Consider the following 55,446-nt stretch of genomic DNA (forward strand, 5'->3'; position numbering starts at 1 on the left):
TGGCCGCCGTTGATGCTCATGGTCGAGCCGGTGACGAATTCGCCATGTTCCGACACCAGGAAGCTCACGCCGCGTGCGATCTCACTGGCCTTGCCGAGACGGCCCACGGGGATTTTGGCGACGATCTTCTCCAGCACGGGTTCGGGGACGGCGGCGACCATATCCGTATCGATATAGCCCGGTGCGATGGCGTTGACGGTGATGCCGAAGCGCGCGCCTTCCTGGGCGAGTGCCTTTGTAAACCCATGAATGCCGCTTTTCGCGGCGGCGTAATTGACCTGGCCGTATTGCCCTGCCTGGCCGTTGATCGAACCGATATTGACGATCCTGCCCCAACCGCGCTCCTTCATTCCGGCGAAAGTGGCCTTTGCCATGTTAAAGCAGCCGCCGAGATTGGTGCGCATCACCGCATCCCAATCCTCATAGCTCATCTTCAGGAGCGTGCCGTCGCGCGTGATCCCCGCATTATTGACCACGATTTCGATCGGGCCATGCTCCTGTTCGACTTTCTTGCAGGCATCCTGGACCGCGTCGAAATCGCCGACATCGAATTTGACGGTGGGGATGCCGGTCTCGTCGGTAAATTTCCTCGCCGCTTCCTCGTTCCCGGCGTAATTGGCGACGACCTTGCAATCGCGCTCGTCACGCAGCCTCTCGCAGATTGCGCGCCCGATGCCGCGCGTTCCACCGGTTACGATGGCAACACGTCCCATAAAATCTCTCCCTGGCCATTCCGTAGCGTTAGATAGTGTTCTACGCACGGGAACACGACAGCGTAAAGTCAAACCGCCTCCGATCGGCGGCGAACAATCGTATTTCTTCGAGGGAGAGTGCGCGTTCTGCGCGAATCAGAAGCGGATTTGGGTTCCGACGTAAACTGCCTGGTCGTCTTCCAGGCCGTCGGTGAGCGGTCCCAGGCGGTCGCGATCCTGCGATAGCCGGACACCGGCCGTCACGTCGAGATTGCGGCTCAGGCGGTACGAACCACCGAGGTCGACACGCTGGGTGCCCGCACCTTCGAGCGTCCGTGGCGCACTGCCGGTACGACCTTCCTGCTGCAGCGCAATTCGCGACTGGAAGCGGTCGGGCTTTCCATCATCTTTGCGGCTGTCGAACTTGGACAGATCGGGCATCGAAATGTCCTTCAGCCCTTCGGCGACAGCGGCAGCGGAAACGCTCCGCGTCGGCTGGGCGAAGCTCTGGTAACCGCGCGCGATACCCAGATTGTACCGAGTGGGTGCGACAGGCAATCCAGCCTGTTCGGAGCCGCCCAGGGTAAGCGATTCGAATCCGCCCCGACCGGAGAGGGTGCGGACGGCCGCTTCGTTCACGCGGACGGCGAAGTTGACCGTGCGGTCACGCTGCGGTGCCGGTTTGCTGGCGGGGGTGAAACGAAGAGCGTCTTCCCCGACGATCTCGGCCACTTTCTGGGCCAGTTCCGGATCCGCACCGGCTGGGGTGAAAGGGAGGAAATCGATCGAATTGGAGGCCGGGAGGTTTTCCGAAGACGTGACGGCGAAACCTGCTGCCGGAACAACCAGCGCAAGGCCTGCGACAGCAAGCATGGCCGGCGCTAACCGTCCCTTACTCCTGCTGATCTTCGCATTGCCCATCGAACGCCTCTATATCCCCAATCTCGCGGAGTTCGTACCTTAATAAGGCATTTCCCCCTTAACCGTTCCCGAACGACTCCGGAAACATCAGGAATGTAAGGCTTCGTCCCTGCCTTGACCAGCTTTTCCACAGGGCCGGGCCAATACGGGACAAGGGTGTTGCGCGAGTCACACAGGGGCGCCACACGATTAAGGGCGCATTCACGCGCGAGGGGCGTCTATGCCAACTCTCGCCGATGGTGGGGAAAGCCAATGCTTGCTCCCGTCCACGCAGTCTTTATAGAGCCGCAACGTTATTACCCGATCCGAGGACCGTTCATGACCGCACACCGTAGCTTCCGCCGTCCCGCCGCCATCGCCATCCTCGGCGTGGCCAGCATCGGCCTTGCGGCTTGCTCGAGCAGCGACCGTCCACGGGCCGATCTCGCTGCGGCACAGGTTTCGACCATCGGCGTGAATTCCTATCTCTGGCGCGCTGCGCTCGAAGCGGTCGGGTTCGCACCCCTGTTGCAGGCGGATTCGGCAGGCGGCGTCATCGTCACCGACTGGTACGCCAACCCCAGCAATCCGGGCGAGCGGGTCAAGATGACCGTTTCGATCCTCGATACGGACCTGCGCGCCGATGCCCTGCGCGTTGCCGCCAGCCGCCAGGTGAACCAGGCCGGAAGCTGGGTCGATGCCCCGGTTCAGGCCGCCACGGTCCAGAAGCTGGAAGACATCATCCTGACCAAGGCTCGCGAACTGCGCCGCCAGGCGATCGCCAACTAAGCAAGCGGGTTCCATTCGCGTCTGAAATCCTTACAGGCGTCCTCCATGAGTGACACCCGTTTCGATCCGGCGCAGGCCGACGCACGCTGGCAGGCCGCCTGGGACAAGGCGCAGACCTTCCGCGCCGACAGCAATTCAGCAAAGCCCAAGAGCTACGTGCTCGAGATGTTCCCCTATCCTTCGGGACGCATCCACATCGGCCATGTACGCAACTACACGATGGGCGATGTGCTGGCGCGCTACAAGAAGGCAACCGGGCACGAGGTCCTGCACCCGATGGGCTGGGACGCCTTCGGCATGCCGGCGGAAAACGCGGCGATGGAAAAGGGTGTGCATCCCGGCGGCTGGACCCGCGACAATATCGAACACATGAAGGCGCAGCTGAAGCGCCTCGGCTTCGCGCTCGACTGGAGCCGTGAACTCGCGACCTGCGAGCCCGACTATTACGGCCATGAGCAGGCGCTCTTCATCGACCTCTACGAAGCGGGTCTCGTCTATCGCAAGGAAAGCGAGGTCAATTGGGACCCGGTCGACATGACCGTGCTCGCCAACGAGCAGGTAATCGACGGCAAGGGCTGGCGCAGCGGCGCCGAGGTCGAGAAGCGCAAGCTCAACCAGTGGTTCCTCAAGATCACCGACTTCGCCGAGGAACTGCTCGAAGGGTTGGGCAGTCTGGAGAACTGGCCCGACAAGGTCCGGCTGATGCAGGAAAACTGGATCGGCAAGTCCAAGGGGCTGGAGTTCAGCTTCGATCTTTCGAACGGCGAGAAGCTGCCGGTCTATACCACGCGTCCCGACACGATTTTCGGCGCGAGCTTCGTCGCGGTGGCGGCGGATCATCCGGTGGCGCAAGGCGTGGCGATGAACAATTGCGATGCCGCGAAATTCATCGAAACCTGTAAGAAGGGTGGCACGACAGCAGCCGAACTCGAAACGGCCGAGAAGCTCGGCTTCGACACCGGAATCGGTGCGGTTCACCCGTTCACCGGAGAACACCTGCCGGTCTATATCGCGAATTTCGTGCTGATGAATTACGGCACCGGCGCGATCATGGCGGTGCCGGGGCACGACCAGCGCGACTTCGAGTTCGCGACGAAGTACGGTCTCCCAATCCCCCGCGTAGTCGCGCCCAGCGTGGAGGACGCCGACAAGCCGTTCGACGGCGAGGCCGAGGCGGGCGAAGGCGTGATCGTCAATTCGGATTTCCTCGACGGCATGGAAGTCGAAGACGCCAAACGCGAAATCATCCGCCGGATCGAGCAGCAGGGTCGCGGCCAGGGCAAGACCGTCTGGCGCCTGCGCGACTGGGGCGTTTCGCGCCAGCGCTACTGGGGCACACCGATCCCCTTCATCCATTGCGAGAGCTGCGGCGTTGTGCCGGCTTCCAAGGATAGCCTGCCGATCACGCTGCCCGAAGACGTCGATTTCAAGACGCCCGGCAATCCGTTGCTGCGCCATCCGACGTGGAAGCATGTCGATTGTCCGAAATGCGGCGGCAAGGCGGAACGCGAGACCGACACGCTCGACACTTTCGTCGACAGTTCGTGGTATTTCCTGCGCTTCGCCAGCCAGCCTGCGGACAAGCCCTTCGACAAGGACGAAATCGCCAAGTGGCTGCCGGTCGAGCAATATATCGGCGGGATCGAACACGCGATCCTGCACCTGCTCTATGCGCGCTTCTGGACCCGCGCGCTGGCGCATATGGGACAGATCGAGGTGACCGAGCCCTTCGCCTCGCTGTTCACGCAGGGCATGGTGACGCACGAGACCTACAGCCGCAAGGAAGGCGGGAAGACCGTCTATTACGCGCCCGACGAGATCAGCCGCGAGGCAAACCGTGCCTTGCTGAGCGCCGATGGCGGCGAGGTCGAGATCGGCCGCGTCATCAAGATGTCGAAGTCGAAGAAGAACGTCGTCGACCCCGACACGATCATCGACACCTATGGCGCCGATGCAGTGCGCTGGTTCATGCTCTCCGACAGCCCGCCCGAACGCGATTTGCCGTGGTCCGAAGCGGGCATCGAAGGCTGCAGCCGCTTCGTCCACCGCCTCTGGCGCCTGTTCACAGCCTATGATGCCGGAGCGCAGGGCGAGGACAAGGCGCTGGCGCGCAAGACCCACCAGACCATCGCTGCCGTGGCCGAGGATATCGAGGCGCTCGGCTTCAACAAGGCGGTCGCACGCATTTACGAACTGACCGGCGCAGTCGAAAAGGCCGCGCCTTCCGCCAGCCGCAGCCATGCCATCCGCACGCTGGTCCAGCTCGTGGCCCCGATGATGCCGCACCTCGCCGAGGAAGCATGGGCCACGCTCGGCGAAACGGGCATGGTCGCCGATGCCGCATGGCCCGAGGTCGATCCGGCGCTGCTGGTCGAGGACGAGGTGACCATCGCCGTCCAGCACAAGGGCAAATTGCGCGATACGCTTACCGCACCCAAGGGCGCTTCGAAGGAAGATCTCGAGGCAATGGCTCTCGCTTCCGAGAACGTCCAGCGTTCGATCGATGGTGCAGAAATCCGCAAGGTCATTGTCGTGCCGGACAGATTGGTGAATATCGTCACCTGATGCGGATATTCCTTGCCCTTTCCATCGCGCTGGCGCTGCCCGGCTGTTCGCTGTCTCCCATGTATGCGGGCGGCAGCAACGGCGCGGTTGCGCAGAGCCTGGCGGCGGTCGACGTGCCGCCGATCCAGGGCAAGGCAGGCTGGCTGGTCCGCAATGCCCTGAACGAAAAGCTCGGCGCGGCGGGTGTCGCAGACTCCCGCTACAGGCTCGACGTTCGCCTCGACGATAGCCTAGCAGGTCTCGGCGTGCTGGCCGACGATACCATCAGCCGCGAACGCCGCACCCTGCGCGCGCGTTACCAATTGGTGGATGCTTCGACAGGCGAGATCCTGCTCGACGCGACCGAAGGCGCAGATGCCGGAATCGATGTCGTTTCCAGCGAATATGCGACCATCGCCGCAGAAAATACGGCGCTGGAGAACCTGACGAAGGAAATCGCCGACCGCATCGTTACCCGCGTCGCGTTGACGCTTCGGGACCGGTGAAGCTCACCAGCCGCGATTTCGCCGCCAAGGCCCGGAATGCAGCGGAAAGCTGCACGATATTCTTCTTCTGCGGACAGGACGAGGCAGGGGCAAGTGCCGCAGCGAACGACCTTGTCGCTATGCTCCCCGAACCCGGCGAGCGCGTCGAGATACCCGGTGCCGAACTTCGCGCCGATCCGGCGAAACTGGGCGATGAAGCACGTTCCACCTCGCTCTTTGGCGATAGCCGCCACATCTGGTCCCGCGTTGCAGGCGACGAGGCACATGAAGCGCTGAAGACGCTCGTCGAAACGGGTGATACGGGCGCGGGCGCAGCTTGCCCGGTAATCGTCGTCGCCACTTCGGCCACCGACAAGTCGCGCACCGCGAAACTGCTCGAAAAGCGCAAGGATGCGCTTGTCGCGATGTTCTATCCGCCCGATCTGCGCTCGGTCACCCAAGTCGTCCGGGGGATGGGCGATACGGCGGGCGTGCGGCTGGATGGAGCGGTGGCGGAGCGAATTGCGCGCGGCGCCAATCTGGATGTGAGGCTGGCACAGAGCGAGGTGACCAAGCTTGCGACCTATCTCGATGCCAGCCCGCAAGCGCCCAAGCCCGCGAATATGGAACACCTCGATGCCGTCGGCGCGGCGAGCGAGGAGGAAGGCTTCGCCTCGCTGGTCAATGCGGTGATGGCGGGGCAAGGCGCGAAGGTAGCCACCGAAATCGCGCGGATGAAGCAGATCGGGCTCAACCCCGTCGGTACGCTGCTCGCGGTGGAACGGCGGGCGGCGCAGCTTGCCCGTATCTCTGCCGCGCTGGGCAATCGCCGTTACCAGGATCTCGACAAGGGGGAGAAAGCGCGGCTCGGCATCTTCTGGAAGGAAGAGCGCGACATAGCAGAGCAGGTCCAGCGCTGGCGCGGCCCCAAGCTCGACCGGCTGACGCTGCGTCTGACCGAACTGCACCGTGAACTGCTGACGAACAGCCAGTCTTCCGAATTGCTGCTTGCCCAGGGCCTGACCGGCATCGCACGCGTTGCCGGTGCGGGGCGGCGTTAGCGCGGCCTAGTCCTGCGGGACGGAGAAGGTCCCGGTTACGCGACCGTTCGATGAAGTCGATCCGGTGCCGGTGACGCCCGAGGAACCGCTGGCCCGGCCGTCGACGCTCGACACGCCGCTGGCCAGGTCGATCACAAGCCGTCCTCCATTGAGCGTGTCACCGCCGCGATTGAGCCGCACATTGCCGGCCATAGTGATGATCCGGCGATTGAAATCATAGACCGCTGTATCGCCCCGCGCGCGTTCGTTGCCGCGGGTGACGTTGACGCCGCCGGTCGCCATGATGCGCTGGATACTCAGGTTGCCCGTATCGGAATAGTTCACGATGGTGCGCGCCGCATTGAGGTTCAGCCCCGCCTGCGTGATCTGGACGTTGCCCGACAGGACCACGCGGTTCTGCCGGTCCTGCAATTCGATCCGGTCGGCGGCGTAGGATACGGGCGCGTTCGAATTATGCCCCGCAATCGCCTGCGCGGACAGCTGCATTCCGGCAAGCGCCGCGAGCGTCAGTGCGAAGCCTGCAGCCGCGCTCTTGGCCATGGTGGGCAAATGACTCTTCATCAGGGCATCCTTAGCTTTCCGGGCTCCATACGCAGCCGCGCATTCCCCGAAAGGGTTATCCGGCGTTCGGCCAGATCTGCATCGAGCCGGTTGGCGCTGAATGTGCCTGCGGGAACTGCTCCCTCGACTCCGCCCGCTCCTTCCAGCGTCTTGTTGTTGAGGTCGAGCGAGACCCCGCTGGCGCGCATGCGGTAACCGTCGGCAGCCACCATGCGCATGGTCCCGTTCACGGCGACCACTTCTTCATTGATGTCATACTGCCCGCCGGGGGCCTCGACCCGCGCGGGTCCCTCGGCCAGCAACATCCGTGCGACGAGCTCGTCCATCCGCACGATCCCCTCGATACTCGATCGCTGGACCGCTTCTCCGGCGGTCAGCGAAAATGGCCGGCCTTGCGCATCCTGCCCGCGGTAGAGCGCATTGTCGACGCGCAGCCGTTCCTGGATGACCGCCACTTCGTTGCGATCGAGCAGGAAGCTGATCTCTCCGCGCGGGGAAAGCGGCGTGATGATCATCAGCGCGGCAAGTACGCCGACGCCCATCGGCAGGGCCCGGACGAGGAAGCTGACCAGCCGGTCGTGGCTTCCGCCGGGCGCGGCGAAATGCTGGCGGCGCGAGCGCAATTGCTTCGCCTCCTGCGTTTCGATCCTGCGCTTGCGGAATACCATGCCGGCTTACCTGCTCCCCTCAGGCTGACGCGTGGCTGAAGATATCGTGATCCTGCCAGCCGAGAATATCGAGATGCGCCCGGGCGGGAAGGAAATCGAAACAGGCCTGCGCCAGTTCCATCCGGCCTTCGCGTTCGAGACGGCGGTCGAGTTCTTCCTTCATCCGGTGGAGGAAGCGCACGTCGGAGGCTGCGTAATCGCGCTGCGCCTCGTTCAGTTCGGGGCCGCCCCAGTCCGAGCTTTGCTGGACCTTGGACATGCTTTCGCCGAGCAATTCCTCGACCAGGTTCTTGAGGCCGTGCCGGTCGGTATAGGTGCGGACCAGCTTGCTGGCGATCTTGGTGCAATAGCAAGGCGCCGCCGTGACGCCGAGGTAATATTCGATCGCCGCAAGGTCGAAACGCGCGAAATGGAACAGCTTCACACGCTCCGGATCGGCGAGGACCGCCTTGAGATTGGGCGCGTCGTAATCGCTTTCAGGGCCGAAGCGGACGAGATGTTCGTCACCCTTGCCATCGCTGATCTGCACCAGGCACAGCCGGTCGCGGATGGTGACGAGGCCCATGGTCTCGGTATCGACGGCCACCGGGCCATCGGCGAGCACGCCTGCGGGAAGGTCTTCTTCGTGGAAATGAACTGCCATGCCCTGCGCCTTAGATGCATTGGGGATTGTAGGAAAGGGCGGACTGGCCCCCTGCGACAAGGGCGGGCAGAATGGGCTGATGAGTGACAGCGTACCCGAAAGCTGGAAGCCGGTTCTGGACCCCGTGCTGGAGGCCGAAGAAGCGCGCCGGCTGGGCGGCTGGCTGCGCGCGGAGGAAGGGGCCGGCAAGATCGTCTATCCGCCGCGCGGTTGCCGGCTGAAGGCGCTCGAACTGACCCCGCTCGACAAGGTCAAGGTCGTGATCCTCGGGCAGGATCCCTACCACGGTCCGGGACAGGCGATGGGCCTCAGCTTCTCCGTCCCACAGGGCGTGCGTCCGCCGCCGAGCCTGGCGAATATCTACAAGGAACTGGAATCCGATTGCGGCATCGCCCGTCCTAGGGATGGCGATCTTACGAATTGGGCCATGCAGGGCGTGCTGCTGCTCAACAACACGCTGACGGTCGAGGCGGGGCGGGCCGGCAGCCATGCGGGCCGCGGCTGGGACGCGGTAACCGATGCCTGCATCGCGGCAGTGGCGGACCGGCCCGTTCCCTCTGTCTTCATCCTCTGGGGAAGCCACGCACAGGCGAAGGCGAAACGGATACCGAAGCTTCGCAGCGGGCCGCATCTCGTCATCGAAAGCCCGCATCCGAGCCCGCTGTCGGCCCATCGCGGCTTCTTCGGTTCAAGACCTTTCAGCCGGACCAATGCTTTCCTGGAAGAACAGGGGCGCGGGGCGGTGGACTGGAAACTCTAGCTTCCAAGCCGGGTGACGGCTGCCGGGAAATACGACTGCGAACGTTTCCAGTTGCATTTGACCGCAGGATCGGCATTTTTGTTGCAATGCAGCATGAAACCAACTTCCAAACCACGCAGGCCGTCGTCGGGCAGGCGATGCACGAACGGCTGATGATCCGCGCGATCTACAATGCCGCCGAACTGACGCTCGCGCCGCACCAGATCGTCCTGCGCAACGATGCGCTCTACCTGGGGGCGGTGAACCCGAAGAAGAACCGCCGCGTCGACGAGGATCCGAGCCTCGGCTATTTCAAGCTCGACGGCCTGTCCGACCTCGCGCTGACCGACGAGCGGTTCGAGCCGCTTCCGGCGGAAGCCTGCGGGCCTGCGCGCGAAGGCGATCAGGTCATCGTCGCACTCGACTGACCGGGCGCCGTCCTACCTTGGCAGTTCGCTGACGCCCATCAGCGCTTCGTCCACTGCGCGGGCGCACTGGCGGCCTTCGCGGATGGCCCAGACCACAAGGCTCTGCCCGCGCCGCATGTCGCCGCAGGCGAAGACATGCGGTTCGCTGGTGGCATAGCGGCTGGTGTCGGCTTTTACATTGCCGCGCTCATCCAGCTCCACGCCTGCCCGGTCGAGCAGCCCGCGGCGCTTGGGGCCGGTAAAGCCCATGGCGAGGAGGATGAGATCGGCCTTGAGCGTGAACTCGCTTCCCTCGACCTCGACCATCCGGCCGTCCTTCCACTCCACCCGCACGCATTCGAGCCCGGCGACATCGCCGCCGTCTTCGACCACGCGCTTGGTCAGCACGGCCCAGTCGCGCTCGACGCCTTCCTCGTGGCTGGAGGAAGTGCGCAGCTTCAGCGGCCAGTCGGGCCAGGTCAGCGCCTTGTCTTCCTTCTCTGGCGGCTTGGGCATGATTTCGAGCTGGGTGACGCTGGCCGCGCCCTGCCGGTTGCTCGTGCCCACGCAGTCGCTGCCGGTGTCACCGCCGCCGATCACGATCACGTGCTTGCCGGTCGCAGTGAGTGAACCGCGCGGGGCGGCGCGCACTTCGTCGTCGCCCGCATTGCGCTTGTTCTGCTGGGTCAGGAATTCCATCGCGAAACGCACGCCGGGAAGCTCCGCGCCCGGAATGTCGAGCATGCGCGCTTCTTCCGCACCGCCCGCCAGCACGATGGCATCGAAATTCTCCTGCAGCGCGGTGAAGCTGACTTCCACGCCCACTTCGCTGGAGGTGCGGAACTGCACACCCTCGGCTTCCATCTGCACCGCGCGGCGGTTGATGAGATGCTTTTCCATCTTGAAGTCGGGAATGCCGTAACGAAGCAATCCGCCGATCCGGTCGGATTTTTCGAACACCGTCACGGCATGGCCCGCGCGCGCCAGTTGCTGTGCGGCGGCGAGGCCGGCGGGGCCGCTGCCGATCACCGCGACCGACTTGCCGGTCTGCTTTTCCGGCACTTCGGGCTTGACCCAGCCTTCGCGAAAACCGCGGTCGATGATCGCGCATTCGATGCTTTTGATCGTCACCGGCGCATCGACGATGTTGAGCGTGCAGGCCGCCTCGCAAGGTGCGGGGCAGATGCGGCCGGTGAATTCGGGGAAATTGTTGGTCGAGTGGAGAACCTCGAGCGCATTCTTCCAGTCGTCTTCATAGACCAGGTGGTTCCAGTCCGGGATGATGTTGTTCACCGGACAGCCGTTGTGGCAGTAGGGAATGCCGCAGTTCATGCAGCGCGCGGCCTGCTTCTTCAGCACGTCGTCGCCCTGCGGAAGGACGAATTCCTTATAGGTCTTCAGCCGCTCTTCCGGTGCGACGTAAGAGCGCTCCTCGCGCTCATATTCGAGAAAGCCGGTTTCCTTGCCCATCAGCTTGCCACCAAGTCCAAAGTCAAAATTTCCGTTCGTGCTGAGCTTGTCGAAGCACCGCATTTTCTTTTGAGCGCAGCGCCGGGAAAGAAGGACGGCCCTTCGACAAGCTCAGGGCGAACGGGATGGAGGAGGCAGCTCATTCCGCAGCCTCCATCGCCGCTTCCTCACGCTCGGCCTCGAGCAGCTTGAGCGCGCGCGCATAATCGCGCGGCATGACCTTGCGGAAGTTCTTCAGTTCGTTCGTCCAGTTGTCCAGCAGCGCCTTCGCCCGCGCCGATCCGGTGTGAAGTAGATGGCGTTCCACCAGCAGCTTGAGCCGTTCGGCATCGTGGTAGAGCGGATCGCCCATGCCGGGATTGTCGACGCTGACGGCGCGCTGCTGCGGCTTGCCCCAGCTTTTCTCCGCGCCTTCCCCGTCGCCCGGTTTCACGTCCAGCACATCGACCTGCGCGTGGTTGACGAGGCGGGTGAACTCGCCGTCCGGATCATAGACATAGGCGATGCCGCCGCTCATGCCTGCGCCGAAGTTGCGGCCCGTCTTGCCGAGCACGCAGACCACGCCGCCGGTCATGTATTCGCACGGATGGTCGCCCGTGCCTTCGACCACGGCGACCGCGCCCGAATTGCGCACGGCAAAGCGTTCGCCCGCCACACCGGCGAAATAGGCTTCGCCCGCAATCGCGCCGTAGAGCACCGTGTTGCCGACGATGATGTTCTCGGTCGGCTCGCGCGGCACACCCTGCGGCGGCTTCACCGCGATGCGCCCGCCTGAAAGGCCCTTGCCGGCATAGTCGTTGGCATCGCCGGTCAGGCTCATGGTCACGCCGTGGGCGAGCCATGCACCGAAGCTTTGTCCGGCCACTCCGGTCAGGTCGATCCGGATCGTGTCCTGCGGCAGGCCGTGATGGCCATAAGCCTCTGCAATCCGGCCCGACAGCATGGTGCCGACCGTGCGGTTCACATTGCGGATGGTGCGGGTAATCTGGACCGCCTGACCGCTTTCGATGGCGGGCTTGCAGGCCTCGATCAGTTCGACGTCCATCGCCGCGGCAAGGCCGTGGTCCTGGTTCTCTGTGTGATGGAGCGACCGGCCCTCTTCGACCGGCACGGCGTGCAGGATGCGCGTCAGGTCGATGCCATGCGCCTTCCAGTGACGCCGCACGCGGCGCATGTCGATCTTGTCGACGCGGCCGACCATCTCTTCCACCGTACGGAAGCCCATCTCGGCCATGATCTGGCGCAGCTCTTCAGCGACGAAGAAGAAATAGTTGATCACGTGTTCGGGCGTGCCGGTGAAGCGCTTGCGCAGCACCGGGTCCTGCGTCGCCACGCCGACCGGACAGGTATTGAGGTGGCATTTGCGCATCATGATGCAGCCCGCGGCGATCAGCGGGGCGGTGGCAAAACCGAATTCGTCCGCGCCCAGCAAGGCGCCGATGGCGACATCGCGCCCGGTGCGCAGCCCGCCGTCGACCTGCACTGCGATGCGGCTGCGCAGATCGTTGAGCAACAAGGTCTGCTGCGTCTCGGCAAGGCCTATTTCCCACGGGGATCCGGCATGGGTAAGGCTGGTCAGCGGGCTTGCGCCCGTGCCGCCTTCATAGCCCGAGATGGTCAGATGGTCGGCCTTGGATTTGGACACGCCTGCAGCCACCGTGCCCACGCCCACTTCGCTGACCAGCTTCACGGAAATGCGGGCCTCAGGCTGGACGTTCTTGAGGTCGTGGATCAGCTGCGCCAGATCCTCGATCGAATAGATGTCATGGTGCGGCGGGGGCGAGATCAGGCCCACGCCCGGGGTCGAATGGCGCACCTTGCCGATCCGCTTGTCGACCTTGTGGCCGGGCAGTTGGCCGCCTTCGCCGGGCTTCGCGCCCTGCGCCATCTTGATCTGGATATCGTCCGAATTGACGAGATATTCGGTGGTCACGCCGAAGCGCCCGCTGGCCACCTGCTTGATCCGGCTGCGCATCGAATCGCCGTTTTCCAGCGGGCGGAAACGCTCGGGCTCCTCGCCGCCTTCGCCCGTGTTCGAACGACCGCCCATGCGGTTCATCGCGATCGCCAGCGTGGAATGTGCCTCGTGGCTGATCGAACCGAAGCTCATCGCACCGGTGCTGAAGCGCTTGACGATTTCGGCAGCGGGTTCGACTTCCGATATGTCGAGCGGGCGTTCGGCCTTCTTCAGTTCCATCAGGCCGCGAATGGTCAGCAGGCGTTCGGACTGCTCGTTGATCGAGGCTGCGAATTCCGCGTAATTCTTGGGATCGCTGCCCCGCACCGCGTGCTGGAGGTTAGCAATATTCTGCGGCGTCCAGGCATGGTCCTCGCCGCGGATGCGGTACTGGTAGATGCCGCCCACATCGAGCATGCCCTTATAGAGCGGGCTGTCGCCGAATGCCTGCGCGTGGCGGCGCACGGTCTCTTCCGCCACTTCCTTCAGGCCGATGCCTTCGATGGTGGTCGCGGTGCCGGCGAAATAGGCGTCGACGAACTCGCTCGACAGGCCGACCGCGTCGAAGATCTGTGCGCCGCAATAGGACTGGTAGGTCGATATGCCCATCTTGGACATGACCTTGAGGATGCCCTTGCCGACCGCCTTGACGAAATTCTTCTGCACCGTGTCGGGATCGAGATCGGGCATCTTGCGGCTACGCAAATCCTCCAGCGTCTCGAAGGCGAGATAGGGGTTGATCCCTTCCGCGCCGTAACCCGCCAGCGCACAGAAATGGTGCACTTCGCGCGCCTCGCCGGTTTCGATGACCAGCCCGGTCTGCATCCGCAGGCCCTGCCGCACCAGCTGGTGATGGACCGCCGCCGTTGCCAGCAACGCGGGAATGGCGATCCGGTCCGGCCCCTGTCCGCGGTCGGACAGGATCAGGATATTGGCATCGCCCAGCACCGCCTCGGTCGCCGCCCAGCACATTTCCTTCAGCGCCATGGCGAGGCCATCCGCGCCGGTACTCGCGTCCCAGGTGATGTCGATGGTCGCGGTGCGGAATGCGCCGTCCAGCGCCACTTCGACCGAGCGGATTTTCGCCAGGTCGATGTTGGTGAGGATGGGCTGCGAAACTTCCAGCCGCTTGTGCGTGCCCCCGTCGCGGCCCAGCAGGTTCGGGCGCGGGCCGATCATCGACAGCAGGCTCATCACCAGTTCTTCGCGGATCGGGTCGATCGGCGGATTGGTCACCTGCGCGAAGTTCTGCTTGAAATAATCGTAGAGCAGGCGGCTGCGCGTAGAGAGCACGGCGATGGGCGTGTCGGTGCCCATCGATCCGATCGGGTCCTCGCCATTCGCGGCCATCGGTTCGAGGAAGCGCTGGATGTCTTCCTGCGTGTAGCCGAAGGCCTGCTGGCGGTTGAGCAGCGCGATGTCGCTTTTCGCGATTTCGGACAGGTCGGGTTCGATATGGTCGAGATCGGCGAGCTTGTACTGCGCCTTTTCCAGCCATACCTCGTAAGGCTCGGCAGCGGCGAGGTCGGTCTTCAGTTCCTCGTCGGTGACGATGCGCCCTTCCTCGAGGTCGATCAGCAGCATCTTGCCCGGCTGGAGCCGCCATTTGCGGGTGATGTCTTCCTCTGCAAAGGGCAGCACGCCGCTTTCCGAGGCGAGGACGACGAGGTCGTCCTTGGTCGTGCACCAGCGCGCGGGGCGCAGGCCGTTGCGATCGAGGCAGGCGCCGATCTGGCGGCCATCGGTGAAGCAGACGGCGGCGGGGCCGTCCCACGGCTCCATCAGCGCGGCGTGGTATTCGTAGAACGCGCGGCGCGCGGGATCCATCAGCTCGTTCTTCGCCCATGCCTCGGGCATCAGCATCATCATCGAATGCGCGAGGCTGTAACCGCCGGTCACCAGCAGCTCGAGCGCATTGTCGAGGCAGGCGGTGTCCGACTGGCCGTGCGGGATCAGCGGCCACATCTTGTCGAGATCCGCTCCCAGCAGCTCGCTTTCCATCGTGCGGCGGCGGGCCTCCATCCAGTTCACATTTCCGCGAACGGTGTTGATCTCGCCATTATGCGCCATGAAGCGATAGGGATGCGCCAGCCGCCAGCTGGGGAAGGTGTTGGTGCTGAAACGCTGGTGGACGAGGCCCAGTGCGCTGACGCAATCGGGATCGCGCAGATCGTCGTAGAAGCTGCCGACCTGGTTCGCCAGCAGCAGTCCCTTGTAGACCACGGTGCGGCTGGAGAAGCTCGGGATATAGGCCTGGCTGAGACCCGGGATGTCGTGCTTGGCCTCCAGCGCGGCGAGCGGGTTCAGCGTCTGCTTGCGGATGACCACCAGCTTGCGCTCGAAAGCATCCTGGTCGGGGCAGTTCTGGCCGCGCGCGATCACGCACTGGCGGATGACCGGCATCGATGCGACCACGGCATCGCCCAGCCCGTCGAGCGTGGTCGGCACGTCGCGCCAGCCCACGACCCGCTGGCCTTCCTTGGCCACGAAGCGTTCGAGCTGCTTCTCGACGAAATCAAGCGCTTCATTCACCTGCGGCATGAAACACATGGCGACCGCGTAATCGCCCGGTGCGGGCAGGTCGTGCCCTTCCTTTTCGGCCCATTTGCGGAACAGCGGGTCGGGAATCTGCAGCAGGATACCCGCGCCGTCGCCCAGCAGCGGATCGGCGCCGACCGCGCCGCGGTGGTCGAGATTGGCAAGTATTTCAAGCGCTTGCGTTACAATCGCGTGGCTCTTCTGCCCCTTGATATGCGCTACCATGCCGACGCCGCAGGCATCGTGCTCGTTGCGCGGATCGTAGAGGCCCTGCGGAAGAGGGCCTTCACCGGGGGTATGATGAGCCAGAACCTGCATTCGCCGAAGCGTCCTCCTTGCCCGCGCCCCCTGCGGCCCTCCTGGCCGAAAGTGGAAGCGCGGAAATTGTGCAGCGCCGCACGGGCGCCCGCCAAAATGTCGCGAGGCTTCCTTTTGCAGGCAACAAAGCGGTTTTGCAACCGCGTCAGGGTTTAGGAAAATTTCACCGTGGCCAAGAATTGCCGGTTCCTGCTGCGATGCAGCATCGCAAAGGCGTCTCCGCCAAGGCCTCGGATCAAGAGCCTAGTCGCGCCGGTTGACCTGGCCCAGCCGTTCGAGCGCACTCCGCAGCGCGGCCTGCGCTTCCGTAGGTGCAACGCCGCCCGCCGTGCTATCTTCTTCATCTGGCGAATCGGGGCCGTCAGGGGCTTCGGGCATCCGGCGGCTGGCCTCGCGGCGGAGGAAGGCGATGACCGGATCGTCCTCGGTAACTTCGGGCAAATCCCGATCATCAGCACCAGTATCCTCGGCAGGAATTTCGCGCGTCATCTGGACCGGTTGCGGAGCGGGTTGCTGCGCCGCCTCCTCGCTTTCCGTTACCATTTTCTTGTGCTGTTCCAGCGCACCTTCGAGCCGATCGAGCAGACCGCCGAGGCTCATATCGCCCAATGCTTCCGGCGATTCGTCGAGAGTGTCTGGCTCGGCGCTGTCTTCGGCATAATCCGCAGGGACCGGCTCACGCCCCGGATCGAATTCCGGCACGTGTTCGAACTCGGCGCCTTCGGCGATCTCGCCATCTTCGGTTCCAAATGCGGTATTCTCGGCAGTCTCGTCCTCTTCGGACCATGTATCCTGCACGGCCCCCTCTTCCGCGACGTTTGCCCCACCTTCCATATCCGCATAGACCGCTTCGAATTCCTCTACCGGGCCGGCCGGCGGGATATCGTCGAGGGAATATTCGCTCTCGTAGCTGGCTTCCCCGGTCGGGGCGCTGATCGCGATGCCTTCCTCGCCAATGTCCTCGCGGGCCGAGAAAACCCGGCGGCGGCGCGGTTCTTCCATGCCGTCTGCCGGCATTTCGGCCTCCTCCTGCCAGGCGCTGTCTTCCAGAAATTCGAATCCCGGCGCAAAGGCGCGGGGCGCAGCAGCCGCGGCGATGCGCCCGGCTACCGCGATGCCGAACAGCAGGCCGAACAGCGCAACGACGATGCAAAGTACCGCCACCCCGGCCCCACTCACGGGCGGCGCGAATATCGGGTGCAGCTGCGCAAGCCCTGTGCTGCGGGCGATCAGCGCATGGACATGGGGCGGCATCAGCCACATCCCGCCGCCCAGAAGCAGCGCGAACCACGCTCCTACCAGCGGCTTGAACCATGTCCGGCCCAACAGGCCGGTATTACCATGACGATCGCTCATTCGGTTCCTGTCAGCTTCATACCTATCCCAGCACGCCGCCCGCGCTAGGCTCGCTTGGTTAACTTCGCGCTAACGATGCCTGTTCCGCCTCTGCGATGCAATTGCCCATTCGCAGGGAGCCGCGATGCCGTAACGGCAGATTCCGGGCGGTTGCGCACCCCTGTTCCATGCGCCATGAGTCCGCCCGCAAGCGCGCTCATGGAGTCGCGCATTCGGGTGATTTGAAGGAGAGCGAGGCATGACCCCCCAGGACGTAGCAGCCAAGATCGGCGAACAGGTCGGAACCAGCGAATGGGTCGAGATGAGCCAGGAGCGTATCAACCAGTTTGCGGAAGCCACCGGCGACCACCAGTTTATCCATGTGAACGAGGAAGCGGCCAAGATGACGCCCTTCGGCGGCACCATCGCGCATGGCTTCCTGACTCTGTCGATGATCCCTTATCTTACCGCGAACAGCGATGTTCCGCGGGTCGACGGGATCAAGATGGCGGTCAACTACGGCGGCAACAAGACGCGTTTCATCAACCCCGTCCGTTCTGGCAAGAAGATCCGTGGCCACTGGAAACTGCTCGAAATGACCGAGAAGCGCCCCGGCCAATGGCAACAGACCATGGAGATCACCATCGAGATCGAAGGCGAGGATAAGCCTGCGCTGATCTGCGAATGGATGACCATGTATTTCGTCTGATTCCTTTCTCCTCCCCCGGAGGAACAGACGTTCAACACTTTGAGAGAATTAAGGAATGACCATGCGTGACGCAGTCATCGTTTCCACCGCCCGCACCGCCATCGGCCGCGCCTACAAGGGCGGGTTCAACGACACCAAGGGCCCGACGCTGGGTGCCTATTCGCTAAAGCCCGCGATCGAGCGTGCCGGCATCGAAGCCGGTGAGGTCGACGACGTGCTGTGGGGCGCTGCACTCCAGCAGGGCACGCAAGCCGGCAATCTCGCCCGCCAGGTCGCGCTGCGCGCCGGTTGCCCCATCGGCACCAGTGGCATGACTATCGACCGCCAGTGCTCTTCGGGCCTGATGAGCATCGCCACCGCCGCCAAGCAGATCATTACCGACCGGATGGATGTGGTCGCTGCAGGCGGTCAGGAATCGATCAGCCTCGTGCAGACAAAGGAAATGCGCGTGATGCCCGATCCCGAACTGATCGCGATGCACGGCGCCATCTACATGCCCATGCTGCAAACGGCCGAAACGGTTGCCCAGCGCTATGGCATCAGCCGTGAAGCGCAGGACGAATACGCTCTGCAGAGCCAGCAACGTACTGCCAAGGCACAGGAAGAGGGCCGTTTCGACGACGAGATCGTCCCCGTTTCCACCACGCACAAGGTGCAAGACAAGGAAACCGGCGAAATCTCGGATGTCGACATCACCATCGCCAAGGACGAGGGTAACCGTCCCTCAACCACGCTCGAAGGCCTTCAGGGTCTGAAGCCGGTAATGGGTGAAGGGACCACCATCACCGCAGGCAACGCCTCGCAGCTGTCGGACGGTTCATCGGCCAGCGTGCTGATGGAAGCCAAGGTCGCCGAACAGAAAGGCCTTCAGCCGCTGGGTCGCTATGTCGGCATGGCAGTCGCGGGCACCGAGCCCGACGAAATGGGTATCGGCCCGGTCTTCGCCATTCCGAAGCTGCTCAAGCGGTTCGATCTCAATGTCGACGACATCGGTATCTGGGAATTGAACGAAGCCTTTGCGGTGCAGGTGCTCTACTGCCGCGACAAGCTTGGCATCGACAATGACAAACTCAACGTCAGCGGTGGTTCGATCTCGATCGGCCATCCCTATGGCATGACCGGCGCACGCTGCACCGGCCACGTCCTGCTCGAAGGTAAGCGCCGCGGCGCGAAATACGGCATCGTCACCATGTGCGTCGGCGGCGGTATGGGCGCAGCCGGCCTGTTCGAGATATTCTAGACCGAAAGGAACTTTCGATGACCGAACGGTGGCCCAAACTCGATTACGAGGCCGATCGTCCGGTCATCGAGAGTCTCCATGCCTATCTGCAGGTCATGGGTAAACTGCCGACCCGCGCCCTGCCATGGTGCAACCACAGCTGGCATCTTGCACTGCGCGTGGTACCGCGCGGCTTCCGAAGCTATCCGGTGTTTACCGCCAGCGGCGAGGCGGAAGTGCTGTTCGACTGCCTTTCGAGCAAGGTGATGGTCGAGACATCGGGCGGACTCGTCGACGGTTTCGATGTGACCGGACAGAGCGTTGCGCATTTCTTCGGCCAACTTTCCTCGCTGCTCGACAGGGCCGATGTCGGGACCTCGGTTGCGGGAAGGCCCAACGAAGTCGAAACCGCCATTCCCTTTCGCGAAGATACGACCGAAAGGATTTGGGACCCAGCGGTTCTCGCCCGCATCCACCGGGCGTTTTCCGATGTCAACCGCGTGTTCGAGCGTTTCCGCACAGGTTTCGTCGGCAAATCGAGTCCCAGCCACTTTTTCTGGGGCAGCCTGGATCTGGCCGTAACGCGCTTCTCGGGCCGCGAGGCGCCCCTTCATCCGGGCGGTTTTCCCAACCTGCCCGATGCAGTGACCCGCGAAGCCTATAGCCACGAGGTCGCCAGCGCGGGCTTCTGGCTCGGCGGTGGCGGCGTCGATCAGGCCGCCTTCTATGCCTATGGTTATCCGACGCCCGATGGCCTTGCAGATATTACCGTGGAGCCTGCGGGAAGCTATTGGCAGGGCGAACTCGGCGAATTCATCCTGCCCTATGAGCAGGTGCGGAACAGCATCGATCCCGAACAAGAGCTCATGGCCTTTCTCGAAAGTACCTATGCTGCCGTGGCCGATCTCGGCGATTGGTCCCGCAAGGCCCTCGAAGTTCCGCTTGGTACATTCGGAAAGCCCTACGATGTCGAGGCCTGTCGCAAGGGGTGACTTGCCACCGACGCCCATTGCGCGCAGGATCGCGCAATGGGCGTGATGGAAATTATCGGGATCGCGGGCAGCGTCAGCCTGCTGGCAGGGTGGCGGCTGTACCTGAGTATCTTTGCCACCGGTCTGGCGATGCGGCTCGGCGCGCTGCCTCTGCCCGAACATCTCCAGAGTCTCGATGCGCTGGCCAATCCATGGGTGATGGGCATTGCCGCCATCGCCGCGATTGCGGAATTCTTCGCCGACAAGGTGATGTGGCTCGATAGTGCCTGGGACGCGGTCCATACGTTCGTACGTCCGGTGGGAGGCGCGCTGCTGGCGCTGGCGATCGTCGATCCGTCGGACCCGGCTACCCAGGTGGTCGCTTTCCTGCTCGGCGGCGGCGCGGCGCTGACGGCGCATGCCGGCAAGGCCGGCGCGCGAGGAGTGGTGAACGCCAGTCCCGAACCGGTCAGCAATGTCGCCGTATCGACCGCGGAGGATGTGGTGACGGCGGGATTACTCTATGCCGCTTACGAATACCCCTATGTTGCCGGCGGCATCGCGCTGGTGCTGCTGGCGCTGGTCGTCTGGCTGATCTGGCTGGCGCGTAAGGTGGTGCGCAGGCTGTTCGGGCGAAAGCCTGCCGAACCGCCGCCTAGCGGCTAAGCTGGAAGACAGCGAATTCCGCACGCCAGTTGCTGCCCCCAGCCACGGGCCTGCCGCCGGAAAAGAACCATTCGCGCTCGATCTTCGCGCCTTTCTCGCGCGCCAGTTCGCGGAAGTCCTTCACCGTCACGTGATGGATATTGGGCGTTTCGTACCAGCTTACGGGGATCGCCCGCGTCACCGGCATCCGGCCGCCCAGCATGAGTGCCGCCCGCGTGCGCCAATGCGCGAAATTGGGAAAGCTGACGAAGGCCTGTCGCCCGACCCGCAGCAATTCTTCGAGCATGAGGTCGGGTCGCGTGGCAGTCTGCAACGTCTGGCTGAGCACTGCGTAATCGAACCCCTTGTCGGGATAGTCGGCGAGTTCGCGATTGGCGTCGCCCTGCACCACCGAAAGGCCCTGCGCCACGCAGCGTTCGACACAAGCGCCGTCGATCTCCATCCCGCGCGCATCGACACGTTTGCAATCTCGCAACTCGGCCAGCAGCGCCCCGTCGCCGCACCCGATATCGAGCACGCGTGTTCCCGGTTCGATTGCTTCGGCGATGGCGGCGAGATCGGGGCGCAGGCTCATTCGAGGAACCCTTTCACCACCCGGTCGAGCGCGGGCACGTCGAGCAGGAAGCTATCATGGCCATGCGGAGCGGATAGTTCGACGAAGCTCACCGCCGCCCCAGCCGCATTGAGTGCGCGCACCACATGGCGGCTTTCACTGGTGGGATAGAGCCAGTCGCTATCGAAGCTGACGAGGCAGAAACGCGCGCGAGTGCCGGCAAAGGCATCGGCGAGCTTTCCGCCATGCTCTTCGGCAAGATCGAAATAATCCATCGCGCGGGTGATATAGAGATAGCTGTTGGCATCGAACCGCCGCGTAAAACCACTGCCCTGATAGCGCAGGTAGCTTTCGACCTGGAAATCGGCATCGAAGCCGAAACTTTTGGCCTCACGGTCCTGCAGGTTCCGCCCGAATTTCCCGGTCAGCGCCTCTTCGGAGAGATAGGTGATATGCGCCGCCATGCGCGCCACTGCGAGACCCGCGTCGGGTTGTTCGGCGGAATCATAGTAATCGCCCTGCTGCCAGTTGGGATCGGCCATGATCGCTTGCCGTCCCAATTCGTGGAACGCGATATTTTGCGCCGAATGGCGGCTGGTCGAGGCAATGACCAGCACCCTCGCGGCGCGATCACGCCAGTTCGCGGCGAGGCTCAAGGCCTGCATTCCGCCCATCGATCCGCCGACCACTGCGTGAAGCCGCTCGATACCGAGTTCGTCAAGCAAGGCCACCAGTGCACGGACCATATCGCGAATGGTGATGACGGGAAAACGCATTGCATAAGGCTTGCCGTCGCTCGCCTCGCTCGCAGGCCCGCTCGAACCCATGCAACTGCCGATCACATTGGCGCAGACGACATGATAGCGATCGGTGTCGATGGGCTTGCCGGGGCCGACCATCCGCTCCCACCAGCCTGGCTTTCCGGTGACCGGATGCGGTGAAGCGACATACTGATCGCCGGTCAGAGCGTGGCACAGCAGGATTGCATTGGAGCGGTCTTCGTTCAGCTCGCCATAGGTTTCAAAAGCGATTTGCGGAGACGCCAGTTCGCCCCCGCCATCGAGGGCGAGCGGTTGGGGCAATTCCAGCGTGAAGGATGTCCCGGCCATGGCTCCGCCTCTAGCCGTGCGACAGGCGCTTGTCGAAGGGCGGTTTTTCTTTCATGCGCCGAAGCCGTAATGGCAGACAGACCCACGATGAAACCCTGGATCGAAAAGATCCACGCCTATGTCCCCGGCAAGAGCAAGGGGGCAGACGGGCGCGAACTGATCAAGCTATCGGCCAATGAAAATCCGCTGGGATGCAGCGTGGCTGCACTTGCGGCCTTGGCAGAACCTGCCGGACCCGCTCGCTATCCCGATCCCGATGCTACGGCGCTCAGGACTAAGATCGGCGAAGTCCACGGGATCGATCCGGCGCGGATCGTTTGCGGAACAGGCTCGGACGAATTGCTCAATCTGGCCGCGCAGGCTTTCGCCGGACCGGGCGATGAGGTGCTCTATGCGCGATTTTCCTTCGTCGTCTACGAGATCGCTGCGCGTCGCTGCGGAGCAACGCCGGTCGAAGCGCCCGATGTTGAGTACGCCACGGATGTGAACGCACTGCTTGGCGCAGTGACAGAAGCCACCCGCGTGGTCTTTCTTGCCAACCCGAACAATCCGACCGGTACCTTTTTGCCAAGAAGCGAAATCGAGCGGCTGCATGCAGGATTGCCATCCGATGTGCTGTTGGTGATCGACCAGGCCTATGGCGAATATCTGGATGAGAACGAAGACGATGGCGGTATTGCGCTGGCGACGGCACACGAAAACGTTCTCGTCACCCGGACCTTTTCCAAGATTTATGGGCTGGCAGGGGAACGGATTGGCTGGGCGACCGGTGCACCCCACCTGATAGACGCGCTCAACCGTATCCGCGGGCCTTTCAATGTGACCACTTCGGGCCAGAAAGCTGCGATCGCGGCGCTGGACGACCAGGCCTTCGTTTCACAGTCCCGCGAAGCGAACAATCGCGGGCGCGCCCGCTTTGCGGAGGCGATTTCAGCGTTCGGCAATCATGGCCTGAAAGCCGTTCCGAGCAAGGCAAACTTCCTGCTTGTACTGTTCGAAGGCAGGCTGACCGCGGAGCGAGCGCTCGCCGCGCTTGCTGATGGGGGGTATGCCGTGCGCCACCTTCCCGGACAAGGGCTGCCGCAGGGTCTTCGGATCACCATCGGCACGCCGGAGCAAATGGATGCGATCTTGGATATACTGAGGGAGGCCGCCGAGGCCGCTTGACTAGGAGTTGAGAGCGTTGATTTCGCGAATCACGCGCGCCTCGATCTCTCCGCGTGGCAGTCCCGGCGGGATCGGTTCGCCGAATTTGTAGGTTATAGTCCCGGGCTGCTTGAGCCCGCGATGATAGAGCGGGCCACTGTTCACCGCTACCGGCACCACCGGCAGTGCAAGCATTTTGTAGAGGCCTGCAAACCCGGCCTGAAGAGGCCGGTTTTCGCCATGCGGTATGCGCGTGCCTTCGGGAAATATGACCAGCGGCCTCCCGTCCGCGATCATTTTTCTTGCGCTGCGGATCATGTTCATTAGCGCCTTGGCGCCCTGGTCACGCGCCACGGGAATGAGGCCATAGGCGAGCGCCGCCCGTCCCCAGCCGGGAATGGAGAACAGCTCCTTTTTCGCGAAGACCGAGGGGCAGTCGAGCAGTGCTGGTGCATCGATCGCCTCGAAGAAACTCTCATGCTTGATCGCGTATAGAACCGGTTCTTCCTGCGGTTTGCCTTCGATCGCCAGCCTGATGCCGATGATATTCTCTAGACACCAGCGCTGCCATTGGGCCCAGTTGCGAACGCGACGGCGGAAAGCAGACACGGAGAACGGCGCGCAGATCAGCGAGGCCGATGTGATGAGGATCGAGCCAAAATAGAACGTCAGATAGAACAGCAGGTTACGAAGCAGTATCATCTGTTTCGTCCGACAAACCTTGCGATACTTCGGAGACGAGCAGCTTGTTGTATTCGAGGAATAATGTGGAAATATCGGGATGGGAGGTCACGGCGTCCTTCACGATGCTGGTTCCCGAAGGAAGAGTGTCGGCTACCTCCGAATAAGCGCGGGCCATGTGCCAGTCCGTCGTGACCAGCCGCGCAGAATCGAATTCCTTCTCCTTCAGCCATTGCGCAACTTCCCCTGCGTTGCTGCGGGTATCCACAGCAAGAAAACCGAGAGTGACGCAGCACGCCATAGTGCGTCCGGAAACCTGGAACTGTTCGGCAAATTCAGCAGGCTTGACCTCGGGGTCGACTCCGGAAACGAACATCTCCTTTGCCAACCCTTCCTCGACCACCTCGAGACCGCGGGCGATGCGGCCCGCCCCCCCGGTAAGGACGATGACGGCATCGGTCTCGGTCTTGGCTGCAGGTGCGGGCAGGGTCAGCGCAAAGGCGAGAAACCCAAATGCGTAAACCAGAAAAACAGCGGCAATCAGACGTAGAATCACAATGATTTCCGCAAGGACGAAAGCACAGTCATGCGCGCCGTGTAGACGGCAATTCCGACGGCGAAAAGCGGGACCAGAGCAATCGACAGCCAATCGATCGCTGAAAGTGACCCTCCTGCCACCATGCCGGATTGCAGTGCGGCGAACTGGGCGGCTAGTGAAGATATGATCAGGATTCCGGCGACGAACCCCAACAGACCGCCCACTGCGGCATCGATCAGGATCGAGCGCTGAAAGATCCGGGCTATCTGGTCGTCGCTTCCGCCCAGCAGGTGTACGATTTCGACGGTCGCGCGATTTCCCCCCAAGGCATTGCGCGAAGCCAGCCATACCGCCGCCGCGCTCACCGAAGCAAGCAATGCAATCAGCGCGAATGCCATCCACTTGAGCGCCGAAAGCGCCGAAAGAACCGGCGCAAGCCATTCCGACTGGGCGTCGATCCGGGCATCGGGAGCGACTTCCTGCAAGGCGGTTTCCAGGCGCTCGTAATCCGCGTTTTGCACGCCGGAACGCATTTCGACATCAATTATGGCCGGAAGTGGCACCGCTTCCGAATTTTCCCCCGTCCCGAGCCAGGGCTCAAGCAATTCGGCGATTTCCTCTTCGGGAACTGCACGGAAGCCGGCGACGGCGCGATCCGCCGCCAATACGCCTTGTGCCGCTTCAGCCTGTGCCGCCCGCTGCTGAGGGTCGGGTTCGACGATTTGCAAGGTCGCACTTCCGGAAACGTCGGCACGCGCAGCCGACACCATGTTCGATAGCGCCAGTGCACCTGCTGCAGCGACGACGGTCAGCATAACCATGATCGCGATCACCCATAGCATCGGCCCACCACGCCGCGTCTGTGGCAAAAGGCCCGCGGCCCGCCTGCCGCGAAAAGGCGCAAGACCACGATCGACGGTTCTGCCGATTGCCGGAGGCCGCTTCACCCGGCTGCTCCCCGTATGCCCTCACGCCGCGGCGGATAGCGTAATGCACCCGTGGGGTCGGCCAGCATGCCTTTCGACAGGCGCATGATCAGGCTTTCCGGAACCTTTCGCAGCAGGTGCACGTCATGCGTCGCCACGACGACTGTCGTGCCCAAGCGATTGAGCGCCTCGAACAGGCGCATCAACTTGACTGCCATCTCGGGGTCCACATTACCGGTAGGTTCGTCGGCGATGAGGATTTCGGGTCGACCGATGACTGCGCGCGCAATGGCGACACGCTGCTGTTCGCCGCCAGAAAGTGTGGCCGGTCGAGCCTCGGCGCGATGAGCCAGGCCCACCCATTCGAGCATATCCGACACAGGTTCGCGCAGATCGGCTTCGCGCACTCCGGATACCCGTAGGGGAAGTGCTACATTGTCGAAGGCGGAAAGGTGATCGACAAGGCGAAAGTCCTGAAAGACCACGCCCATGCGTCGGCGGAAGGCTGGCAATTTATCGCGCGGCAAGGTGATGACGTCGCGACCGAACATCCTGATGCCTCCACGCGAAGGGCGCTGCGCCAGATAGAGCAGTTTCAGCAGGGAAGTCTTGCCGGCTCCGCTGGCCCCGGTGAGAAAGTAGAAGCGGCTTGAGAACAGGGTGAAGGAAATATTCGAAAGCACTTCCCGGTCGGTACCGTAGCGCAGACCGACATTGTCGAAATGCACGATTTCAGTCTCGCTCGGACCCGTGGAGCGAAAATCGCTGTCGTTCTGAAGGGGAATTTGAGCCGCCATTGTACAATTCGGGCCTATAACCGTCCTTCGATGTGGAAAAAAGCCGCTTGGGCCTTTCGCACACAGCTACGCCGCTTGTCGTGATTCGCCGCTCTCTATAGAGCCTCGACCCACCATGATTATTGCATGTCCGGCCTGCAGCACCCGCTATGTCGTGCCCGACAACGCTATCGGCGTCGATGGCCGGACGGTGCGCTGCGCGAAATGCAAACATTCGTGGTTCCAGGAAGGTGCGAGCGCGGAAGGTGTCGGGGCAAGCGAGCAAGCCGCTACTTCGGAGCCATCGGTTTCGCCATCTCGCGTGCCGGCAAGCCCCCCAACGCCTTCTGCCGGCGCGAACAAAGTCTCGCCGGAAGCCAGTCGCGAACCCGACGGAACGGCATACCCACGTCCGCAAGCTTCAACAGAAACAGGCGATGTCGCCTCTGCAGCAGAGGTGGCAGGGGCAGCCCATGCGCCGCGCGAACGGACGCCGGACTTCGACGAGACCCCGCCGCCTTCCTTCGTCGAAAAACCCAAGGACGAAACGCAGGGCGAACCGGATTTCGACGGTGAAGTGCACGAAGACGATCTGGTTTCGCGCTTCGACCGGTCGCCGCCTTTTGGGCCTCGTCGCAACACGCTCAAGCTTTGGACCTGGGCCGCAGCTATTTTCGCGCTGCTTGCGGCGGGGGCGATCTTTGCCATGTCGCGTTATGGCACGCCCGATTGGTGGCCGGTCGAAAAGCCACTGTTCGGGGAAGCGCAGCCTGATCTTTCGCTGTCATTCCCACCCGACGCACAGCGTTGGCGTGAACTCGAGAACAAGACCTGGATGTTCACCGCCCGGATCGAAGTGACCAACAATGCGCGCGAACCACGCCGCCTGCCACCGGTGCTGATCGTCATGCTCAACGAGCGCGAGGACCAGATATACAGCTGGGTGGTACAGCCGCCGCAACCGACATTGGCACCGGGCGAGTCGATTGCCATCGATGAGGCGCGCACCGATGTCCCACGCGGCGCGGTCTATGCCGATGTGGGCTGGGCGCCGCTCTAAGCGCGATCCCGAAAATAGGTGCTTGCCGCTCTGCAAAGGCGCTGCTAGGGGCGCGCTCCTACCGGCGGGAGCGGGTGGTCTCGTTCGCGAGATTCGTTCCCGATACAGACTGTGTGCGGTCGTGGCGGAACTGGTAGACGCGCAACGTTGAGGTCGTTGTGGCCGCAAGGCCGTGGAAGTTCGAGTCTTCTCGACCGCACCAAACAGTCCATATCTCCAAACCAAATTCCTCATGGAGGGTGAGCTGCCGCCAGGAATGGGGCAGTTCGGCGCCATTCGCGCACTGTGGATCGTTGGGCTGCAGTCAGAGACCGGAGCCATTGATCAGCTTTAGACGCAAAAAAGGGCGCCAGTCTCAGGCGCCCGGTATTCTGACTGCAATCGGAGTCGCGGCTTATATGATCCCTAGGAACTTGCGTTGCGCGGCCCAGTCGTTGGGCAGAGGGTTTCTCGTGAGCGTCTTGGCGCTGAGCGATGATGGCTGTCGCCCCTCGACGATCGACTGAACGATATCCGGAGCGAGGCAAGAGATGCGGAGAAGATTGCCAAGCCGCGTTCGGCAGCGACCATTCACTTCCGCAATGCTGGCGATTGATAGATTGGGGTTTTCCTCGATCAGTTTGCGAGCCGCCAGTGCATCGGCGATAAGCGCAATAAGCTTCGGGTCACGCTGCACTGGCTTGTTGCGCGCGGTGTTTTCGCCAGGAACAATCAGGCGAAGCTGATGTCCGCGCCTGACCTTGACCGCTGGGATGCAGATGGAGATCGGCGTTGGCTCGCTCGTGGATTCAGGCAAGTTAAGCGCATCCATCAAGCCAGCTTTGATGAGTTGGACAGTGATATCGGTTTCAGCCAGATCGACGCGATCAACCAGAGCGTCGATGAGGCCTGCCTTCTTGTCGCCGGTCCCGCTTCTCAGGTTTGCTGATAGCAAATCTGCTTTGGCCAGCGCCTGCTCCAGCGACCGCGCATCAAGCTCTTCTGATTGGCTTAGATTTTGAGGCAGAGCCAGCTCTGCGATCTCTTCCGCCAACCGGTCGCAGATCAGCCGTTCAAGATCATGCGCGTTGACCCGCCAAGCCGGACTACCATCCACCTCTTCAGGCCTCGTCACATAGTAGCGGTATCGCTTCTTGCCGCGCTGCGCATGGCTCGGAGTCATCGCGCGTGCCTCGCCATCGAACACCTTCCCTACCAGCAGGCTTGGATATTGATGCCGCTTGCGGCGCGATGACCCGCAAGCATTCTCCTTCAGTTTGAACTGTACCTGTTCCCACAGTTCCTCATCGACAATCGCCTCGTGCTCTCCGTCATAAGCCGTACCCTTATGAACGATCATGCCGCGATAGATGCGGTTAGAGAGCAGATGATAGAGTGTTCCGCGCCGGAAGATGCAGCCGCCCTTGTGCGGCCCGCTGGCGCGGCGCTGGACCTTCGTGCGGTATCCTTGAGCGTTCAGTTCTTCGGCCAGAGCCGGAACGCTGCCGAGCGCGAGATATCTCTGCATGATATGTCGGACCTGCTTGGCCTCAGCTTTGACTGGGATCAGCTTTCGGTCCTTCACCTCGTAGCCCAGCGGCACGGGGCCTCCCATCCACATGCCCTTCTTTTTCGATGCTGCGATTTTGTCCCTGATCCGCTCGCCGGTCACCTCGCGCTCGAACTGCGCAAAGCTAAGCAGCATGTTGAGGGTCAGCCGCCCCATGCTGGTGGTGGTGTTGAAGCTCTGGGTAATGCTCACAAAGCTGGCGCCTGCTGCATCCATCACCTCAACGATCTTTGAGAAGTCCGTAAGGCTGCGAGTGAGCCGATCGATCTTGTAGAGCAGCACGATATCGATCTGCCCTGCCTCAATGTCAGCCAGCAATCGCTTGAGACCGGGCCTTTCCATATCACCGCCAGAGTAGCCGCCATCATCGTAGCGGTCGTTGATCAGTACCCATCCTTCATGCTGCTGGCTCAGCGCATAGGCGGCGCAGGCCTCGTACTGCGCATCCAGCGAGTTGAACTCCTGCTCCAACCCATCTTCGGTCGATTTGCGGGTGTAGACCGCGCAGCGCAGTTTTTTGTCAGCCATTGCGATTCAGCCCGAAGAAGCGCGGTCCCGACCAGTGCGCGCCGGTGATATGCCGCGCGATCTCGCTCAGCGAGCGCCATGTTCGGTTATCGTATGCGAAACCTTCCTCCAGCACATCTACGCTGATCGTGCGTCCGTTCCACTCACGGATAAGTCTCGTTCCGGGTGTAAGTTTCGTGCGAGGCGGCGGGGAGACGCTGTCGGTACCTTGCTGCGCCACTCGCATCAGCTCGCGCATCACTAGCGCTGGCAGACCGCCATGTCGGCGCTCTTGCAACCGATGACCAAGCAATGGCCGCATCACCGAAGGCGGCACGCGCGGCGCCTTCCCTTCTCCCATCTGCTCCCAGCGGTCACGGAGCTGAGCGGCATTCATACTGGGCAGAGCGGCGAGATCGTTGGCAAGCCGAGTCATTTGGCTGCCCCGTCATTCGACGTTTCCGTGATCGAGTAGCGGCTGACACCTTCTACCAGCACTCTCTCGATCCCGTAGCCCTTTTGCTTCAGGCCCGTCAGAGCAGCGCGCACCGTATGCTTCTGCCAGCTGGTCGCCTCGATCATTTCTTCCAGGCTTGCGCCTTCCTTCCGTCCTAGCAAATCGATGACGCTTGATATTTTCGTTTTGCGCGCGGGTTTGGCTGGCTGCTTTTCTTTGGTTGCTGGTGCCATTTTAGTTCTCCGATAATCGAAGCGGCACGATGCCGCTACCACCATCGGAAGCCCCGAACTGCATCAAGCGTTGGGGCAGCAGCCGCTCATCGGTCATGACCAGGCAAAAACACCAATGCGTCGTTCCATGGAGAAGTCGAGCGGAATTCGAAGGATCAAACGAATGGCGGCTTTGCGCCCCCATTTCGGCCATTGGAGGCCAGCCTCGAATGACCTGAAAGCCGAAGGTCCGCTTTCAAGAAGCTGGAGCTGTCTATCCGACGTCTGAGTTGGGGTTGAACGCCAACCTTACCTTGCTCAGCAGGCACCCGAGCAGCACTGCCGCCAGGCGTGCGCGGGAGGATGGGAGAGCGCGGTGTGATACCGCGCTCTCCTCACCCCGTTAGAAGTCCATCGCCGGCATCGGTGCGGGCGTGTCTTCCTTGGGCAGTTCGGCCACCAGCGCCTCGGTGGTGATAAGCAGCGAGGCGACCGAAGCCGCATCCTGCAGCGCGGTGCGCACGACCTTTGCCGGATCGATGACACCCGACTTCACCAGGTCTTCATATTCGCCGGTCGCGGCGTTGAAGCCGTGATTGTAGTCGTCGCCTTCGAGCAGCTTGCCGACAATATAGGCACCGTCTTCACCCGCGTTCTCGGCGATCTGGCGAGCCGGCGCGCGCAGGGCGCGACGCACGATGTCGATACCGGACTGCTGATCATCATTGGCGGCCTTGAGGCCTTCGAGCGACTTAAGCGCCCGGAGCAGGGCGATACCGCCGCCCGGCAGAATGCCTTCCTCGACAGCCGCACGGGTCGCGTGCAGCGCATCGTCGACGCGGTCCTTGCGCTCCTTGACCTCGACCTCTGTCGCACCGCCGACGCGGATGACGGCCACGCCGCCAGCCAGCTTGGCCACGCGTTCCTGCAGCTTTTCGCGGTCGTAGTCGCTGGTCGCGGTCTCGATCTGGGCACGGATCTGGCTGACCCGGGCGTCGATGTCGGCCTTGTTGCCGGCACCATCGACGATGGTAGTGTGGTCCTTGTCGATGATGACCTTTTTGGCCCGGCCGAGCATGCCAATCGTGACGTTCTCGAGCTTCGTACCAAGTTCCTCGCTGACCACATTGCCGGCGGTAAGGATGGCAATATCCTCCAGCATGGCTTTGCGGCGATCGCCGAAGCCGGGTGCCTTAACTGCCGCGACCTTCAGGCCGCCACGCAGCTTGTTGACCACCAGGGTTGCCAGGGCTTCGCCTTCGACATCCTCCGCGATGATCAGCAACGGCTTGCCCGACTGCACGACCTGTTCGAGCAGCGGGATCAGCGCCTGCAGGTTCGACAGCTTCTTCTCATGGATGAGGATGTAGGGATCCTCGAGTTCCACCTTCAGCTTTTCGGCGTTGGTCACGAAGTAGGGCGAGAGATAGCCGCGATCGAACTGCATGCCCTCGACCGTTTCGAGCTCGGTTTCGAGGCTCTTGGCTTCCTCGACCGTGATCACGCCTTCGTTGCCGACTTTGTCCATGGCTTCGGCAAGGATGCGACCGACGGTTTCGTCGCCATTGGCGGAAATGGTCGCGACCTGTGCGATTTCGCTGTTCGCAGACACCTTCTTGGCATGGCTCTTGAGGTCCTTGACCACGGTGCCGACGGCGAGGTCGATACCGCGCTTCAGGTCCATCGGGTTCATGCCGGCAGCAACCGCCTTGGCACCTTCGCGCACGATGGCCTGGGCAAGAACGGTGGCGGTGGTGGTGCCGTCACCCGCCTTGTCGTTCTGCTTGCTGGCGACTTCGCGCAGCATCTGTGCGCCCATGTTTTCGAACTTGTCCTTGAGTTCGATTTCCTTGGCGACAGTGACGCCATCCTTGGTGATACGAGGGGCACCGAAGCTCTTCTCGATCACCACGTTGCGGCCCTTGGGGCCGAGAGTTACCTTGACCGCATTTGCAAGCGTATCCACGCCGCGGAGCATGCGATCACGCGCATCCGACGCAAATTTTACTTCCTTCGCAGCCATCTGGCCTGCTCCTTTCTATGCTTCTTTCGGTTGAACAGAAGTTTCAACGTATAGTGCTTACGCCGCCTTCTTGAGCTCGGCGGTGGTTTCGATGATGCCGAGGATGTCGCTCTCCTTCATGATGAGCAGGTCCTCGCCGTCGATCCGCACTTCGGTGCCGGACCACTTGCCGAACAGGATGCGGTCGCCCGCCTTGACGGCGAGTTCCACCAGCTTCCCGGCATCGTCACGCGCACCCGGGCCAACGGCGACGACTTCGCCTTCCATCGGCTTTTCCTTGGCAGTGTCAGGGATGATAATGCCGCCGGCCGTCTTTTCTTCGGCCTCGATACGGCGAACCAGCACGCGATCGTGCAAAGGTCGGAAATGCATGCATAACCTCCATTACAAAGCGAAATGACTTATAGCGCCTCCCCCGGATGATCGGCAGGAGGCATTTCGCGATCTAGTTTTGCTGGAAACGGCTTCAAGAGGTCCAAATCAAATTTTTTGGCACTCGCCGATTGCGACTGCCAATGGGCGCTTTCCGGAGGCCTTATCAGGGTCTTGACGGTCTGAAATCGACTCACAAAATACGTCGAGCGGAGCAATCCGCAGTGAGTGACCAGCGGCAAGGCAGAAAGGAGGATTTTCCTATGTCGCAACCATTCGCACGATATTTGCATCCATTCGATGTAGTGCATCATCCCTCGCTTGAGCCCGAAGTAAAGCGAGCCATCCTGGCTTCCTGGGTGTCCGATCGGCATACCGTCGAAAACCAGCCGGCGATGCGCCAGCCCCCCGAACTCAAAAGTCCGGTTTCCGTTGATGATGTTTTCGCGGCGCTGCGCTCGCTCGACGGCCCGGGCAGCCAGCCAACGCTGCAATGACCGATCGAGCTTTCCTAGTTCAACTGGAGGGGTACGGACTCACCACGGCAGAAATCTGCTATTTCATGCCGGATCACCCCTCGCTCGTGCAGATCTTTGCCTGGCAGGAATACGACGCAGCACCGGATTTTCCGGTGCTGTTCGATTTCCTTGCACATTGGCGACGCGAGATCGAAGCCGAAATAAGGTCAGTCCGTATCGCCCACGAGAAAATGATCCGACCGGCGGGTTGGCGTTCAGTAGATGGGGTGATTTCCTGGGAGTAGTACTGCCAGGCGATTGTGCTTGCAGGCCCGCATACATGCTAATGGAAGTGGACTGCTCACTAGTGAAATTTGGAAACATTCGGCCAATTGATAGGCAGCTTTTCGGTTATCTCCCACTGAAAGCTGCCAGTCGGTTTTCGGCCCCAAAGCAGTCAGATCGCTCTTGGCGATAGCAGCCGGTCAGCTAGGCGCCCTCAATTCGGTTGTTCGCCAGACAGTTTGCTCGTCCCAAAAGCTGATTTTCGTTCAGGTGGTATAGCAAAGCATTGCGGGACGTCGTTCGAGCAACATTTGCAAGTCTGGTGCACTCATCGAAAAGATAGATCCATGGTGCGAACGTAAGAAGCGGAGCGAACCGTTGCGACGCAGAGTCGGATATTGGAGGCCCTACCCTAGCCGACTGCTATTTAGCCAAAAATGGTGATTACCAACTGGCGCGGAGCAGATTTTCCGGGAAACTTTCTTCCCAAATCGAGATTCAGTCGTGGTCCCCGTATGATAACTGTGCCACCTGCGGGACATTGAGGAGAAAGTCGTTGGTTGGAAAGAATGACGATACGCGTGTCGCTACTGGCGTAACCGGTCTCGACGAAATCTTGCGTGGGGGCCTGCCGGAATCCAACCTGTATATGCTTCAAGGTGCACCCGGGGCTGGCAAAACGACTGCGGCACTTCAGTTCTTGCGCGCGGGAGTGGAAGCGGGCGACCGATGCATTTACGTAAGCCTGTCCCAGACTGCAGCCGAACTTGAGTCTATTGCGGTCTCACACGGCTGGACGCTTGACGGTATCCGCGTCGAGGAACTTTCATCTTCTGAAGCAATACATGCTGGTTCCGATCAAACCATATTCCAAACAACTGAATTACGTCTCGACGAAACACGCAATGTTATTGAACAAGCGATCAACGAGTACCGGCCCCATAGACTGGTTTATGACTCACTGCTCGAGATTCGCCTCATAACCGGTGATACTCCCCGGTTCAGGCGCGAACTTTTGGGATTCAAATCCTTTCTAGCTAAGCGAAACATTGTGGCGCTGTTGCTCGATACAAAGCGAGGCAGTGAAAGTGATGGCGCGGAAGTTGAGGGCATCGCCCACGGGGTTATCCGGATCGACAAGTCGCTAGACGACTATGGTCCGATCCGCCGCCGTATCGAAGTTAGTAAAATGCGCGGCGTGCCTGTGGCTGATGGCTACCATGACATGGCAATCCGCGAAGGGGACGGCGTCATTGTCTTCCCTCGTATCGTGCCGGGAGATGCCCGGGAAGTCCCGGCACCCGAGCTCATAAAGTCAGGGGTGGAGAAACTCGATGAAATGTTTGGCGGTGGTCAGGAGGCAGGGACCACCACGCTCGTGATTGGTCAAGCGGGAACCGGCAAATCAACCATGGCGTCGCTCTACGCGACTGCAGCACTGAAACGAGGGGAAAGCGTCGCCCTTTTCCTATTCGAAGAGAGGTTGGAGACGTTTTTTCGGCGCTCCGAAGGCCTTGGCATGGACCTCCGTCAATTCCATGACGACGGTCGCCTGATCATCCGAGACTTCAATCCCAATGAGATTTCCCCGGGTGAGTTTGCTCAGATCGTTCAGACCATCGTGCAGGAGGAGGAAACTAGAGTTGTCGTAATCGACAGTTTCACCGGTTATCTCAATTCCCTGCCACATCGTGACAAGGCGGTCAGGGATATCCAATCGCTGCTTAAATTTCTCGCTCGTTCGGGCGTTTTGACGATGCTGATCGTGGCACAGCACGGTCTCTTGGGTGAGAACGTTGACATCGATGTAGACGTAAGCTTCCTCGGCGATACTGTACTGCTTCTCCGCATAGAAGAAGACGAGGGTCGGTTGAGACGCAACATAACCGTGGTGAAAAAGCGGCACGGACCCCATGATCTCGATGTGCACGAACTCTTCATCAGCAGTTCGGGCATCTCTGTCGTTCCATACAATCCCTTGCCGGAGTCGTGACAGACGATGGCGCAGGGCTCTTTGACGAGCCGCTGGGTCATGTGCTTGTTGTAGCGCCCTACCGGCGCGATTCCAGTTATATAAGTCAATTGCTGGGTGAACAGCAGATCGACGTATCGATTGTCGACGACGCAAGCTTGGCGCAACATCTCGATTGGTCGACAAGCGTTCTAGTTGCAACGCATGAAGCGCTCTCGGATCACGTCATAGAGACTGTAGCGCAGCATCTGGAAGATCAGCCTGCCTGGTCGGAAATGCCAATCGTGGTACTTCTCGATAGGGCTTCACCCAGCGACCGGATACGAGGAGCATTGGGAGTATCGTGGCCGCGTTCCCGGCTTTTGTTCTATCAACGCCCCGTGAGCGCCATTGAACTCCTCAGCGGAATTCAATCGGCGCTTTTGATGCGCTCCCGGCAGCGAGAAGTCGGCAACTACGTCGAGCGCGAGGTCGAATTAAGACGAGAACTCAATCACCGCGTCAAAAACATCCTAGCTAGTGTGACGTCCATCTTCCAGATGACTATGCGTGGTTCAGAAAGTATTGATGAACTTAAGTCTGACTTCAGCGGTCGCTTGCGCGCCCTCACCGAAGTACATGGCGCTGTGTTCGAAGCAGCGACCAAACCCGTCCCGATCAGCGAAATCGTGGAGCTCACTTTCGCGCCTTATCGGGTTGAGAAGAGCGACCGAATTATCCTCAAGGGACCCGAGATCATGCTGACCCATGAGGCGGCGACGACGCTCGCATTGTGTCTGCACGAATTGGCGACAAACGCCATAAAGTATGGTGCATTGTCAGTACCAGACGGCGAGGTCCGTTTTGATTGGAATATAGCTGGCGACAATGTGATAATGCGCTGGGAGGAGAGTTCGGGGCCCCCGGTAAGAAAACCTGAAAAATCAGGCTACGGGACCGGTTACATTAAATCTGCTTTGTCGAGTCTGTTCGGCGTTCCACCGAAGATCGAATTCCAGAGTGAAGGACTGCGTCTAGAGATAACAGGACCGGTTGATCGCATCCGGAGAAACTAACGACACAAAGCTTCGTTGCATGCTTCATGCTAGAATCTACAAATAGGTCGCTCCGGGTGCTTTGTCTCGAAGATAACCCACTCATAGCCTTCCATCTTGAGCAGCTTATCGAAGACTTGGGTCATGTGCCCATGCTGACTCTCAGCAGTTTCAGCGAACTCAAGAAAGTCTCTGAGCTCTCTGCCGACTGTGCGCTCATTGATATCGATCTTGTAGATGGTCGGACTGGACCCGAAGCGGCGAAATGGCTCCGTGGGAAAGGAGTGCCATCCATATTTGTCACCGGACAAAGAGAGCTTGCCGAGGATTATGCGGACCGAGTGGTCGGTATTTTAAGTAAGCCTATCTCGCAGGAAGATTTGGAAGAAGCTTTGTCGATGATCAAACCGAATTAGTTGCAGACGAGCTTCAGGTTGCCCGTCGGTGACGATCGGCAGGATTCCCTTAGTACTCACTAGAGGTACAAAACAGACCGGCTTTCAGCTTCTGCTCGTCCCAAACTGGTTCCAAAGGCAGACTTCCCGCTTACGGCCCCAGAGCCGTCCGATCTTTCAGGCGGCCTTTTCCAGACCCGATCGGACCGATGAGCTCGTTTCCTCTCTACACACTTGGTTGCGCCCTCTCTTCTTGGCGCGATAAAGTGCCTTGTCTGCTTGTTGGAAAGCAGTCTTCATATTTTGTCCGCCCCCAAAACTCGCGACTCCGAAACTCGCGCTGAGTGCTGCTTCCTCGCCGATCGCAGGGTGACGGAATTGATGGAACTCCAATCGGATTGCTTCGGCAATGAGAGCGGCTTCTTCCTGAGGAGTATCGACTAAAAGAAGGGCAAATTCTTCCCCTCCCATACGACCCGCATAGTCGCCATAGAGCGTCAATATAAATGCAAAGGTTCGGATAACATCGTCTCCGACCTGGTGGCCGTGTACATCATTGACCGTCTTGAAGCGGTCAATGTCGCACATAACGACCGAGCCCGCTACCTCTTCAACCTGTTTAGCGACCTCATCGAACATTCGGCGATTGAGGAGGCCGGTCAGATCGTCGTGCTCTGCCCGATGTTTGTGTAACGCGATGACGTTTGCCACGATCTTTGCGACCAGCAGGATGGCCAGACCCGAGGTCAGTAAGCTGAGCGCATTGATGAAAATGCTTTCGAATATATCTACGTTCATCACCTGAAACGGGGTTGGTTCGCCGAGCAGAAGAGGAAACATTGGAGCGCGGATCGCAACACCGATCATCGAACAGAAACAGAGAAGCAATAGGGCGTTGTCGATCAGACTTCGGTAGCGCTGGCGCATCTGGATCCGGATTGCCTCGTAAAAGATGTAAACGCCAGCAAGCTGGAAAGGGATGCATTGATAGAAAATGGGCGCTCCCGCTGGGATCATTAGCAAAGAAAGACCTATCAAGCCGGCAAATACCCATAGCTGCCTACCATTCGCGATTTCGAGCTTGAGGCTTTGCCGGATGGCATTGCCCGCACAAAGATAGGCTAGGGGAACCAGTAAGCTTATGGCTGCAATCCCCGCGTCGGACTGAGCTGCATAGCGGAAGACGAGCGTCTCCGCTCCGACGCAGGCAAGTGTCGCAGCGAGCCAAGCCAACGCCGAGCCAGCTTTCAAAGCGATGTGAACAGCTACGCAGATGGCGGCTAGCGCGCTGAGTAAGCCGAACACGACTAGGTGGAGGTCCACCAGAATTTGCATCAATGCCCCCAGAATGCGGCCAAGAGTGCCGTCTAGATGAAAATGTTAAAGGCATTGTTTCTGCCAATCAAATCACAACAAGAAAGGCCAAGACCGCGGCGCCTTTGAGCTCTCGATACGCTTCGTGATTAGAGTAAACTGACGAAACAGTAACGTCCGCTTATGTCGAATTGCAGCTAAGAGCGGTCAGTCCGCTAGCGGCCCCAATTCTGCCAGGGGAATTCGGTGGGCATAGCCGAGATGCTATATGTCTGACGAGTTCGGTGAGGCTCGACAGCAGAAGCCTAGATAAATTCTCCAAATCTTACTGACTCGCTTCCTCGCTCCACCGATGCTTCGCCACAACGAGAATATAGCGCTCTGATACCAGTTCTTATCCAAGCACGCACTGGATCGTGCGCTCTCGATCCGGCGATCCTTCGATTGCCCATCTGATTTTGGAGCGTCCAAGGCGAATTGGCTGGATTTTTCCGGAGTTCTCTCGCACCTTCGGTGTGGCAATCGTTCCAAGGGGGGAGCGGTGCCATGAGGGGGAATTCATGTTTAAAGCCATTCTCGCGGCTTCGACCGCTCTCTTCGCCATGCCGCTTGCGGCTCAAGAGGCTCCGCTACCGGTTCAAGCCGTGCGAGCTCCGGAACAACCAGCCACGGTGCTTCCGGCAGGTACAGAAATCCCACTAGTGATGAGTCAGATGGTAACAACGAAAGGCCGCGGATGGGAGGAAGGTGACCAGTTCGGTTTGACTGTCGCTGCACCCGTTATGCTTGGTGAGTACGTTGTTATTCCGAAGGGCACCAAAGCCATTGGTCGCATCACCTGGCTGACCAGCCGTGGTGCATTTGGGAAATCAGGCAAAATGGACATCGAGCTTGAGTATCTCGAAATGGGCGGGCGCCGCATCGACATTGACGGAACATACCGCCAGGAAGGTGACGGGGCAACGCTGGCAACGGTCGGTGGAGTGATCCTTGCAGGCGTTTTTGCTGGTTTCATCACTGGCAAGAGCGGCGTCATCCCGCAAGGTCGTGAACTTACGGCAACTTTGGAGGACGATCTACCCGTTGCGCTTCCTGAAGGTGCCAGCCTCGCGCCTAAGCCAGTGACGGCGACGTTCATTCCTGGCAGTCCGGAAGCAAATGCTGCCGCAGCAGCCGATGCTACAGAAGAAGCTACTCCGGTTCGGCCTCCAGCTGAGATTCGGATCCGTACTTCTGATGATGACAGCGATTAGAGCCCACAACCGCTCTTTCCGGATGTAGCAACAACGCCGCGTGAATTCACGCCATACCGCCAACGAAAGCGCTGACCTTGTGGCTGCGAATGAGCGCCATCCTCATCCGGCCTTTGCACCCGAACACCCGGCACATGGCGCGGCGTTCGACCTCGTCTAGATACAGTTGATCCGCCTTGCGCGCCTCCAGTTCGGCTTTCACCAGGTAACGGGACTGCCCGCACTTCCGGCACAGAAGCTCGAGCCGGTCGTCATCGGCAAGGTCGCTCACGCGCAGCCTGGTCTTCCAGCCACTCATCACCAGAAATCCTCGGCTGCGGGGATGCGGGTGTAGCTGATCTTCCCGCCGATATTGTCGAGGTTCTTGCGCGGGATGAAGCCGAGGCTCGCTACCGTCTTGCCGTATTTGGCATTGAGGCGATCGACGGCCTCGTTGATCCGCTCCCATTTGAGCCGTTCGCAATCGTCCTCCAGCAGGAAATCGAGCTGGCGCACGTTCGCCGGCGACAGGTCGTAGAGATAGACCCCGACCTTGTAGGCAATCTCGCCCTTCCCGGTTTCGCTTTCGAGTTGCCGCCAGAGCGTGTTCAACCCTTCGAGCACCGCCTGGTCGTCATGCACAATGGGAAGACTGATGCTGCGCGCCCAGCGGCGATGCTTGAGCGAAAGGTGAAGGTTCAGGCCCGCCGCGTAGAAATACTCCCTCCTGAGCCGCCGGGCAGCCTTGATCAGCAGGAACCGGCAGACCTCCCGCGCTCGCGGCAGGGTGCGGCTGTCCGGTGGCAGGACACGCCCATGACCGAACATGCCGCGTTTCGATTCCGGCGCCCTGACATCGTAACCATGGAGCGCATACCAGAGCCGTTCGCCTGAGACATTGGACCACAGGCTGCGCATCTGCTTCGGACTGGTTCGATAGAGGTCTTCGACCGTGAAGATACCCGCCTTGGCGAGCCGCTGCTCCATGCGTGAACCAACGCCGGGGATATCCCCGAAGGCGGTAGCGAAAAGCGGGCCGGGCATGTCAGCCGGGTGCCAGACGGTCACCCCGTTCGGCTTGTCCATCTTGCAGGCGATCTTGGCCAGCTGGCGGTTGGCGGCAAAGCCTATCGAGCAGGTAATCTGGTCGCCGATATTCTCGCGAATGGTCGCCTTGATGCGCGCGGCGATGTCGTGCGGATCGCCGCGCTGGTCGGGATCAAGGTCGCAGGTGAGTTCGTCGATCGACTTGATGGCCGCAATCGGCACCACGCTTTCGATCTCGGACAGCAGCGCATTATGGGCGCGGCGATACATCGCGGGGGTTTGCGGAACCAGTATCAGGTCCGGGCAGATGCGCCGCGCCTCGCCGATGTCCATGACGTTGGACACGCCAAAGGCCTTGGCTTCTTTCGAACACGCAATGACCGTGCGGTTGCCGTCACCCTTGAAGGGGGTAACGCCTACAGGCCTGCCGCGAAGGTGCGGGTGGATTTGCTGTTCTACACTGGCGAAAAACCCGTCAAAATCGAGGTAGAGGCATTCGACAGTTTCTGGGCGGCGCATGGGACTTGGTTCCGAATCGGTGGCGAACCTTTAGCAGAACATAAGCGGAACACTATGGGAAGGTGATTTTGCATTCGCCGCGCAGTAGAAGATCAGAAATGTGCAATCTCTATCGACTGGACAAGAGCGCTGGCGAGGTCGCCGAATGGTTCGCCGCTCGCAACGATATGGCCGGGGCCAATCTCGGAAGCGAGGTCTATCCCGGCTACCCCGGTGCTGTGATAGCAGGCGGAAGAGTGCGCTCGATGATCTGGGGCTTCCCGCTCGTGCTCAAGAGCAAGAAGACCGGCAAGCCGCTGAAACCCAAGCCGGTCAACAATGCGCGCACCGACAAGCTCGACAGCTTCATGTGGCGCTATAGCTTCGAGGAGCGGCGCTGCCTGATCCCGCTGACCGCATGGGCCGAGGCGGAGGGACCGAAAGGCGCGATGACGCGGACCTGGCTGAGGCTGCCCGATAAGCCGATTTTTGCCGCTGCGGGGATCTGGCGCGGCAGCGAAGAATGGGGCGAATGCTATTCGATGGTGATGACCGATGCGGTGGGTGCGGCGTCGGTGGTTCACAGCCGAATGCCGGTTATACTGCGCGCTGGAGACTACGAGAGATGGCAGGTCGGCACGCCGGAAGAGGCGAGGTCGCTGTGTGTCGGATATTCGGGTGAGATTGCGGTCGAGCGTACGCAGGATAAGTGGCGGCGATAAAGGTGTCCGCTATTTTTCGGCACCGTCGCTTTCCTACAATTCCCGATGCGGACTTGCGTTTATTTGCCGCGAGCCTGCCCTGGCGGGTTCAACGGAGGGAAATCATGAAGAAGACTGCAATTCTCGCAGCACTTACCTGCGCCGCGATCGCCGCGCCTGCCGCTGCACAAGAGGTCAAAGCATTCGACGGACCGCGCGCCGAAGTTCTCGTAGGTTATGACCGTTTCGACGCGGGCATCGATGGCGAAGATTTCGACGGCAATTCCGAAGACATCTTCTACGGTGCGGCGGTTGGCTACGACTTCCAGAGCGTCGGTCTCGTCGTCGGTATCGAAGGCGAAATCGCAAGCTCCGGCAATGGCGCTGAAGAGACCTTCACCGATGGAGCGGACGAGCTGACTGTCAGCCTCGAGGACGGCGTGAACCTCTATGGCGGCGCCCGCATCGGCACGATGTTCGGGAACGGCTTGATCTATGCCAAGGCCGGTTTCGCCCACACCAATATCGATCTGGATGGCAGCGCCACTATCGACGGCGTCACCGAATCCGATAGCGCCGACATTTCCTTCAGCGGCCTGCGCTTCGGGGGTGGCTACGAATATTCCTTTGGCGCTGCCTACGGAAAGCTCGAGTACCGTTACACCAACTATTCAGACGGTGATGTCGAATACGACGGTGAGAGTATCGATCCCAATGCATTCGGCGAAATCGACCTGGAACGCCATCAGCTCGTTGTCGGCCTCGGTTACCGCTTCTAACCTTCACAGTGGGGAGGCGTAGCCTTCCCACTGTCTCATCATTGACCCTCATGCCAAGCTGCTTTCGGACGCAGTTTAATTTCCAGTATATCGGACAGTATTTGTCGTTCCGAACCAAGCAGACCGGCCGTCCCAATCGGGAGAAGTGCCGAAGAGAAACGGAGACGGCAACCTCATCTCGTAAGGCGCACTAGGCACTCTAGCTTCCGCATCTTCCCACGACGGGGGGCATCCATTGACAGAAGCGAGTTTGGGGCGGACCATGCTGTAGGGTGAAACACCGGAAAAACGAAATCAGTGGAACAGAAACTCAAGTCGCTTGCTTCGAAAGCACGAGACGTAGCCGTCTGCGCTGAAGCAGCCGCCGCTGGCGATGACTCTGCGATGAGTGATCTGCTTCAGGCCATGATGGCGTACCGCCAAGCGGCGGTAGCCTACCTCGCGCATCCCTCGGTGGGTGACTATGTCCGTTTCGATGCGGCGAAATACAAGGGTGAAACGCGAGAAGCGTTAGAGCGGATCGCCGAACTGATCGATCGACTAAACGATGCCCCCTGACGATTTTTGTAGGGGGTCGGAATAACTCATTCACCGCCTACGCAAAGGCGTCTAATCTTAGTCCGCGATGATCGAAGCGGAAGAGCGCTTCATCGCACCACACCGGTTCACGAGGGCGGGCGAACCGTAGCCTGACTGGTCATTCGAATGGGCGGAGAAAACACGTTAGGACTGCCAGCGTCTAACGGTTGGCGGTGAAGGTGTGCGACGAGACGGAGGCATGGGGTCGAATCCATGAAAGATGCGCCACGCCGCACCGCAGGCCCGCTAATGGATAGGATCGGATGCGTCTAGGACTCATAGCAGAACAGTGTTCTTCTCGTGACCGCTTTGGGGCCGGAAGCGGACCGTCGGCTCTTGTACAAATAAACTAGCTAAGCAGACCGAAGAGTTTGGGTTCTAATGGTGTGCCGGACGCAGCGAATTACGCTCGCCTTGCGCGGGGACGACGTAGTTTGGGAAAGCGGTTGGCAAGAAGCACGAAGCCGGAGACAGCAATGACGGTCCCGCCAATGCCGAACAATAGCAACCACCAGCTATTGATCCGATGCCTCTCGTTCCAATCCATGATGTGGAGCCCCCATATGAAATCGAAGAAGCGCCATGTGTCGCTTCTCGCAGCCAGTAGGGCGCCATTGGACGCGTCGATATAGAGACGCGTTGCATCCGGGTCACCGAATTGCACCTGCCACGCCGGGAAAGGACCGCTGAATTCGGTGCCGACTGGCTTCGCAACCGAAGTGGTCCCCTTGATGGTAGCCTTGGGCCCAGACCAGGCATTCAAGGCAATTGCCTCTGCAGTCTCGCGCGGTAGGGGCGAGAGGAGCCGTCCGGTGGAAGGGTCATGAAGGCTTGTGGTGCCGTCCGAACGGCGCAGCTCCACCATCGGTCTAGCGTTGATCATTTTAGTCGTGACCGAGACCAGATCTCCGCCATTTGACGCCCATGCGGGCAGTGCCGCGTTAGTGCTTAATGGCGCAGGCTCGCGCGAGATGACGTGCTCGGAGCGGACGTGCTCAATCTTCAGATAAGACATGAGTGTGCCGGTGGCCATCCACAACAGAGCTTGCACGCCTACGAAGACGGCCAGCCATTTGTGGACTTTGCTACCGAAGATATGCAGCCGAAGCTTACGCGACCGTTGAATTGCCATCTTAAAATCGACTGCCTGATCAGTTCGGACGCGGGGCGCGGGACGAGGAGTGATACTGGGCGATTTTCCATGCGCTGTGCCCGTGAGTCAGGACGGACGTGGCGACCCCGTCTCGCTCGATCACGCGGCCGTCCTTAAGGGCAATCCGGTATCGATAGGTTTCATGGCCTAACGCTACATGGCCGACCATCCGGACATTCACCGTCGGATTTGTGAAAGTGAACTCGGTGATCTCGCCCAGTTCGGGGCCGAGATGATGCTCCATGTACTGCGCAAAGGAGCCTTCAGCTTTGCCGTTCTCAAACACCATGGAATCGTCTGCGAACAGCGCTCTCATGGCGGCCTCGTCTCGCGCGACCAAGGCGTCTCGGTAGGCGACGAGCGTTGCTTGCGCATCTTGCTCGAGCGCGTCCTGGACATCGCCGTGTGTGTCGTGTGCCGAATGATCGGAGTGCTGAGCTTGAGCCGCAACAGGCACTACAGCGAGTGCGGCTGCAGCCGAAGCCGCAAAATATACAAACTTCATTGTAGTCCTCTCTTTAGAACCAGAATCGGACACCGACGACGTAGTTTGTCACGCTGGGATCTTCCCCTGCGAGACGCGCATAGTCCGCGCTCTGGCCAACTTTCCATTCCTGCTCTACCCCGATGTACGGGGCGAACTCGCGAGCGATTTCGTAACGGAGGCGCAGCCCCAGTTCGACCGAATCCAGGCCCGCACCGATGCCGAGCTCGGGAATGTCCTGAGCAGAAAGACTTACCTCAGCCCGAGGTTGCAGGAGAAGGCGCTGCGTGATGCGCTGGTCAAGCTCGCCTTCTACACTTGCAGTCAGGTCGCCCTTGTTTGACAGAAAAGCGGCTGCATCGAGTTCAAAAGTATAGGGTGCCAAACCCTGCACACCGATGACGGCATGGGTGCGCTCGGGACCGGTCAGATCCTGCCGGACGCCAACCTGAAGATCCCACCACGGTCCGATCGCGTGGCTCCAAAGTCCCTGTATCTCGGCGGACTCCAACTGTTCCCCGAAGGCGCCTTCGCCCTCGCTCTTGAACCAGAATTTGTCGGTATCGCCACCGTAGTAGCCCTGCACGTCCCAAAGATAGCCATCGCTATCTTCTCGCGCGCGATATTCAGCGCGGTCGCCCTGGAACCAGAACACCTTCATGCCGCCGTTCTCAGTGCGAAGGGCATTGCGCGAGGCTCGCATGGCATCGGCACCCCAGATCGCATCGGCAGCGCGTGGCGGACCCGATCCTGCCGCAGCCGGAGGCGCCCCTTCCGGGATGGGTGTCATGTCCATGGTACCGTGCCCCATCGCACCGTGATCCATGGTTGTCTGTTCGGGTTGCTGCGTGTTTTTATGGCCCATCGCGGAATGGTCCATGCCTTCCATCTTGGAATGATCCATGGTGGAGTGGTCCATGCCCTGCATCTGACTATGGTCCATCTGGGAATGGTCCATTTGAGAATGGTCCATGCCGGTATGGCCGTCCTGCGCAGGTTCGGTTGGTTGCGCTTTGGGCGCACACGCCCCCTCAGGCACCGAATGGCCCATAGCGCGGTGGCGTTCGGCCTCTTTTTCGCATTCGGTCTGAGCAGGTGATTGCGCGGAAGGCATCGCGTGGCCCGAATGGTCCTGTGCGATAGCGGGGGCGGCGGTGCTCACGAAGAGCATGGCGACAAGCAGGCGCATCAGTCTTCTCCCACCCGCTTCACATCGGGCTGGTTGCCCCGCGGCGCGACGGTCACGATCTGAAACATGCCAGAGTGCATGTGATAGAGCAGGTGGCAGTGGAAGGCCCAGTCGCCCTCTTCGTCGGCGGTAAGGTCGAAGGTAGCGCTGCCACCGGGCTGCACGATAACGGTATGCTTTTGCGGCTGGCGATCGGCAGGTGCACCGTTGACCAGTTCGAAGAAGTGCCCGTGCAAATGGATCGGGTGCGCCATCATCGTGTCATTGACCAGCTTCACCCGGACACGCTCATTGTAGGCGAAGCGGATGGGATCGTCGCTCACGGCGGTGAACTTCTTGCCATCGAACGACCACATGTAGCGCTCCATGTTGCCCGTCAGATGGATTTCCATCTGACGCGATGGGCGGCGCAAATCGTCATTAGATTCGAGCGCAACGAGATCCCTGTAATTGAGGACCTTGTGGGGTACGTTGTCCAAGCCAAGACCCGGATCGCCCATGCGATCGACAGGGTTCATCGACACCATGTCGATACCGGGGCCGATCCTTACGTCGGAAGGCAGCTTGGACGTGTCACGCATGTTCATGCCGCTCATATCCATCCCGCCCATCGGCTCGGCAGCGGCTCCTTGCGATGGCATGTCATGGCCCATGGCCGAATGGTCCATCCCGGCCATGTCACCACCGCCATGATCCATTCCGCCCGACCCGTGGTTCATGCCCATGTCCGCCATCGTCAGCAGCGGCGGGTCGCGCAGGGGCGGTACGCTTGCGCGCGCACCGGGGCGGGATGCCAAAGTGGCCACAGCCATGCCTGACCGGTCCATGCTCTCGGCGATGATCGTCCGGGCTTCGCCAGTCGGCTCGACAACGATGTCGTAAGTCTCTGCCGTGCCTATCTGGAATTCTTCAACTTCGACCGGGCGCACGTTCTGGCCATCGGCGCCGACCACCCAGAACTTAACCCCGGGAATACGAACATTGAAGAACGTCATGGCGCTGCCGTTGATTATGCGCAGCCGCACCCGTTCGCCGGGGTTGAAGAGATACTCCAACCCTTCTTCCGGTCCCCGCCCGTTGGCGAGATAGGTGTAGGTCGAACCCGTTACGTCCAGAATGTCGGTCGCCATCATGCGCATACGCGCCCACATCCTGCGGTCCTCGCCCGACAGGGGATAGTCGTCGGTCCAGGTATTCTGCTGGTAATTGAAGTAGCCTTCGCCCTTCTTGAGCTTGTCCATGATGGTATGTGGATGGAGAGGGGTGAATTCGCTCAGCAACAGGACGTAATCGCGGTCGGCCTGGACCGGATCGGTTGCGGCGGGTTCGACCACGATCGGGCCGTAGTGCCCCGCCTGCTCCTGCAGCCCCGAGTGACTGTGCCACCAGTAGGTGCCGCTCTGTCGCAGCGCGGGAATGTCATAAACGAATGTCTCACCCGGCTTGATCCCCGGGAAGCTGACGCCGGGAACGCCGTCGAACTGGAAAGGCAGCAGCAGGCCGTGCCAGTGGATCGAGCTGTCTTCATCGAGCGTGTTCGTGACCGCGAGCCGAACCGGCTGACCTTCCTTGAGGCGAACCAGCGGACCCGGCACGCTGCCGTTGACGGCGATCGCGTGTCCGCGACGCCCCTGCACGACGCGAGGCCCTTCGCCGATTGTCAGAGCGATGTCGCGGCCCGACACCTCGTCGAAACCGGGGCGGATAGATTCATTACCGTGCAGATCGGCACCGCGGGCCCAGGCAGGCAGGGCCAATGCACCTGCGCCCAGCGCTCCAGCCCCTAACAGTCGTCGACGTGAAACCAGCAATTCGGACATGGGTCTTGCAACTCCTTTGGCCCTTGTCATATATACCCCCCAGGAGTATTGCAAGATACCCCGCGGGGTATTGCGGCAGATGGAGTGCAAAACGTGTCAGCAACCGATGGTTCCCGCATCGTCAATCGTCTTCGCAGGATCGAAGGACAGGTGCGCGGCGTCGCGCAGATGATCGAGAACGATCGCTACTGTATCGACGTCCTTAATCAGGTGCAGGCAATAAAGGCCGCACTGGGTCGGGCCGAGAGCGAGATACTCAAGCGCCATGCTGCGTGCTGTGTGGCTGACGCGATTGCCAGCGGTGACGCTGACGAGCAGAAACAGAAGTTCAGCGAGCTGGTCGACCTGTTCGAGAAGGCAAAGCGGTGACTTCCGTTCTCCGCTTTTTCGCCAGCCTGGCCCTCTTCCTCTCGGCAACGGTTGCGTTCGCGCACGGTGACGAAAAGCACGGCGGCGAAGAGGCGCGTCCAGCGGCAAGCGAGGTCGCCCATGCTCAGCCCGGGCACGATATGGAGGCAACGGGAAGCGCTGCGATTTCGAATGAAGCCGTGGAAGGTCACGATGACGAGCAGGCTCAGAGCGAAGGTATCATCGGCGTTCTCAAGAGCCTGCATCCGGCAACGGTCCACTTTCCGATAGCGCTCTTCTTGATGGCCGCGCTTACCGAGCTGTTCGTTATGTCCCACCGTACACCCGAACGTGAAGCGGCCGTAAGGATCATGATCTTTGGCGGCGCTGCGGGAGGTGTCCTCGCCGCCCTCTTCGGGTGGATACACACTGGTCTGTGGTTCGGCGGCGATTTCGTCATGCAAGTCCACCGCTGGAACGGCATGCTGATTGCTGTCCTGGGCATTGCAGCAGCCTGGATTGCTTACCGCGCTTCAGGTTCGCGCGCTGCTCTGCGCGCATTGCTTTTTCCGATTGCCGCATTGCTCATTGTTCAAGGCTTCATGGGTGGAGAGCTCGCCCACGGACTCAATCATCTTAAGCTCTAAAGGAACCTCTCATGCGTCCCGTTACCCTCGCATTCGCTGGAAAGTTGCTTGTTGTGCCTTCCTGCCTGTTGACGCTTGCAGCATGCGGTGACCCCGAAATGCCGGTCGATGATGGAGCGCCGGCGGCTGAGACGACGATCGCTTCTCCCGCTGCGACCAAGCCCGAAGTTACGGCCACGCCCGCAACGGATGAGCCGATTGCCGTTCCTACCCAGGCTCCTTCGCCCAGTTCATCGCCCACTGCTTCGGCTCGCAAGGCCAGCCCTGCCCCTGTGGCGACACCTGCACCTGCCCCGACCGCAACGGCCGCTGCGGATCCGCATGCCGGGCACGACATGTCGAACATGTCGGAAGAGGACATGAAAACCATGGGACACGACTGATGAACTCGAATGGAAACAAGACCCGCCGCCCCTTTCTGCCCGTGCTCGGCACTGCACTTCTCGTAGCATGCACAGGCGCAGCTCAGGCTGCGAACTTCACCATGTACCGCGATCCCAGTTGCGGATGCTGCGAAGCCTGGGCAGCGCATATGCGCCACGGTGAAAAGCACGAGGTCGAGACGGTCGATCACCCCGACATGGCGTCGGTAAAGACTGAGCACGGCGTGCCAGATGACTTGCGTTCGTGCCATACGATGATCGCGGACGGCTATGTGATAGAAGGACATGTGCCTTCAACTGACGTCGAGCGCCTGCTCGCTGAAAGGCCCGAATGGGTCCAGGGTCTGGCGGTCGCAGGTATGCCGCTCGGCTCGCCAGGTATGGAAGCCGGGGGACGGACCCAGCCCTATCAGGTCATCGCTTTCGGCAATGGCCGCCGTGAGATTTTCGCGTCCTATCCCTGATCTCGATCACACACTCCTGCCACGCAGAGGAGGCCGACTATGAGCTGTTGCGATACCCATCACACGGAGGATGCGAGAGGGGAAGGCAGCGCGATCGATCCCGTCTGCGGCATGAGTGTTACGATCGAGGGCGCCACACATGTCGCTGAGCAGGATGGTGCGACCCACTACTTCTGTTCGGCGCGGTGCAAGGACAAGTTCGTAGCCGACCCGGAGCACTATCTTTCGGGCGCGCATCTCAATCAGGTTGAGGACGTTCCCGAAGGGACGATCTATACCTGTCCCATGCATCCCGAGATCCGCCAGGTAGGACCGGGAAGCTGCCCCATCTGCGGTATGGCGCTGGAGCCCGAGACGGTCAGCCTGGAGGATGGACCCGATCCCGAACTCGTCGACATGACGCGGCGCTTCTGGGTCAGCACGCTCTTCACCTTGCCGTTGTTCGTCTACGCGATGAGCGACATGGTACCCGGGATCAGCTTCGACCGGCTGATCGAGCCGGCAAGTGCGCAATGGGCCCAACTGTTTCTCGCTACACCGGTGGTGCTGTGGGGTGGCTGGCCTTTCTTCGTGCGGGCGTGGCAATCCATCAAGACCCGCAATCTCAACATGTTCACCTTGATCGGTTTCGGTGTTGCGATTGCCTTTCTGTTCAGCCTCGTCGCGACGCTCCTGCCCGATATATTCCCGCCCGCCTTCCGCGATCACTCTGGCCACGTCGGTGTCTATTACGAGGCGGCGGCGGTCATCACCACACTTGTCCTGCTCGGCCAAGTGCTTGAACTCAGGGCGCGCGGCTCGACATCGAGCGCGCTGCGTGCGCTTCTAGAACTCGCGCCGCCGACAGCGGTCAAGATATTCGGGGCCGGCGACGAGCGCGAAGTGTCGCTCGACCATTTGGCGAGCGGTGACCTGCTCCGCGTCCGCCCGGGTGACAAGGTACCGGTCGATGGCGAGGTGACCGAAGGCGCGAGCTCCATCGACGAGTCCATGATCAGCGGCGAGCCATTGCCGGTTTCCAAGAAGGTCGGCGACCAGGTGATCGGCGGAACGGTCAATCAGACGGGTGGCTTTGTGATGCGCGCTGGCGCAGTCGGTAAGGATACGATGCTGTCCAAGATCGTCCAGATGGTTGCCGAGGCACAGCGCAGCCGGGCACCGATCCAGCGCCTGGCCGACCAAGTCGCGGCCTGGTTCGTGCCTGCAGTGGTCGTGATAGCGGTCGTTACCTTTATTGTCTGGGCAATCTGGGGGCCTTTCCCGGCGCTGGCCTATGCACTGGTCAATGCGATTGCGGTCCTCATCATCGCCTGTCCTTGCGCGCTAGGACTAGCTACGCCGATGTCGATCATGACCGGCACCGGCAAGGGCGCCCAGCACGGCATCCTCATTCGCAACGCCGAGGCGCTCGAGACGCTTGAAAAGATCGACACGCTGGTGGTCGACAAGACCGGCACGCTAACAATGGGCAAACCCGATCTCGTAGCCGTGACCCCTCGCGATGGTCTTGATGAAACGGATTTCCTTTCCGCCGTCGCAGCAGTCGAAGCAGGAAGCGAACATCCTCTCGCCCACGCCATCGTGGAAGGCGCCAAGGCACGAGGAGTGACATTCCAAGCTGCGTCGGATCTCTCGTCCACCACCGGTGAGGGTGTCGAAGCCCGCGTAGGATCGCGCATGGTTGCTATCGGCAACGAGAAACTCATGCGTCGGCTGGGTATCGAGGATCCGGAATGGCTCGGTTCGGCAGAGGCAGGCCGCGCACAGGGCCAGACGGTAATGTTCGTCGCCATCGATGGTGCACCGGCAGGACTTATCGCGGTCGCCGACCCGATCAAGTCGACCAGCGCTGCGGCCATCCGGGCGCTGCACGAGCGCGGAATCGACGTGGTGATGCTCACTGGGGATAGCCGCGCCACTGCCGAAGCCGTGGCGCGCCAGATCGGTATCAACGAGGTCGAAGCCAACGTTTCGCCGGAAGACAAGCATCGCAAGGTCGAGGCTCTCAAGGCTTCAGGCAAGCGCGTTGCTATGGCCGGGGATGGCATCAACGATGCGCCTGCGCTGGCGGCTGCGGATGTCGGCATCGCGATGGGAACCGGTACCGATGTCGCGATCGAGAGCGCCGGCGTCACTCTGGTCCGCGGCGACCTCACCGGTGTACTCCAAGCCATCGTCCTGTCGCGCGCCACCATGCGGAACATCCGTCAGAACCTGGTGTTCGCCTTTGGATACAACACGCTCGGTATCCCTGTAGCAGCCGGTGTGTTGTTCCCTGCCTTCGGCCTCCTTCTCAATCCGATGATCGCAGCCGCCGCGATGAGCCTCTCGTCGGTCTCGGTCATTGCCAATGCCTTGCGGCTGCGTGGGCTAAGGCTTCCGACATTGGCCGAAGGTCAGAAATGATCGCGGCTACGGCAATCGGAAAAGCTTGGCGGGTTCGCAAAGGAACCGGCCATGTCGGCCATGGATTACGATTACTTCGCCTTGATCACCGTGACGACGGTGGGCTTGGGAGGCATCTATCCGACCGATCACCTCAGGGAGATTGCAGGCATTGCGTCGCTGACGGGTTTCATCCTGATCAGATGCACGGCCCAGTACGTATACAAGACCATGAGCCAGCAGGAGGATTGAATGGCCGATAACCAGGACCCGGATCACCAGCAGCACCACGGCGGTGGGGGCAATTACTGGCGCTTCATGGCGATGGTGGCCACTTCGACCGCGATCATGTTCGGCCTGATGTATCTAAATACGTACGAGCTCGATCACGTATTCTGGAGCGAGACCCGCTTCTGGATGACTTTTGTGATGGGCGGCATGATGATGATCGTAATGCTTCTCTTCATGTGGGGCATGTACAAGGACAAGACCAAGAACTTGATCATCCTGGGCGTCGGTGCCCTGACCTTCGCGGTGGCGCTGTGGCTGGTTCGCAGCCAGGCGACCGTCAACGATGAAGAATACATGGCAGCGATGATCCCGCATCACTCGATCGCCGTTCTGACAAGTTCGCGAGCAGAGATCACCGATCCGCGTGTTCGCAAGCTCGCAGACTCGATCATCGAAGCGCAGGTCAAGGAAATCGCCGAGATGAAGATGCTGATCGAAGACATCGAGACCAATGGTGAGATGGGAGATGGCACCCCTCTCCCGGCACGGACTACCGACCTGACCCCGGAACTCTTGGAGGAGGCCGAAAAAGCGCTCGAGCGCCCTGTAGGGCCGGACGTACGTGAAGAGGTCAAGTTGGGCGACTGATATTCTTCGAACCGTGGTCGGACGGATCAGTGACAGTCATCCCGACGACCGGCAGCTTTTGGAGATCGACTGCAGTTTCGTGAATGACCGATATGGGGGCGCAAAGCAGTCACAACGACCTGACGAGTTTGCGAACTGCCGACTGCCAGCCCGGTAAGTGCGGTATCCGCTGAACGGAACCATCGCGGCGCTTGATAAGCTCCGTTCGGCTGAGCTGCGTGAGTTGCTCCCAGTTCTCCTTGAACATGTAGAGTGCGTTGCCGTACTCGAGGTTCTCGAGGACCACCAGGCGATCCCCGAACCGCGCACCGAAATAGCGCGCGAACCTGCCCTTGCCGACGATGAATCCATCATGTCCGAGCTGATCGAGTACGTTTAGCCTTTCCTGTGCGACCTTCAGCGTTTCGGGATCGATCGAGCCTCGGGAGAAAATGTGCGCAAGCACGCGATCGGTCGAACCGGGGGGTAGAAGTTCCCAATCAACGTGTTGCATTCTGGCAAACTCCTCGTCGCTGAGATCCGCGTCGAAGACATGAGCTTCACCCACCGCTTCATTTAGCAGGCGCAAGTTGAACCGCAGATCAGCACCGAATGCTAAGTCGTTCCGCAGCAGCGGCTGATCTACACGGAACCGTACCAGGGCGGCGTCCGCGAGAGGTTCGAGGACGGTCGTCGAGATTGTCAGGAGCCTAGCCGGATGCCGTTCGACCGGATACGCCTCGATCTCGCGCGTGACGAGGTGATAGCTCCCGCTGTTCCAACTCGGTGCCCAGGTGGACACGTGGCGCAATTCCTTGGGGAGGTCGGTGCGTTTTTCATTCCAACCATCGAGATTGCGTCGGGCATAGACGCCGGACGAAGGCGGAAGAAGGACGGGGCCTCCTGCTTCGATCCTGCCCTTCTCAACGTGCAGTCCAAGATCCGCGTATGCTCCTACGTCCGCCAATCTGACCACGAAGACTACGGCCACGACCACACGATCTCCGGTGATGCGCTGGAGCTCGCTCTGGACGGTCTTCGACAACCTGACTGGTCTGGGTGTCATTGGCCCTCACTCCCGTCGCGGCTATCCACAAGTCCTGGATAGAAGCGATCTTCGAGACGGCGCTTGTACCGGTCAGGAAGCGGCTCGTTCATGCGATCGTACATCTCGGTGTATCGTTGCCAGAAGCTTGCCGTCGATCGCATGTGCTCGAGCGGTGGTTTCTTCATCGTAGCGCACTCGCGGTAGCTATTCGCATGCATCGTAACGTCGGTCTGGAGCTCGTCGCGGAACTCGAGCATGCGGTCCCACTTCTTCTTTTCCTCTGGCGTCATCGGGCCCTCGTACCGAACCTCTGCGCGACGCATGTCGAGGATGACGTCTTCGGGGTGCGGGACCACATCGGGCTCCGGCAATCCGTGCTTTCGCGCGTGCTCGAAGGCCTGCTGCCACCCGACCTTGTATTCGCAGGCGGTCTCGAACAGGCTTGACCGCAGACGGCGATCCTCTTCCTCGATCCCCCTGACGAGTTCTGCCATGGTCGCTTGCGCCAAACGGTTGCCCTTCATCGCCGAGACCCCCAGCGAGCGGAACACCGCCTTGATGACCGGCAGCTCGACGATCTGGTCGCCTTCGCGGACGCTGATTGTGCGATACGCTTCCTCGAGCAGCATCTGGTTCGCGGGTTGGGTCCCGAAGTCGAGACCCTGGCCCTTCGGCACCTTGTTGAGGGCGCCCTTAGGCCGCCCTCGAGGGTTGCCCGAACGACCTTTTTGGAAGCGATGTGCAACCGGCGGCTTACCGTACCCGACCTCGAACGAGCGAGACTGACGGCCGCTATCACTGGCGCGCTCTTCATCGGCTTTAGTGAGCCTGGACTTGCTCGCCATTACGCAGCCTCGCTCGCAAGCTCGACCCCGAGCCGTGCCTCGGTGAGCGCTTCGAAGGTCTCGCCGGTGACAGCGAACGTTGCGCGTTTGCCGGTGTAGGCTTCCCAGCGTCGCACGATCGTGTCGCAATAGAGCGGGTCGTATTCGATCAGGCGCGCCGAACGCCCGGTCTTCTCTGCAGCGATCAGCGTGCTACCAGAGCCACCGAAAGCATCGAGGACGATTTCGCCGCGGCGCGAACAGTCGCGGATCGCGTCGGCGATCATAGCGACCGGTTTGACCGTCGGGTGCATTGCCAGTTCGTCCGAGCGGTTGGCGCCGATCGAGCTAATCCCGGCATAGTCCCACACATTGGTCCGGTAACGGCCGGTCTGACCCAGCCCGAAACTGTTGGTGTGCTCTGCGGTCCCCTTCTTGAACACGAACACGAGCTCGTGCTTCGAGCGATAAAAGGCGCCCATGCCCCCGTTGGTCTTGTTCCACACCACGAGGTTCTTGAGCTCGGTGAACGCCTCTTCGCCAGCGGTGAGCAGCTCGCCCATGTGGCGCCAGTCCATACAGACATATGCGATCGCGCCGTCGCGCATGACCGAAGTTACGTTCCCGAGCGTCTCCGACAGGAAGGCGGTGAACTGGGTGCGGGTCATCTCTCCGCTCGCGAACGCGAACTCACGGTGCTTGACGGTACCAAGTCCGCAGACGTTGCCGTCGATCTTCACGTTGTAAGGCGGATCGGTGAACACGAGGTCGGCCCGTCCGCCGTCCATCAGCGCTTCGAAGTCCACCGCACTCCGGGCGTCTCCGCACAACAGCCGGTGACGTCCCAGATGCCAGATGTCCCCGTTGCGCGAGACTGGATTGCCGGAGGCAAACTCTACCGCATCCTCAGGCGCATCTACGCCGTCCGGGTCGGCCTCGCCGGCTTCCTCGATAGCGAAGTCGACCTC

Annotated in this window: 58 protein-coding genes and 1 tRNA gene (2 of these 59 running past the window's edge); 29 read left to right on the forward strand and 30 right to left on the reverse strand. The window is 60.9% G+C overall.

Features of this window, described 5'->3' with window-relative positions; all coding sequences use genetic code 11:
- Both phbB and K3180_RS04650 read right to left on the reverse strand, forming a co-directional pair.
- Positions 1-713, reverse strand: the 5' portion of a protein-coding gene (gene phbB / locus K3180_RS04645; protein WP_221538509.1) for an acetoacetyl-CoA reductase. The gene continues 13 nt to the left of window position 1, outside the view; only the first 713 of its 726 coding nucleotides appear in the window; it begins with the start codon at positions 711-713; its stop codon lies beyond the left edge, outside the window.
- 135 nt (positions 714-848) lie between these two features.
- The gene (locus K3180_RS04650; protein WP_247710315.1) at positions 849-1,565 is read right to left on the reverse strand and encodes a hypothetical protein; all 717 of its coding nucleotides are present in this window, start codon (positions 1,563-1,565) and stop codon (positions 849-851) included.
- A 366-nt stretch (positions 1,566-1,931) separates the two neighbouring features.
- On the opposite strand from K3180_RS04650, the gene K3180_RS04655 reads away from it, so the two are divergent.
- Genes K3180_RS04655 through holA form a run of 4 tightly spaced genes read left to right on the forward strand, consistent with a single transcriptional unit; the run spans position 1,932 to position 6,471 of the window.
- The gene (locus K3180_RS04655) at positions 1,932-2,381 is read left to right on the forward strand and encodes a DUF3576 domain-containing protein (protein ID WP_221538511.1); all 450 of its coding nucleotides are present in this window, start codon (positions 1,932-1,934) and stop codon (positions 2,379-2,381) included.
- Between the two features lie 45 nt (positions 2,382-2,426).
- Positions 2,427-4,946 (forward strand): leucine--tRNA ligase, encoded by a 2,520-nt coding sequence (gene leuS / locus K3180_RS04660; RefSeq protein ID WP_221538512.1) that lies wholly within the window; start codon positions 2,427-2,429, stop codon positions 4,944-4,946.
- Positions 4,946-5,431 (forward strand): LPS assembly lipoprotein LptE, encoded by a 486-nt coding sequence (gene lptE, locus K3180_RS04665; protein ID WP_221538513.1) that lies wholly within the window; start codon positions 4,946-4,948, stop codon positions 5,429-5,431. The genes leuS and lptE overlap by 1 nt, the downstream gene beginning before the upstream one ends.
- Positions 5,428-6,471, forward strand: a complete 1,044-nt coding sequence (gene holA / locus K3180_RS04670) for a DNA polymerase III subunit delta (RefSeq protein ID WP_221538514.1) — start codon at positions 5,428-5,430, stop codon at positions 6,469-6,471. Before lptE ends, holA begins: the two co-directional genes overlap by 4 nt.
- Before the next feature lie 6 nt (positions 6,472-6,477).
- Here the strand turns inward: holA and K3180_RS04675 are convergent, their stop codons facing one another.
- Genes K3180_RS04675 through K3180_RS04685 form a run of 3 tightly spaced genes read right to left on the reverse strand, consistent with a single transcriptional unit; the run spans position 6,478 to position 8,343 of the window.
- Positions 6,478-7,032: an LptA/OstA family protein gene (locus K3180_RS04675; protein WP_221538516.1), complete on the reverse strand. Its 555-nt coding sequence runs from the start codon at positions 7,030-7,032 to the stop codon at positions 6,478-6,480.
- Entirely contained in the window at positions 7,032-7,700 is a 669-nt protein-coding gene (gene lptC, locus K3180_RS04680) for an LPS export ABC transporter periplasmic protein LptC (RefSeq protein ID WP_221538519.1), read from the reverse strand. Before lptC ends, K3180_RS04675 begins: the two co-directional genes overlap by 1 nt.
- 19 nt (positions 7,701-7,719) lie before the next feature.
- Positions 7,720-8,343 carry a ribonuclease D gene (locus tag K3180_RS04685; protein ID WP_221538520.1) on the reverse strand — a complete coding sequence of 208 codons (624 nt, stop codon included), beginning with the start codon at positions 8,341-8,343 and terminating at the stop codon, positions 7,720-7,722.
- A 79-nt stretch (positions 8,344-8,422) separates the two neighbouring features.
- Between K3180_RS04685 and K3180_RS04690 the strand changes: the two genes are divergently transcribed.
- Both K3180_RS04690 and K3180_RS04695 read left to right on the forward strand, forming a co-directional pair.
- The gene (locus K3180_RS04690; RefSeq protein ID WP_221538522.1) at positions 8,423-9,103 is read left to right on the forward strand and encodes a uracil-DNA glycosylase; all 681 of its coding nucleotides are present in this window, start codon (positions 8,423-8,425) and stop codon (positions 9,101-9,103) included.
- 86 nt (positions 9,104-9,189) lie between these two features.
- On the forward strand, positions 9,190-9,510 hold the full coding sequence (locus K3180_RS04695) for a WYL domain-containing protein (protein WP_221538524.1): 321 nt from the start codon (positions 9,190-9,192) through the stop codon (positions 9,508-9,510).
- A 12-nt stretch (positions 9,511-9,522) separates the two neighbouring features.
- On the opposite strand, the gene K3180_RS04700 is transcribed toward K3180_RS04695, so the two are convergent.
- The 3 genes from K3180_RS04700 to K3180_RS04710 form a co-directional block, all read right to left on the reverse strand.
- Complete coding sequence (locus tag K3180_RS04700; RefSeq protein WP_221538526.1) at positions 9,523-10,959, reverse strand: glutamate synthase subunit beta; 1,437 nt, start codon at positions 10,957-10,959, stop codon at positions 9,523-9,525.
- Between the two features lie 139 nt (positions 10,960-11,098).
- The gene (gene gltB / locus K3180_RS04705; protein WP_221538528.1) at positions 11,099-15,772 is read right to left on the reverse strand and encodes a glutamate synthase large subunit; all 4,674 of its coding nucleotides are present in this window, start codon (positions 15,770-15,772) and stop codon (positions 11,099-11,101) included.
- Positions 15,773-16,015: 243 nt separating this feature from the next.
- The gene (locus K3180_RS04710) at positions 16,016-17,128 is read right to left on the reverse strand and encodes a hypothetical protein (protein WP_221538530.1); all 1,113 of its coding nucleotides are present in this window, start codon (positions 17,126-17,128) and stop codon (positions 16,016-16,018) included.
- Positions 17,129-17,366: 238 nt separating this feature from the next.
- Here K3180_RS04710 and K3180_RS04715 point away from each other — a divergent pair, with 238 nt between their 5' ends.
- From K3180_RS04715 to K3180_RS04730, 4 genes are all read left to right on the forward strand, one after another.
- The gene (locus tag K3180_RS04715) at positions 17,367-17,816 is read left to right on the forward strand and encodes a MaoC family dehydratase (RefSeq protein ID WP_221538531.1); all 450 of its coding nucleotides are present in this window, start codon (positions 17,367-17,369) and stop codon (positions 17,814-17,816) included.
- 61 nt (positions 17,817-17,877) lie between these two features.
- Positions 17,878-19,056, forward strand: a complete 1,179-nt coding sequence (locus tag K3180_RS04720) for an acetyl-CoA C-acyltransferase (RefSeq protein WP_221538534.1) — start codon at positions 17,878-17,880, stop codon at positions 19,054-19,056.
- A 17-nt stretch (positions 19,057-19,073) separates the two neighbouring features.
- Entirely contained in the window at positions 19,074-20,027 is a 954-nt protein-coding gene (locus K3180_RS04725) for a DUF5996 family protein (RefSeq protein ID WP_221538536.1), read from the forward strand.
- A 36-nt stretch (positions 20,028-20,063) separates the two neighbouring features.
- Positions 20,064-20,672, forward strand: coding sequence for a DUF4126 domain-containing protein (locus tag K3180_RS04730; protein ID WP_221538538.1), 609 nt, complete (start codon positions 20,064-20,066; stop codon positions 20,670-20,672).
- On the opposite strand, the gene metW is transcribed toward K3180_RS04730, so the two are convergent.
- Together metW and metX are read right to left on the reverse strand one after the other, a co-directional pair.
- Positions 20,662-21,246 (reverse strand): methionine biosynthesis protein MetW, encoded by a 585-nt coding sequence (gene metW / locus K3180_RS04735; protein ID WP_221538540.1) that lies wholly within the window; start codon positions 21,244-21,246, stop codon positions 20,662-20,664. The genes K3180_RS04730 and metW overlap by 11 nt on opposite strands.
- Positions 21,243-22,334 carry a homoserine O-acetyltransferase MetX gene (gene metX / locus K3180_RS04740; protein ID WP_221538542.1) on the reverse strand — a complete coding sequence of 364 codons (1,092 nt, stop codon included), beginning with the start codon at positions 22,332-22,334 and terminating at the stop codon, positions 21,243-21,245. Before metX ends, metW begins: the two co-directional genes overlap by 4 nt.
- 69 nt (positions 22,335-22,403) lie before the next feature.
- On the opposite strand from metX, the gene hisC reads away from it, so the two are divergent.
- Positions 22,404-23,501 (forward strand): histidinol-phosphate transaminase, encoded by a 1,098-nt coding sequence (hisC, locus tag K3180_RS04745; RefSeq protein WP_221538544.1) that lies wholly within the window; start codon positions 22,404-22,406, stop codon positions 23,499-23,501.
- On the opposite strand, the gene K3180_RS04750 is transcribed toward hisC, so the two are convergent.
- The 4 genes from K3180_RS04750 to ftsE form a co-directional block, all read right to left on the reverse strand.
- Complete coding sequence (locus K3180_RS04750) at positions 23,502-24,182, reverse strand: lysophospholipid acyltransferase family protein (RefSeq protein ID WP_221538546.1); 681 nt, start codon at positions 24,180-24,182, stop codon at positions 23,502-23,504. It abuts the gene before it with no gap.
- On the reverse strand, positions 24,166-24,717 hold the full coding sequence (locus tag K3180_RS04755; RefSeq protein ID WP_221538548.1) for a YdcF family protein: 552 nt from the start codon (positions 24,715-24,717) through the stop codon (positions 24,166-24,168). The genes K3180_RS04750 and K3180_RS04755 overlap by 17 nt, the downstream gene beginning before the upstream one ends.
- Positions 24,714-25,541 carry a cell division protein FtsX gene (locus K3180_RS04760; RefSeq protein ID WP_247710331.1) on the reverse strand — a complete coding sequence of 276 codons (828 nt, stop codon included), beginning with the start codon at positions 25,539-25,541 and terminating at the stop codon, positions 24,714-24,716. The genes K3180_RS04755 and K3180_RS04760 overlap by 4 nt, the downstream gene beginning before the upstream one ends.
- A gap of 101 nt (positions 25,542-25,642) precedes the next feature.
- Entirely contained in the window at positions 25,643-26,422 is a 780-nt protein-coding gene (gene ftsE / locus K3180_RS04765; protein WP_221538553.1) for a cell division ATP-binding protein FtsE, read from the reverse strand.
- Between the two features lie 115 nt (positions 26,423-26,537).
- On the opposite strand from ftsE, the gene K3180_RS04770 reads away from it, so the two are divergent.
- The gene (locus K3180_RS04770; protein ID WP_221538555.1) at positions 26,538-27,461 is read left to right on the forward strand and encodes a zinc-ribbon domain-containing protein; all 924 of its coding nucleotides are present in this window, start codon (positions 26,538-26,540) and stop codon (positions 27,459-27,461) included.
- Between the two features lie 115 nt (positions 27,462-27,576).
- A tRNA-Leu gene (locus K3180_RS04775) sits at positions 27,577-27,663 on the forward strand.
- 192 nt (positions 27,664-27,855) lie between these two features.
- Here the strand turns inward: K3180_RS04775 and K3180_RS04780 are convergent.
- The 6 genes from K3180_RS04780 to groES form a co-directional block, all read right to left on the reverse strand.
- Complete coding sequence (locus K3180_RS04780) at positions 27,856-29,538, reverse strand: recombinase family protein (RefSeq protein ID WP_221538556.1); 1,683 nt, start codon at positions 29,536-29,538, stop codon at positions 27,856-27,858.
- On the reverse strand, positions 29,531-29,953 hold the full coding sequence (locus K3180_RS04785; protein ID WP_221538558.1) for a DUF2924 domain-containing protein: 423 nt from the start codon (positions 29,951-29,953) through the stop codon (positions 29,531-29,533). Before K3180_RS04785 ends, K3180_RS04780 begins: the two co-directional genes overlap by 8 nt.
- Positions 29,950-30,207 carry a DUF3489 domain-containing protein gene (locus K3180_RS04790; RefSeq protein ID WP_221538560.1) on the reverse strand — a complete coding sequence of 86 codons (258 nt, stop codon included), beginning with the start codon at positions 30,205-30,207 and terminating at the stop codon, positions 29,950-29,952. Before K3180_RS04790 ends, K3180_RS04785 begins: the two co-directional genes overlap by 4 nt.
- Position 30,208: 1 nt before the next feature.
- Complete coding sequence (locus K3180_RS04795) at positions 30,209-30,400, reverse strand: hypothetical protein (RefSeq protein ID WP_221538562.1); 192 nt, start codon at positions 30,398-30,400, stop codon at positions 30,209-30,211.
- A gap of 189 nt (positions 30,401-30,589) precedes the next feature.
- Positions 30,590-32,209: a chaperonin GroEL gene (gene groL, locus K3180_RS04800; protein WP_221538564.1), complete on the reverse strand. Its 1,620-nt coding sequence runs from the start codon at positions 32,207-32,209 to the stop codon at positions 30,590-30,592.
- A 57-nt stretch (positions 32,210-32,266) separates the two neighbouring features.
- A complete protein-coding gene (gene groES / locus K3180_RS04805; RefSeq protein WP_200981148.1) occupies positions 32,267-32,581 on the reverse strand; it encodes a co-chaperone GroES in 315 nt (104 codons plus the stop codon).
- Between the two features lie 263 nt (positions 32,582-32,844).
- Here groES and K3180_RS12870 point away from each other — a divergent pair, with 263 nt between their 5' ends.
- The 5 genes from K3180_RS12870 (at position 32,845) to K3180_RS04830 (ending at position 36,746) form a co-directional block, all read left to right on the forward strand.
- Positions 32,845-33,078, forward strand: a complete 234-nt coding sequence (locus K3180_RS12870; protein WP_247710332.1) for a hypothetical protein — start codon at positions 32,845-32,847, stop codon at positions 33,076-33,078.
- A complete protein-coding gene (locus K3180_RS04815; protein WP_221538568.1) occupies positions 33,075-33,344 on the forward strand; it encodes an usg protein in 270 nt (89 codons plus the stop codon). Before K3180_RS12870 ends, K3180_RS04815 begins: the two co-directional genes overlap by 4 nt.
- Before the next feature lie 536 nt (positions 33,345-33,880).
- Positions 33,881-35,317: an ATPase domain-containing protein gene (locus K3180_RS04820; protein ID WP_221538569.1), complete on the forward strand. Its 1,437-nt coding sequence runs from the start codon at positions 33,881-33,883 to the stop codon at positions 35,315-35,317.
- Complete coding sequence (locus K3180_RS12985; RefSeq protein ID WP_221538570.1) at positions 35,314-36,351, forward strand: sensor histidine kinase; 1,038 nt, start codon at positions 35,314-35,316, stop codon at positions 36,349-36,351. The genes K3180_RS04820 and K3180_RS12985 overlap by 4 nt, the downstream gene beginning before the upstream one ends.
- A 26-nt stretch (positions 36,352-36,377) precedes the next feature.
- On the forward strand, positions 36,378-36,746 hold the full coding sequence (locus K3180_RS04830; protein ID WP_247710316.1) for a response regulator: 369 nt from the start codon (positions 36,378-36,380) through the stop codon (positions 36,744-36,746).
- A 156-nt stretch (positions 36,747-36,902) separates the two neighbouring features.
- Here the strand turns inward: K3180_RS04830 and K3180_RS04835 are convergent, their stop codons facing one another.
- Entirely contained in the window at positions 36,903-38,060 is a 1,158-nt protein-coding gene (locus K3180_RS04835) for a GGDEF domain-containing protein (RefSeq protein ID WP_221538574.1), read from the reverse strand.
- Positions 38,061-38,599: 539 nt separating this feature from the next.
- Here K3180_RS04835 and K3180_RS04840 point away from each other — a divergent pair.
- Positions 38,600-39,292, forward strand: a complete 693-nt coding sequence (locus K3180_RS04840; RefSeq protein ID WP_221538576.1) for a TrbI/VirB10 family protein — start codon at positions 38,600-38,602, stop codon at positions 39,290-39,292.
- A 46-nt stretch (positions 39,293-39,338) separates the two neighbouring features.
- Here the strand turns inward: K3180_RS04840 and K3180_RS04845 are convergent, their stop codons facing one another.
- Positions 39,339-39,590: a hypothetical protein gene (locus tag K3180_RS04845; RefSeq protein WP_221538578.1), complete on the reverse strand. Its 252-nt coding sequence runs from the start codon at positions 39,588-39,590 to the stop codon at positions 39,339-39,341.
- Positions 39,590-40,837, reverse strand: coding sequence for a Y-family DNA polymerase (locus K3180_RS04850; protein WP_221538579.1), 1,248 nt, complete (start codon positions 40,835-40,837; stop codon positions 39,590-39,592). The genes K3180_RS04845 and K3180_RS04850 overlap by 1 nt, the downstream gene beginning before the upstream one ends.
- Before the next feature lie 98 nt (positions 40,838-40,935).
- On the opposite strand from K3180_RS04850, the gene K3180_RS04855 reads away from it, so the two are divergent.
- From K3180_RS04855 to K3180_RS04865, 3 genes are all read left to right on the forward strand, one after another.
- Positions 40,936-41,538, forward strand: coding sequence for an SOS response-associated peptidase (locus K3180_RS04855; protein WP_221538581.1), 603 nt, complete (start codon positions 40,936-40,938; stop codon positions 41,536-41,538).
- A 104-nt stretch (positions 41,539-41,642) separates the two neighbouring features.
- Positions 41,643-42,296: an outer membrane protein gene (locus K3180_RS04860; RefSeq protein WP_221538583.1), complete on the forward strand. Its 654-nt coding sequence runs from the start codon at positions 41,643-41,645 to the stop codon at positions 42,294-42,296.
- Positions 42,297-42,680: 384 nt separating this feature from the next.
- A complete protein-coding gene (locus K3180_RS04865) occupies positions 42,681-42,854 on the forward strand; it encodes a hypothetical protein (RefSeq protein ID WP_221538585.1) in 174 nt (57 codons plus the stop codon).
- A gap of 424 nt (positions 42,855-43,278) precedes the next feature.
- Here the strand turns inward: K3180_RS04865 and K3180_RS04870 are convergent, their stop codons facing one another.
- The 4 genes from K3180_RS04870 to K3180_RS04885 are packed head-to-tail and all read right to left on the reverse strand — an operon-like array spanning position 43,279 to position 47,521.
- Positions 43,279-44,007 carry a PepSY domain-containing protein gene (locus K3180_RS04870; protein ID WP_221538587.1) on the reverse strand — a complete coding sequence of 243 codons (729 nt, stop codon included), beginning with the start codon at positions 44,005-44,007 and terminating at the stop codon, positions 43,279-43,281.
- 19 nt (positions 44,008-44,026) lie between these two features.
- Entirely contained in the window at positions 44,027-44,533 is a 507-nt protein-coding gene (locus tag K3180_RS04875) for a YybH family protein (RefSeq protein WP_221538589.1), read from the reverse strand.
- Positions 44,534-44,546: 13 nt separating this feature from the next.
- On the reverse strand, positions 44,547-45,701 hold the full coding sequence (locus K3180_RS04880; RefSeq protein WP_221538591.1) for a copper resistance protein B: 1,155 nt from the start codon (positions 45,699-45,701) through the stop codon (positions 44,547-44,549).
- On the reverse strand, positions 45,701-47,521 hold the full coding sequence (locus K3180_RS04885) for a copper resistance system multicopper oxidase (RefSeq protein WP_221538593.1): 1,821 nt from the start codon (positions 47,519-47,521) through the stop codon (positions 45,701-45,703). Before K3180_RS04885 ends, K3180_RS04880 begins: the two co-directional genes overlap by 1 nt.
- Positions 47,522-47,614: 93 nt before the next feature.
- On the opposite strand from K3180_RS04885, the gene K3180_RS04890 reads away from it, so the two are divergent.
- Genes K3180_RS04890 through K3180_RS04920 form a run of 7 tightly spaced genes read left to right on the forward strand, consistent with a single transcriptional unit; the run spans position 47,615 to position 52,627 of the window.
- Complete coding sequence (locus K3180_RS04890; protein WP_221538598.1) at positions 47,615-47,890, forward strand: metal-sensitive transcriptional regulator; 276 nt, start codon at positions 47,615-47,617, stop codon at positions 47,888-47,890.
- Positions 47,887-48,516 carry a DUF2231 domain-containing protein gene (locus tag K3180_RS04895; protein WP_345719425.1) on the forward strand — a complete coding sequence of 210 codons (630 nt, stop codon included), beginning with the start codon at positions 47,887-47,889 and terminating at the stop codon, positions 48,514-48,516. The genes K3180_RS04890 and K3180_RS04895 overlap by 4 nt, the downstream gene beginning before the upstream one ends.
- An 11-nt stretch (positions 48,517-48,527) precedes the next feature.
- The gene (locus tag K3180_RS04900) at positions 48,528-48,899 is read left to right on the forward strand and encodes a hypothetical protein (RefSeq protein ID WP_221538600.1); all 372 of its coding nucleotides are present in this window, start codon (positions 48,528-48,530) and stop codon (positions 48,897-48,899) included.
- Positions 48,899-49,363, forward strand: a complete 465-nt coding sequence (locus tag K3180_RS04905; protein ID WP_221538602.1) for a DUF411 domain-containing protein — start codon at positions 48,899-48,901, stop codon at positions 49,361-49,363. The genes K3180_RS04900 and K3180_RS04905 overlap by 1 nt, the downstream gene beginning before the upstream one ends.
- A 39-nt stretch (positions 49,364-49,402) precedes the next feature.
- Complete coding sequence (locus K3180_RS04910) at positions 49,403-51,769, forward strand: heavy metal translocating P-type ATPase (protein ID WP_221538604.1); 2,367 nt, start codon at positions 49,403-49,405, stop codon at positions 51,767-51,769.
- A 60-nt stretch (positions 51,770-51,829) separates the two neighbouring features.
- Positions 51,830-52,000 (forward strand): ion channel, encoded by a 171-nt coding sequence (locus K3180_RS04915; RefSeq protein ID WP_247710319.1) that lies wholly within the window; start codon positions 51,830-51,832, stop codon positions 51,998-52,000.
- Positions 52,001-52,627 (forward strand): DUF305 domain-containing protein, encoded by a 627-nt coding sequence (locus K3180_RS04920; RefSeq protein ID WP_221538606.1) that lies wholly within the window; start codon positions 52,001-52,003, stop codon positions 52,625-52,627. It begins immediately after the preceding gene.
- 109 nt (positions 52,628-52,736) lie between these two features.
- On the opposite strand, the gene K3180_RS04925 is transcribed toward K3180_RS04920, so the two are convergent.
- The 3 genes in view from K3180_RS04925 to K3180_RS04935 are tightly spaced (each overlapping or abutting the next) and all read right to left on the reverse strand, a layout consistent with a single transcriptional unit that may run on beyond the window.
- The gene (locus K3180_RS04925; protein ID WP_221538608.1) at positions 52,737-53,672 is read right to left on the reverse strand and encodes a hypothetical protein; all 936 of its coding nucleotides are present in this window, start codon (positions 53,670-53,672) and stop codon (positions 52,737-52,739) included.
- Entirely contained in the window at positions 53,669-54,499 is an 831-nt protein-coding gene (locus K3180_RS04930; RefSeq protein WP_221538610.1) for a DUF5681 domain-containing protein, read from the reverse strand. Before K3180_RS04930 ends, K3180_RS04925 begins: the two co-directional genes overlap by 4 nt.
- A protein-coding gene (locus tag K3180_RS04935; protein WP_221538612.1) for a site-specific DNA-methyltransferase crosses the window boundary here: on the reverse strand, positions 54,499-55,446 show its 3' portion. 381 nt of this gene lie beyond the right edge of the window; 948 of the gene's 1,329 nt are visible here — the last part of the coding sequence; the start codon falls outside the window, past its right edge; its stop codon occupies positions 54,499-54,501. The genes K3180_RS04930 and K3180_RS04935 overlap by 1 nt, the downstream gene beginning before the upstream one ends.

The organism is Qipengyuania huizhouensis (assembly GCF_019711635.1).
In the GTDB taxonomy this organism is placed as follows: domain Bacteria; phylum Pseudomonadota; class Alphaproteobacteria; order Sphingomonadales; family Sphingomonadaceae; genus Qipengyuania; species Qipengyuania huizhouensis.

Coding starts and splice junctions, on each gene's coding strand:
- K3180_RS04650 (WP_247710315.1), bottom strand. CDS start 1,565: ATGCTTGCTGTCGCAGGCCTTGCGCTGGTTGTTCCGGCAGCAGGTTTC.
- K3180_RS04655 (WP_221538511.1), top strand. CDS start 1,932: ATGACCGCACACCGTAGCTTCCGCCGTCCCGCCGCCATCGCCATCCTC.
- leuS (WP_221538512.1), top strand. CDS start 2,427: ATGAGTGACACCCGTTTCGATCCGGCGCAGGCCGACGCACGCTGGCAG.
- lptE (WP_221538513.1), top strand. CDS start 4,946: ATGCGGATATTCCTTGCCCTTTCCATCGCGCTGGCGCTGCCCGGCTGT.
- K3180_RS04675 (WP_221538516.1), bottom strand. CDS start 7,032: ATGAAGAGTCATTTGCCCACCATGGCCAAGAGCGCGGCTGCAGGCTTC.
- lptC (WP_221538519.1), bottom strand. CDS start 7,700: ATGGTATTCCGCAAGCGCAGGATCGAAACGCAGGAGGCGAAGCAATTG.
- K3180_RS04685 (WP_221538520.1), bottom strand. CDS start 8,343: ATGGCAGTTCATTTCCACGAAGAAGACCTTCCCGCAGGCGTGCTCGCC.
- K3180_RS04690 (WP_221538522.1), top strand. CDS start 8,423: ATGAGTGACAGCGTACCCGAAAGCTGGAAGCCGGTTCTGGACCCCGTG.
- K3180_RS04695 (WP_221538524.1), top strand. CDS start 9,190: ATGCAGCATGAAACCAACTTCCAAACCACGCAGGCCGTCGTCGGGCAG.
- K3180_RS04700 (WP_221538526.1), bottom strand. CDS start 10,959: ATGGGCAAGGAAACCGGCTTTCTCGAATATGAGCGCGAGGAGCGCTCT.
- gltB (WP_221538528.1), bottom strand. CDS start 15,772: ATGCAGGTTCTGGCTCATCATACCCCCGGTGAAGGCCCTCTTCCGCAG.
- K3180_RS04710 (WP_221538530.1), bottom strand. CDS start 17,128: ATGAGCGATCGTCATGGTAATACCGGCCTGTTGGGCCGGACATGGTTC.
- K3180_RS04715 (WP_221538531.1), top strand. CDS start 17,367: ATGACCCCCCAGGACGTAGCAGCCAAGATCGGCGAACAGGTCGGAACC.
- K3180_RS04720 (WP_221538534.1), top strand. CDS start 17,878: ATGCGTGACGCAGTCATCGTTTCCACCGCCCGCACCGCCATCGGCCGC.
- K3180_RS04725 (WP_221538536.1), top strand. CDS start 19,074: ATGACCGAACGGTGGCCCAAACTCGATTACGAGGCCGATCGTCCGGTC.
- K3180_RS04730 (WP_221538538.1), top strand. CDS start 20,064: ATGGGCGTGATGGAAATTATCGGGATCGCGGGCAGCGTCAGCCTGCTG.
- metW (WP_221538540.1), bottom strand. CDS start 21,246: ATGAGCCTGCGCCCCGATCTCGCCGCCATCGCCGAAGCAATCGAACCG.
- metX (WP_221538542.1), bottom strand. CDS start 22,334: ATGGCCGGGACATCCTTCACGCTGGAATTGCCCCAACCGCTCGCCCTC.
- hisC (WP_221538544.1), top strand. CDS start 22,404: ATGGCAGACAGACCCACGATGAAACCCTGGATCGAAAAGATCCACGCC.
- K3180_RS04750 (WP_221538546.1), bottom strand. CDS start 24,182: ATGATACTGCTTCGTAACCTGCTGTTCTATCTGACGTTCTATTTTGGC.
- K3180_RS04760 (WP_247710331.1), bottom strand. CDS start 25,541: ATGCTATGGGTGATCGCGATCATGGTTATGCTGACCGTCGTCGCTGCA.
- ftsE (WP_221538553.1), bottom strand. CDS start 26,422: ATGGCGGCTCAAATTCCCCTTCAGAACGACAGCGATTTTCGCTCCACG.
- K3180_RS04770 (WP_221538555.1), top strand. CDS start 26,538: ATGATTATTGCATGTCCGGCCTGCAGCACCCGCTATGTCGTGCCCGAC.
- K3180_RS04780 (WP_221538556.1), bottom strand. CDS start 29,538: ATGGCTGACAAAAAACTGCGCTGCGCGGTCTACACCCGCAAATCGACC.
- K3180_RS04785 (WP_221538558.1), bottom strand. CDS start 29,953: ATGACTCGGCTTGCCAACGATCTCGCCGCTCTGCCCAGTATGAATGCC.
- K3180_RS04790 (WP_221538560.1), bottom strand. CDS start 30,207: ATGGCACCAGCAACCAAAGAAAAGCAGCCAGCCAAACCCGCGCGCAAA.
- K3180_RS04795 (WP_221538562.1), bottom strand. CDS start 30,400: ATGGCCGAAATGGGGGCGCAAAGCCGCCATTCGTTTGATCCTTCGAAT.
- groL (WP_221538564.1), bottom strand. CDS start 32,209: ATGGCTGCGAAGGAAGTAAAATTTGCGTCGGATGCGCGTGATCGCATG.
- groES (WP_200981148.1), bottom strand. CDS start 32,581: ATGCATTTCCGACCTTTGCACGATCGCGTGCTGGTTCGCCGTATCGAG.
- K3180_RS12870 (WP_247710332.1), top strand. CDS start 32,845: ATGTCGCAACCATTCGCACGATATTTGCATCCATTCGATGTAGTGCAT.
- K3180_RS04815 (WP_221538568.1), top strand. CDS start 33,075: ATGACCGATCGAGCTTTCCTAGTTCAACTGGAGGGGTACGGACTCACC.
- K3180_RS04830 (WP_247710316.1), top strand. CDS start 36,378: ATGCTAGAATCTACAAATAGGTCGCTCCGGGTGCTTTGTCTCGAAGAT.
- K3180_RS04835 (WP_221538574.1), bottom strand. CDS start 38,060: ATGCAAATTCTGGTGGACCTCCACCTAGTCGTGTTCGGCTTACTCAGC.
- K3180_RS04840 (WP_221538576.1), top strand. CDS start 38,600: ATGTTTAAAGCCATTCTCGCGGCTTCGACCGCTCTCTTCGCCATGCCG.
- K3180_RS04845 (WP_221538578.1), bottom strand. CDS start 39,590: ATGAGTGGCTGGAAGACCAGGCTGCGCGTGAGCGACCTTGCCGATGAC.
- K3180_RS04850 (WP_221538579.1), bottom strand. CDS start 40,837: ATGCGCCGCCCAGAAACTGTCGAATGCCTCTACCTCGATTTTGACGGG.
- K3180_RS04855 (WP_221538581.1), top strand. CDS start 40,936: ATGTGCAATCTCTATCGACTGGACAAGAGCGCTGGCGAGGTCGCCGAA.
- K3180_RS04860 (WP_221538583.1), top strand. CDS start 41,643: ATGAAGAAGACTGCAATTCTCGCAGCACTTACCTGCGCCGCGATCGCC.
- K3180_RS04865 (WP_221538585.1), top strand. CDS start 42,681: ATGAGTGATCTGCTTCAGGCCATGATGGCGTACCGCCAAGCGGCGGTA.
- K3180_RS04870 (WP_221538587.1), bottom strand. CDS start 44,007: ATGGCAATTCAACGGTCGCGTAAGCTTCGGCTGCATATCTTCGGTAGC.
- K3180_RS04875 (WP_221538589.1), bottom strand. CDS start 44,533: ATGAAGTTTGTATATTTTGCGGCTTCGGCTGCAGCCGCACTCGCTGTA.
- K3180_RS04880 (WP_221538591.1), bottom strand. CDS start 45,701: ATGCGCCTGCTTGTCGCCATGCTCTTCGTGAGCACCGCCGCCCCCGCT.
- K3180_RS04885 (WP_221538593.1), bottom strand. CDS start 47,521: ATGTCCGAATTGCTGGTTTCACGTCGACGACTGTTAGGGGCTGGAGCG.
- K3180_RS04900 (WP_221538600.1), top strand. CDS start 48,528: ATGCGTCCCGTTACCCTCGCATTCGCTGGAAAGTTGCTTGTTGTGCCT.
- K3180_RS04905 (WP_221538602.1), top strand. CDS start 48,899: ATGAACTCGAATGGAAACAAGACCCGCCGCCCCTTTCTGCCCGTGCTC.
- K3180_RS04910 (WP_221538604.1), top strand. CDS start 49,403: ATGAGCTGTTGCGATACCCATCACACGGAGGATGCGAGAGGGGAAGGC.
- K3180_RS04915 (WP_247710319.1), top strand. CDS start 51,830: ATGGATTACGATTACTTCGCCTTGATCACCGTGACGACGGTGGGCTTG.
- K3180_RS04920 (WP_221538606.1), top strand. CDS start 52,001: ATGGCCGATAACCAGGACCCGGATCACCAGCAGCACCACGGCGGTGGG.
- K3180_RS04925 (WP_221538608.1), bottom strand. CDS start 53,672: ATGACACCCAGACCAGTCAGGTTGTCGAAGACCGTCCAGAGCGAGCTC.
- K3180_RS04930 (WP_221538610.1), bottom strand. CDS start 54,499: ATGGCGAGCAAGTCCAGGCTCACTAAAGCCGATGAAGAGCGCGCCAGT.